The sequence below is a fragment of the Qipengyuania sp. genome, assembly GCF_042095715.1.
Taxonomy (GTDB): domain Bacteria; phylum Pseudomonadota; class Alphaproteobacteria; order Sphingomonadales; family Sphingomonadaceae; genus Qipengyuania.
On sequence record NZ_JBELMO010000004.1, the window covers coordinates 1 to 56,881 of the forward strand.

Sequence of the window (56,881 nt, forward strand, 5' to 3'; positions counted from 1 at the left end):
TCTGGACCATCGGCGCGGTGGCGCAATTGCCCATGCATTCGACCTCGGTCAGCGTCCACAACCCGTCATCGGAGACATGGCCCTTGCTCATGCCGCGCTTCTTGCAAGTCTCGAACAAGGCGTCCGAGCCGCGCAGCATGCAAGGCGTCGTGCCGCAGACCTGCACGTGATATTTCCCGACAGGCACGAGGTTGTACATCATGTAGAACGTCGCGACCTCGAGCACGCGGATCACCGGCATGTCGAGATAATGGGCGACGTATTCGATCACCGGCAGCGGCAACCATCCCTGCGTATTCGTTTCTTCACCGACCTGCCGCTGAGCAAGGTCGAGCAGCGGCATGACCGCCGAACGCTGCCGCCCGGGAGGGTATTTAGCGATGTGCCAGTCCGCCTTTTCACGAATGGCGTCGGAGAATTCGAACCCGCCCCAGCGCTCGCGCAGCTCGGGTGTGTCGGGTGCGGGATGACGGTCGGCCATTAGCGGTCGCACTCCCCGAACACGACATCGATTGCGCCGAGGATCGCAGTGGCATCCGGCAACATGTGACCTTTCGACATGAAATCCATGGACTGCAAATGGCTGAACGCGGTCGGGCGGATCTTGCAGCGGTAGGGCTTGTTCGACCCGTCACTGACCAGATAAACCCCGAATTCGCCCTTGGGGCTTTCCGTCGCGACGTAAACTTCGCCCGCGGGCACATGGAAGCCTTCGGTGTAGAGCTTGAAGTGGTGGATGAGTGCTTCCATCGATTGCTTCATCTCGCCGCGCTTGGGCGGTGCGACCTTGCGGTCGTCCGAGGCGATGGGGCCATTGGGCATTTCCGCCAGACACTGCTTGATGATCCTGGCGCTCTCGTAAACTTCCTTCACGCGCACCATGAAGCGGTCGTAGCAGTCCGAATTGGTACCGACGGGAATGTCGAACTCCATACTGTCGTAGACGTCGTAGGGCTGCGACTTGCGCAAGTCCCACGGCAGGCCGGCGGCGCGGATCATCGGGCCGGAGAAACCCCAGGCAATTGCATCGTCCTTGGAAACGACCGCGATATCGACGTTGCGCTGCTTGAAGATGCGGTTGTCGAGCACCAGGCTCATCGCGTCGCCGAACAGCTCGGGCAAACGCGTATCGCACCAGTCGCCGATGTCGGTGAGGAGCTTGAGCGGCACGTCCTGATGCACGCCGCCGGGGCGGAACCACGCGCTGTGCATGCGCGCACCGCTCGCCCGTTCGAAGAAGTTGAGGCAATCCTCGCGCAGCTCGAAGACCCACAGGTTCGGGGTCATTGCGCCGACGTCCATCACATGCGCGCCGATGTTGAGCATGTGATTGCAGATGCGCGTCAGCTCGGCGAACAGCACGCGCAGATACTGCGCGCGGATCGGCACTTCGACATTCAGCAGCTTCTCGATCGCCAGCACATAGCTGTGCTCCATGCACAGCGGGCTACAGTAATCGAGCCGGTCGAAATAGGGCAGCGCCTGCAAATAAGTCTTGTGCTCGATCAGCTTTTCGGTGCCGCGGTGAAGCAGGCCGACGTGCGGATCGATCCGCTCGATGATCTCGCCGTCCAGCTCCATCACCATCCGCAGCACTCCGTGCGCCGCCGGATGCTGGGGACCGAAGTTGATCGTGTAATTGGTAATGACCTCATCACCCGTGGTGGGCGAATTTTCGAGGTGCAGCGCGTTGCTCATCAGCAGTTCCAGTCACCCACCATGGTCTTGGTTTCACCGTTGCGATCGGTCACAGTCAATTGCGCCTGACCAGGTCCGGTCGGTTGTACGCCCACCGTAATGCCCTCGCCTTTGAAGACCGTGCCTTCGCGGACCGCAGCGAAACCGCCGGGGCCGCCATCGAGCCGATAAAGCGTCCCCCCGATCCGCACCACAGCCTTGCCGCCCATCGTACGTTCGGCAGGGCCGGTAGCCATCAATTTGTCCATACCATCGACCCGGAAAGCACAGGTCCCGGCGCGTTGGCCGAGATCGACTCCGGCGATGTATCCGACCTCATCGAGAATTTTCACATCGGCATTTGCCGGCGGGCCGCCCTGCGCAGCTTCGGTTGCGATAGCCTGGCCCGGCGCCGGAGACTGCGCGGCGCCCACGCGGGCGGCGAAGTCGGCGGCCTCGTCGACGGCGGGGCCCTCTTCCGTCTGGCCGCAGGCAGACAGACTAAGCACACAGCTTGCCATCATAACAAAATTGGCACGCATCACTCTTCACCCTTGGGCTTGGGGGTGCGCTTGCGCGGCGCCGCAGATTTCTCCGCCTTGGGCTCGGTCGCCTTCTTCGTATCGGTGGTTTTGCCTTCGCGGGCCGCGCGCTTCGGCCGGTCCTGCGTCGGCTTGGGGGCTGGGGCATCCTGCCCGCCCTCTTCCTCGGCCGGTGCGGCTTCGGAAATCTTTTCTGCAGCTTCCTCGTCCGTCTTCGCGCCCGCCCCGGTATCGCTCGGCTTTTCGGTAGTCTTGGGCTCGGAAACCGGCGGGGCAGCCGGATGTTCGGCAACTTTCTCGTCACCCGGAAGCACGTAATCCGCACCTTCCCACGGGCTCATGAAGTCGAACTGGCGCAGTTCCTGTGCGAGCTCGACGGGCTCGTAGACGACGCGGCGCTGCTCTTCGGAGTAGCGCAGTTCCTGATACCCGGTGAGCGGGAAGTCCTTACGGAAAGGATGGCCTTCGAATCCGTAGTCGGTAAGAATGCGGCGCAAGTCGGTATTTCCATCGAACACCACGCCATACATGTCGAAAACCTCACGCTCGAGCCAACCGGCGTTGGGCCAAAGCGTGGTCACCGTCGGAACCGGCTGATCCTCGGCAGCGGTTACCTTCACCATGATGCGATGATTTATGGTGAGCGACAGCAGCATGTAGACCACTTCGAATCGCTCGACCCGGTCGGGGTAATCGACCCCCGCAATCTCCATCAGTTGCTGGTAGTCATGCTCGTCGCGAAGCATCCGCAGCGCGTCTTCCAGCCCATCCCTTTCGACGTGGAAGAGAATTTCCCCATGCTCTTCACGCGATGTGACAAGCAGGCTGCCGAGCGCATTGCCCAGACCTTCGCGGACGCCCTCGTTGGTGGAAATCTTCGGTGCGGAATGAAGGACGGCAGCCATGTCAGCGCTCCACCGTCCCGACGCGGCGTATCTTTCGCTGCAATTGCATCACACCGTAAAGCAGCGCTTCGGCCGTGGGCGGGCATCCGGGCACGTAAATGTCCACGGGCACGATACGGTCACAGCCGCGCACTACGGAATAGCTGTAGTGGTAATAGCCGCCGCCGTTGGCGCAGGAACCCATGCTGATGACGTATTTGGGATCCGACATCTGGTCGTAGACCTTGCGCAAGGCGGGCGCCATCTTGTTGCAAAGGGTGCCGGCGACGATCATCACGTCCGACTGGCGCGGGCTTGCGCGGGGAGCCACGCCAAACCGCTCCATGTCGTAACGCGGCATGTTGACGTGAATCATCTCCACCGCACAGCAAGCGAGTCCGAAGGTCATCCACCACAACGAGCCCGTGCGGGCCCATTGGAACAGTTCCTCGGTACTGGTGACGAGGAAGCCCTTGTCGCCCACCTCGGTCGAAAGCGAATTGAAGAAGTCCCGATCGGGCGCCGTGGTGGTGGCGCCTGGATTGGCGAGGACGTGATCGAGTGCCGGCTGGTTCATATCATTCCCACTCCAGCGCGCCGATTTTCCAGGCATAGGCGTAGCCGACGATCAGTTCGAACAGGAAAACCATCATGGTGATCCAGCCCGGCCATCCGGTCAGGTCCAGGCTAACTGCCCAGGGGAAAAGGAACGCGGCCTCAAGGTCGAAGACGATGAAGAGGATGGCGATCAGGTAGAATCGGACATCGAAGGGCTCGCGCGGGTCTTCGAAAGCGGGGAAGCCGCATTCATACTCGCTCAGCTTGGACGCGTCGGGATTGTGCGCCCCGGTCAGCCGCGCCACTCCCATGGGGAGAAACACGAACAGCGCCGACAGCCCTGCGGCGATAAACAGAAAGATGAGGATCGGCAGGTACTGCGCGAGATCGACCACGATTGATTCCCAGCTAGATGCGCGGATTTGCGCCAGCCTCTAGATGCCCCTCACTCGCGGTGCAAGGGCGGCGGGCTTGCAATTCCCGCCCGCCCCCGTTGCAAGCTACTTCATCATCGACTTTGCAGCCTTCATCGTAGCATCGCCATAAGGCGGTTTCAGCCCCCCGAGCTTGGCGATGTCGATCCTGGACTGCGAATATACGCTGCGTGCATGGCTGAACTCGCGAAAACCCTCGACCCCATGGTAGCTGCCCATGCCGCTGGGCCCAGTGCCACCGAACGGCAAATCCTCCATGGAGACATGGAAAATCACGTCGTTCACCGTCACGCCGCCGCTGATCGTTTTCGTCAGCACCTTTTCGCGCTCCCGATCGTCTTCGCCGAAGTAATAGAGGCCGAGCGGGCGATCGTGGCCATTCACATAGCCGATGGCTTCGTCGATCCCCATATATGTCTTGATCGGCAGCACGGGGCCGAAAATTTCTTCCTGCATGACCGTCATCTCATCGGTGACGTTTTTCAATATGGTGAGCGGCATCTTGCGGGCGTTGGTGCTCGAAAAGTCTTCATTCCCCGGATTGACTTCGATGACCTCGGCACCCTTATCCCGCGCGTCTTCGACAAGGCCTTTCAGGCGATCGAAGTGATGGTCGGAAACAATGCTCGCGTAATCTTCGTTTTTCAGCAGGGTAGGATACATGTTCGCGGTCGCCTGCCACACGCCGTGCACCGCTTCGTCGGCCTTGTCTTCCGGCACGTAGAGATAGTCGGGCGCGAGGCATATCTGCCCGGCATTCAGCATCTTGCCCAGGGCCACGCGTTCGCCGGCCTTCGCGAAGTCGGCGCTGCGCCCCATGAAGACCGGGCTCTTTCCGCCCAGTTCCAGTGTAACCGGCACCAAGTTTTCCGCCGCCGCCTGCATGACCTTGCGCCCCGTCGCGGTGGAGCCGGTGAAAACGAGATGGTCGAAAGGCAGTGAACTGAAGGCCTGCGCGACTTCGGGGCTTCCCGTGAAAACGGCGCATTCGTCCTCGTCGAATGCCTCCGACACCATGCGCGCCATCGCCTCGCTGGTGCGTTGGGTTAACTCGCTGGGCTTGATCATCGCGCGGTTACCGGCAGCGAAGATCTGCATGAGCGGCCCGAAGGTCAGATTGACCGGGAAATTCCATGGGCTGAGGATACCGACCACGCCTTTCGGCTCGTAGCGCACCTCCGCCTTGGCGCCGAGCAGACCGAGTGGAAACTGGACATGGCGTTTGTCCGCCTTGGCCCATTTGTCCATGTGCTTGAGGCAATAGCGGCCAAATCCGACCGTGCCGGCGATATCCGTCATCATGGACTGCGCCGGACTGCGGTTGCCGAAATCGGCAGCCATGGCGCGGTTCAATTCGGGGGCATTGTTCTTGAGAAGATTGATCGCGCGCCGAATCCGGTCCTTGCGCAATTCCATGGGCTCGGGCCGCGCTGCGATGTGCGACTGGCGCTGTTTTTCAAGCACCCGCTCCATTTCGGTTTTGCGATCCTGCGCCATTGGTTCTCTCCGTTTGCAACTCTGTCGATCGGGCATTACCTGCACTGGCAATCGCTATTTCATTTCCGCAAGCCGAGGACAAGTAACACCATGGCCCAGTTCAGTGCCGCCGATCCGGTCGTCATCCTTTCTTACGCCCGTACCCCGATGGGGGGCATGCAGGGGGCACTTTCTGATGTCTCCGCAACCGATCTCGGCGCCACCGCCGTCAAGGCGGCCGTGGAACGGTCCGGAGTCGCGCCCGACCGCTTCGATCGCACTTACATGGGTTGCGTCCTTCCCGCTGGGCTTGGCCAGGCACCCGCGCGGCAGGCATCGATAAAGGCCGGACTGCCAAAATCCGTGCAGGCCACCACCGTGAACAAGGTTTGCGGCAGCGGGATGCAGACGGTGATCATGGGCGCGGAAGCGCTGGCAAGTGGATCGATCGACTATGTCGTGGCAGGAGGCATGGAGAGCATGACCAACGCCCCGTACCTGCTGAAAAAGCACCGCTCCGGTGCGCGGCTGGGGCACGACACGGCCTATGATCATATGTTCCTCGACGGGCTGGAAGACGCCTACGAGGAAGGGCGCGCCATGGGCACTTTTGCACAGGAAACCGCCAACGAATATCAGATGACGCGCGAGGAGATGGACAATTATTCCATCGAGAGCCTGCGTCGTGCGAATGCCGCCATCAAAAGCGGTGCCTTCGATGGCGAGGTGGTGCCGGTCACGTTCAGCACACGCGCCGGGGAACAGACCGTGGATCATGACGAGCAGCCGGGTCGCGGCAAGCCGGACAAGATCCCCACCCTTCGGCCTGCCTTCGCCAAGGATGGCACGATTACTGCCGCGACTTCCAGTTCGATCTCGGACGGAGCCGCCGCCCTGGTGCTGAGCCGTGAAAGCGTTGCCAGCGAATATGGGCAACAGCCCGTGGCGAAGATCGTGGCCATGGCTGCCCACGCGCAGGAACCCGCCCAGTTCACCGTTGCCCCGATCGGTGCGATTACGAAGGTGCTCGAAAAGGCCGGCTGGAGCGCGGACGATGTCGATCTGTGGGAAGTGAACGAAGCCTTCGCTTGCGTTGCCATGTTCGCCATGCGCGACATCGGCATCCCTCACGAAAAGATCAACGTAAACGGCGGCGGCACCGCGCTGGGTCACCCCATCGGCGCGAGCGGTGCGCGGATCATCGTGACATTGCTCAATGCGCTCAAGACGCAGGGGAAAACGCGAGGCGTCGCAAGCCTGTGTATCGGCGGCGGCGAAGCGACGGCGATCGCGGTGGAACTGGTCTGATCGATAGCTGCGGCGGCTCGAGCAATCGGGCCGTCGCCCGCCCCCGCACGATAACGCTTCTGTTAGACGGGCAGGCTTTGCCCGTTTTGCAGGTCAGGGCTCCTCGGATCCCCACAGGCGCGCGCGCGGGACCCAGCCATGGCGCTTGGCGACCGAAAATTCGCACCACGCGCCCATGCAATCACCCAGCCCCCCCACGACGCCGGCTTCGACGAACCATTTCAGGGTAGAGCCGTCGGAGGGACCGTCACGCATCGGCACAGGACGCCCGGTGGTCACGATAGCGCCCCGTTCGGGACTGAGGAGCCGGGACGCGACCCAGCCTTGCGTTCCGGAGGGATCGCGCACGAGCCGCCAGCTTTCGTGGACGCGAACGACCTTCATCGGCAGACCGGGCCGCTGATAGATCCAGGAAATCGGGAAGTTCACGCTCGGTCCGGCACGCATGTGCAGCTTGGTCGCGCTCGGCCTGATGGTGGCCCAGTAGGGAACCTCGCGTTCCTGCGCGTGCGCCGGCTGAGCGCAGCAGAAAAGCAGGATGAGGCTGGCAAGCGCGCGACGCATATCTGCGCGTTCGACTATGGCAGGTCGCGTAAATTGGCAAGTTGGTAAAGGCAGTTCCGCAAGGACCGAAGAACCGTTCTTGACCATTCGCCCAGCCACGCTTTAGCGCGCCATTCATGCCCCGACTGCGACAGCCCCTCGACCGCCAGCCTCGTGTCATCGTGACCCGGCGCCTCATGCCGGAAGTCGAGGCGCGCCTCGTCGAATTGTTCGATGCCAGGGTGAATACCACGGACCGACAGTTCGACCGGGAAGAACTGGTCGCGGCCATGCAGGATTGCGATGTCCTGGTCCCCACCGTCACCGACCGCATCGATCGCGATATGATTGGAAAGGCCGGACCCGATCTGCGCATGATCGCCAGTTTCGGGGCGGGCACGGATCATATCGATCTGGCGGCCGCCGCGGCCAGTGACATCATCGTAACCAACACGCCGGGAGTCTTTACCGACGACACCGCCGACATCGCGATGGAAATGATCATCGGGATCCCGCGCAGGGTTCGCGAAGGCGTATCCTTGATCAGGCGCGGCGAATGGGGGGGCTGGACGCCGACCTCTCTGCTCGGCGTGAAGCTTTCCGGCAAGGTGCTCGGGATCGTGGGCATGGGCCGTATCGGCCAGGCCGTGGCCCATCGCGCGAAGGCGTTCGGGCTGCGCATCGCCTATCATAATCGGCGGCAACTGCCCGGCGCGATCGAACAGATGCTGGGCGCGCGCTATGTCGAGACGCTGGACGAGCTCGTCGAGCAGGCCGACATCCTGAGCCTGCACTGTCCGGCAAACAAGGACAGCCATCACATGATGGATGCGCGCCGCATCGCGATGATGAAAGCCGGGGCTTGCCTGATCAACACGGCACGCGGCGATCTGGTGGATCAGGAAGCGCTGATCGAGGCGCTGGAAAGCGGGCACCTCGCGGGAGCCGGGCTGGATGTCTACCCAGACGAGCCCAATGTCGACCCGCGCCTTCTTAAGATCCCTAACGCCATGACGCTCCCCCACATCGGCAGCGCGACACGCGAAGGGAGGGAAGAATCGGGGATGAAGGTGGTCGCCAACATCCGCATGTGGGCCGACGGACACCGGCCGCCCGATCAGGTTCTGACGGGCCTAAACTGATGGACGAGTTCGCATCGAAGATAGAGGCGCTGGAGCATCGCTGGATGCGGTCGTGGATGCAGCGCGACCGCAACCAGTTGAAGGCGATGACGGCGAGGGATTTTATCTTCCTTCTCGGCGGCGAGCAGGCCGCGATCCTCGATCGAGCCAGCTGGCTGGAAGCGGCAACCACCCGCTTTTCATGCGAATCCTACCGGTTCGACCAGGTTTACGTGCATCGCCATGGCAGCATCGCCGTTTTCGCCACTCAGATGCACATCGAAGCCCGGCTCGGTGGCAGCGAACTCAAAGGGCCGGTCTGGATCTTCGACCTGTGGAAGAAAGCATTCGCGCGCGGAAAGTGGCGGTTGGCGGAACGGTCCCTCTCCCGGCCCGACAAGGACGGCCAACTGGTAGACGCGGTCCGCAGCATGCAGCTGTGGCGGTGACCGCGCCCGTCAGTCCCCGGTAAGGATGCGATCCACCAATTCCTTCACGGTCGGCGTGAAATTGTTCGAATAGAACGGGTCCGACTTGAACCGATAGGCCGCATGTCCGGCAAACATCAGATTGTCTTCGACCGGGCCACCGTGCGCAATGTCCTGCAAGGTTTTCTGAATACAGAAGCTGCGCGGATCCGCGAGCCGCCCCGTGGTGTAATCGCCGTGATCCTTCCAGCTCGAAAACTGGCAATGGCTGAGGCAGCCCATGCAATCCTTCTGATCCTTGCGGATTTCGTCACGCTTGGGCGGGGTGACATACACGATGGTGTCGTCCGGTGTCTTGAGCGGTTCGGTGTGCCCGGCGTCGTACCAGCTCTTCGCCCGCTCGTAATCGCGGGGGGCAACCCAGAAATTCTTGCCGCGAACCCCGACGTCCAACTGACGCGTGTGTTCGCCCGCTTCCACGCGGCTATAAGGTATCTGGCGTTCCGATCGATGGATCAGGTCCCACAGGAAGTCGTTCTTGACCGCCGAGGAATAGAAACCGGTCGGGCTGAACTTGTGGAGCAGGACATCGCCTTCATCCAGAGTCCGTAGGCGCTCCTTCCACTCCTCCGGAATGGGGCTTTCCGCGGTCAGCAGTGGACGGGTGCCGAATTGGAACACAATCTTGCCCAGCTCCGGGTTGTCGATCCAGTCGTTCCATTCGCGCAGATACCAGACCCCGCCAGCCATCACGATCGCGGTATCTTCGGATACGCCTTCCGCGCGCATCGTTTCGCGCAGGGCTTTGACGCGGGGGTACGGATCCTGGGGGCTCAACGGGTCTTCGGCGTTGGAAAGGCCGTTGTGTCCGCCCGCCAGCCAAGGGTCTTCATAGACCACCGCGGCCATCAGTTCGGAGACCTTGTGATAGCTGCGCTTCCAGAGCGCCCGAAAGGCGCGTGCCGAACTGACGATAGGCAGGTAATGCACGTCGAAACGCGCCGCGATCTCGGCCAGCTTGTAGGGCATACCCGCACCGCAGGTGACGCCAGTCACCAGCCCGCGCGTACGCTCGAGAACGCCTTCGAGCACTTCCTGCGCACCGCCCATTTCCCACAGGACATTAATGTTGATCGCACCCTTGCCGCTCGCGATATCGTAAGCGCGCTTCACCTGCTCGACTGCGCCGTCGATGGCATAGCGGATCAGCTGCTGGTGCCGCTCTGTCCGGGTCAGCTGATCGTAGACTTGGGGAATGATCTTCCCCTCGGCATCGTAACTGTCGGCGTTCACCGCACTGACGGTGCCGATTCCGCCCGCCGCCGCCCAGGCGCCGCTGCTGGCATGGTTGGTCGCCGATACACCCTTTCCGCCTTCGATCAGCGGCCAGACCTCGCGACCCCCGTATTGGATCGGTTCAAGCCCCTTGAAAGAGCCGGTGTTCGCCATGGTGGCCATAATTTATTCCTGTCTGCCGCGGAGGGCTCAGTTCGCCGCTGCCCCGGGCTGGGGCACGTCGCCCTTGCACGGTCTGATCTGATCCGGTGCCGGTCTTTTAGCTGCACGTTCGAATTGTGCATAGTAGCCAGCGAGTTCGGGTGCGTCCTTGAACGCGACGAGGCGATAGCCGACGGATTCGAATTCGCAGCTGAGAAGCAAGGGCGGGATGCCGTGCTCGTCCGTGGGTCGATCCACATCGACCAGGACGATCTGCCCCTTGTCCTTCAGCGCGGGCCACAGATGCCAGAGGAAGGCGTAAGGTTCGCCGATTTCGTGATACATGTGGACCATGAAGACGCGGTCGAAGCTGTCTTGCGGCAAGAGCGGGTCGCTGGGTTCGCCCTTCTTGATAGAGACGTTGTCCAGCCGTTCGCGTACGACCCTTTCTCCCAGGCGGTTCAGCGCGTCCCGATCGATGTCCTGCGCCAGCACGCGGCCGGTTTTGCCGACCTTTTCCGCCAGACGGACCGTATAATATCCTTCGCCCGCGCCGATGTCAGCCACCGCCATGCCGGGTTCGATCTCGGCAAGGCGCATGACGCTTTCCGCCTCGCCCCGGCTGTCACGCTGGTCCTCGGTGGAGAAGGAATTGGCACCCAGATCCGAGACCGGCCGGTCGGGCGCAGGAAACCGATGCTCTTCGTCTCCTGCGGCAGGAGTACCGGCATCGCAGCCGGCAAGCAGAGCCAGTGCCGCCAAGCCAAGCATCGCCTTCATTCGACGTCCTCCACATCGACGCTCTCGCCCGTCACCCGTTGCGCAAGGGCGGCGGAGATGAAGGGGTCGAGCGCGCCGTCCAGCACGTCGTCAGGCGTGGGGCTTGTCACCCCGGTGCGCAGGTCCTTCACCATCTGATAGGGCTGCAACACATAGCTTCTGATCTGGTGCCCCCAGCCGATGTCGCTTTTCGCGCTGTGTTCGGCACTGGCGGCTTCCTCACGCTTGCGCATTTCCTCTTCGTAAAGGCGCGCCTTCAGCATGTTCATCGCGATGTCGCGGTTCTTGTGCTGGCTGCGGTCGACCTGGCTGGCGACGACTATGCCCGACGGCTGGTGCGTTATACGCACGGCGGAATCGGTCGTGTTGACGTGCTGGCCGCCCGCGCCGCTGGCGCGGTAGGTGTCGATCTTCAGATCGGCCGGGTTGATATCGATCTCGAAACTGTCGTCGATCACCGGGTAGACCCAGACCGAGCTGAAGCTGGTGTGGCGCCGCGCCGAACTGTCATAGGGGCTGATGCGGACAAGCCGGTGTACGCCGCTTTCCGTCTTGGCATAACCATAGGCATTTTCGCCCTTCAGCAGCAGTGTCGCCGACTTGATGCCAGCCGCTTCGCCCGACTGATACTCCACCGTCTCCACCTTGAAGCCCTTACGCTCGGCCCAGCGGGCATACATCCGCAGCAGCATCTCGGCCCAGTCCTGGCTCTCGGTGCCTCCCGCCCCGGCGTGGATTTCGAGATAGGTGTCCATGCCGTCGGCCTCGCCCGAAAGCAGCGCCTGGACCTTGTCCGCATCGGCGCGCTCCGCCAGCCGGGCCAAAGTCTGGAGCCCCTCGGTCTCAACCTCCTCGTCGCCCTCGGCCTCGCCCATCTCGACGAATTCGACGGCGTCCTTCATCTCGGAAGAGATTTCGCGCACCGTGCCGATTGCCGCTTCCAGCTTCCGACGCTCGCGCATGACGGCTTCGGCTTCCTTGGGATCGTCCCACAGCGTCGGATCCTCCACCCGCGCGTTGAGCTCGTCGAGACGGCGCAGCGCTCGGTCCCAGTCCAGGGACTGGCGAACCAACGCCAAGGCGGCTTCGATACGGTCGATATGGGCCTGCCCTTCGGCACGCATGCTGAAAACACTCCGATAATAATCAATACGCCAGCGCGCCTAGCGCAGCGCGGCGATTAGGGAAAGCAGCGGCTTTTACGCTATCTGGCGGCGAGCTTGCGCACCACTTCAAGGCTGCGGCTGATGTGCCCCTTCGGTGCCATGTCGGAAAATGCGTCCACAATGCGGCCATCCCGCCCGATCACATAGGTCGTTCGCGACGTGTAACCCGGCTTGTTGGCGAGGCTTACGTCATAGGCTTTGATCACGCCTGGCGATGCGGCAGCGACAGTGAACTGCCCGGCGCATTCCTTGGCGGAAAATTCCTTCAATTGGTCGGTGTTGCCCGCCGTCATGCCGATGACGGTAGCCCCCGCCTTGCGATAGGCACCGATGTTCTGCGCGAAGGCGTTCGCTTCGATATTGCAGCCCGCGGTGAAGGCGGCGGGGAAAAAGTAGAGGACGACCGGTCCCTTCTTGAGAGCGCCGGCAAGATCGACGCTGACCGTTTTCCCGGCACGCGCGCCCTGCGCCTTGAAAGCGGGCGCCTTCGCCCCGGCAGGGAGTTCGGCAGTGGCCGGGGCGGACAGGGCGATCGCAGCAACGGCCGCGACGAGCGAAAGGGTTTTGCTGCGTTTTGTCATGCGCCGAACATGGACCTTCCCACGCGCAAGGCCAAGCAAATTAGTAGATGCCGCCCTGCTCTTCCACGAAATCGGCGGGTGCCTCCTGCCGCTGCGGGCCCCGATTGGGTTGCGCTGCGATGCGGGCCTGACGGATCAGTTCCAGAATCTCGTTACGGCGCGCCGCGATCTGATCATTTCGGGTAGAGCGCGGAGGTTCGGTATCGGGTTTGAACGCTTCCCATATGACAGCAGCAAGCGGCTCGCTGGATGGAGTGGCGTCGAAGACCCGCTTTCCGGACCGGCGATCGACTTTCACCATCAGCACGCCCGGCGGGGCTACGAACTCGTCGTCGCCCCAACGGTCTCGTGTCGCTTCCACGAATTCCTTCATGATCGGGGCCGCAGTATTGCCGCCCTGTACCCAGCCGCCGAGATCGCGGGGCTGGTCGTAACCGACATACATCCCCGCGACGATATTGGGCGATCCGCCCACGAACCAGGCATTGGTCGGTCCGGACGTCGTCCCGGTCTTGCCGAACAGCGGTAGCCCCAGACTACGCAGGCGCACCGCCGTGCCACGCTGCACCACGCCCTGCAGCATGTGGACGACCTGGAACGCGGTGCGTGGGTCCATTACCTGCTGCCCCGAAATGCCCAGTCGCGGCATCGGTTTGCCATCCCACTCGGCCATATTGCAGCCGGCGCAGTCGCGCTTGTCCGCGCGCCAGATGACCTTCCCGCGCCGGTCCTGCACATAATCGATCACGGTGCCTTCACCGTGCATGCGGCCCCAGTTTGCCAGTGCGGTATAGGCCGACACCATCCGCGCGACCGTGGTATCGCCCGCACCCAGCGCGAAGGAGAGGTAGTTGTCGTAATCGCCGATGCCCACCCGCTTGAAGGTGTTGGTGACCGCTTCCATCCCCGCATCCGCGGCGATATGAACGGTCATCAGATTGCGGCTCTGTTCCAAGCCCCAGCGCATGGTATGCGTGCCGCCCCCGCCGCCACCGAAATTGCGGAAGCATTTCTCGCCCAGCGCCGCACCCTGATAGACGCAATAAGCCTGGTCGGGGACCTGGGTGGCCGGCGTCATCCCGGCATCGAGCCCCGTCGCATAGACGAAGGGCTTGATGGTAGATCCGGGCTGGCGAAGCGCCTGAGTAGCGCGGTTGAAGCTGCCGAGGCGGCTGTCGAACCCGCCCTGCATGGCCATGATCCGACCCGTCTTCGGATCTTCGGCCAGGAAAGCGCCCGAAACCTCGGGCACCGTGCGGGTGACATAGCCGCTACCGCTGGGCGCCGCGGCGGTGACATCGCCGACCTTGATGGCGGAAGGCACGTTCGAAAGCGGGTGCGTGGTTCCGTCTGAGAAGCCGATCGTGGCAGAATCGCCGTTCTTCTCAACGATCACGCCCATCCGCCAGTCCTTGTAACGGATGCCGATGTTGGAAGAAGCTAGTTGCGCCGTCAGGTCGCCCTTGGTCGGATCGAGTGTTGCAACCGGCACCCGCCAGGCCTTCCCTGCGGCGTAGCGCAACAGGCCAACGCGCAAAGCGTCACGGGCCGCATCCTGCATTTCGGTGTCCAGCGACGTGCGAACCCACAGCCCCCCGGCATAGACGCTGTTGGGACCGGTTTCGGCCGTTTCGCCATAGCGTTCCAGAAGCTGGCGACGCACTTCCTCCAGGAAATAGCCCGCATCGACATAACGTTCGGCGCGCTCCGTCTTCAGGCCGAGCGGCTGGGAGTTGGCAGCGGCGGCCTCGCTCGCGGTGATGAAGCCGTTGCGCTGCATTTGCTCCAGCACGAAATTGCGCCTGTCGATCGCCGCCTGCTGGTTGCGCTCGCGACCATACCGTTCGGGCGCCTTCGGCAGAATAGCAAGGAACGCCGCCTCGGACAGCGTCAGATCGCCGACATCCTTGTCGAAATAGGCGCGCGATGCCGCCTGCACGCCGAAACTGCGCCGGCCGAGCGGGATTTCGTTGAGATAGAGGGTCAGGATTTCCTGTTTGGAAAGCACGCCCTCGATCCTGCGGGCAAGGATCATTTCCTTGAGCTTGCGCGTCACGGAGTATTCGTCACTCAGCAGGACGTTCTTGGCCACCTGCTGCGTGATCGTGGACCCGCCAACCGCGCGCCTTGTTCGCGCTGGATTGAGATAGTCGATCACGGCGTTGGCAGTCCCGAACAGGTCGACGCCACCGTGCGAGAAGAACGTTCGATCCTCTGCAGAGAGAAACGCCTCGATCAGCTGGGGCGGAAAATCGGTGTATTGCAGCTGGATGCGGCGCTCTCGCGCATAGGAATGAACGATCTCGCCATCGGCGCCGCGAACCATCGTTGGAAGGGGGGTCTCGTATTCAAGCAGCGATTCGGCATCGGGAAGGTCGCGAGACAGCAGGAACCAGCCGATCAGGGCCGCCAGCAGGCCAAGAACCAGCAGAATGTTGCCCCAGCGGAACCAGCGCCTCTCGCGCCAGTTGCGCGCGTACCAGTTCCCCACCGCCGCGCCGGTGGCAGCAATGCGCCCACGCGCACTCCCAAGGATCGAGCTTTCAGCCATGCGTCGGGGATTAGGGCGCGACCGCCCCGCTGGCAATGGGCGAAGGACTGGCCTGGCCCTGTCGTTCGCTTGCGAAATAGAGCCTGATTGCACGCGCCATAACCGTTGCGAAGGCGCGCTTGCCTTCGACGGAAGAGAGACGCTGCGCCTCCTGCGGATTGGTGATGTACCCGCTCTCGAAGAGGACCGAAGGAACGTCGGGCGCGCGCAAGACCTCCAGAACGGCGGTACGCAGCGGCCGTTTGTGGAAGCGCAGGATACCCTGCCCTTCGCTTTCGATCAGCGACGCGAGTTTGGCCGATTGCTCCATCGTGCGGCGTTGGGACAGGTCGACCAGAATAGACGCGACGACATCGCTTTGTCCTTCCATATCCTGCCCGTTGACCTGTGCGGCGGAATTTTCCCGGCTGGCGAAACGGCGGGCGGCGGCGCTCGACGCTTTATCCGAGAGCGTGTAGATGCTGGCCCCGGTCACCGCCTCGGCCGTATCACCGCTGGCGCCCGCGCTGTCCGCATGGATAGATATGAACAGGTCGGCCCCCATCCGACGCGCGATGCGAAAACGCTCGGTCAGCGATACGAAGCTGTCGTCGTCGCGGGTCATCGCCACGCGATAGCGACCATCGGAAACCAGGCGGTCGCGCAGCGCCTGTGCAAGGCCGAGGGCAATCGTCTTTTCGTCGAACCCTTCGGCACGCGCGCCATAGTCGAAGCCGCCATGGCCTGCATCGATCACCACGAGGGGAGCGGAATCATCTCCGCTTCCCACCAACCCCGGCCCTTCGTACGGCCGCGCTTCGGGCAGAGTCACTCGCGCGATCGAACTTTCGCCAAACGGAGCGAGACCGGGCGCGACACTCAGAGCGAGCGCGAAAAGCGCCAAGACGAGCACGGCCAGCGCGGCAAGGAGGGGAACAAGGCGGCGTATGGCCATGACATGCGGTTACGGCGATCGGGCAGTCCCGCGCAATATGGTTGCGGCATAAATGCCATGCTGCTAGCCCGGTCTAATCGGCCTTCGATCGCGCGATGCGCATCGCAGGCCCCCCGTTATCGGCTCGGCATTCCTGCCGGCCCTACGAAGACAGGTTGATGCAGGTTTCGAACCGTCCTTCCCGCCACACAGCTTTGCAGTCGATCGACCGCAACGCCATGCCGGCGGTTCGGAGAGTGCCCATGAAGCACCGGTTCGCGCATGCAGACACGAACTACCGCGCTCTCGCAGTCTTGCGACAGCCGCGGTCACGACACCCCGCCGCCCGTTATGAAGGTGGCGGATTTCCATACATTTTGCGCGTGACTGCCGCTGGATCCGATCCGGCCGCCCGCGCATGGAGAATATACGATGACAACGCGCATGCTAATCGATGCGCGCCACCAGGAAGAAACCCGGGTGGCGGTACTCAAGGGCAACCGGATTGAGGAATTCGATTTCGAGTCTGCCGATAAGAAGCAGATAAAGGGCAACATCTATCTCGCCAAAGTCACCCGCGTAGAGCCCAGCCTTCAGGCGGCCTTCGTAGACTTCGGCGGTAATCGCCACGGCTTCCTGGCCTTCAGCGAAATCCATCCCGATTATTACCAGATCCCGCGCGAGGACCGTGAGGCGTTGCTGGCCGCAGAGGCCGAGGCGGCCGAGGAAGAGGCCCGGCTCCGCGACGAGGAGGAAGAGCGCGGGGAGATGCCCGGCGACGAATACGACGCCGAGGATGAGAGCAGCGAAGCTCTGGCCGAGGATCTGGCCGAAGACGGGCTTGAAGAGGTCGATACCTCCGACAAGGATCACGTTTCCACCATCGAGGAAGGCCATTCCGACTCCGACGACGAGGACGATGCCTCGGACGAAGAGGGCGACGACCGGTCTTCCCGCCAGCGTCGCGGTCGCGGGCGGCGTCAGGGCCGCGGCGGTGGCCGTGCCCGCGCCAAGGAAGTGGACGAAGCCCGCGCCAAGCGCATGGCGCTGCGCCGCCGTTACAAGATCCAGGACGTCATCCAGCGCCGTCAGGTTCTGCTGGTGCAAGTCGTCAAGGAAGAGCGCGGCAACAAGGGTGCCGCCCTTACCACGTATCTCAGCCTTGCCGGGCGCTATACCGTGCTCATGCCGAATTCCAGCCACGGCGGGGGCATCAGCCGCAAGATCAGTTCGGCAAGCGACCGCAAGCGCCTGAAGGCCGTCGTCGACGATCTGACCCTGCCCAAGTCGATGGGACTGATCGTGCGCACCGCCGGGCTTCAGCGCACCAAGACCGAGATCAAGCGCGATTTCGACTATCTCGCCCGCCTGTGGGACGAAATTCGGGAAAAGACGCTGGGTTCGAGCGCGCCCAATCTGATCCATTCGGACAGCGACCTGATCAAGCGCGCGATTCGCGACATCTACAATCGCGACATTGAAGAGATCGTGGTGGAAGGTGAGGAAGGCTACAAGTCGGCCCGCGCCTTCATGAAGATGCTGATGCCCAGCCACGCGCGCCGGGTGAAGCCCTATTCCGATCCCGTGCCGCTGTTCCAGCGATACGGTGCGGAAGATCAGCTCCGCGCGATGTACGATCCCGTCGTGCAGCTCAAGAGCGGCGGCTATCTGGTGATCAACCCGACCGAAGCTCTGGTATCGATCGACATCAACTCGGGCCGTTCCACCAAGGAGCACGGCATCGAGCAGACCGCGCTCGCCACAAATCTGGAAGCCGCCAAGGAAATCGCGCGCCAGCTGCGCCTGCGGGACATGGCCGGGCTGGTGGTGATCGACTTCATCGACATGGAGCACCACTCCAATACCCGCAAGGTGGAGCGCGCCATGAAGGATGCGCTCAAGAACGACCGTGCGCGCATCCAGGTCGGCCGCATCTCCAGCTTCGGGCTGATGGAAATGAGCCGGCAGCGCCTGCGCACCGGCGTGCTTGAGGCAACCACGCGCGAATGCCCGCATTGCGATGGCACCGGCCTCGTCCGCACCGCATCCAGCGCCGGCCTCTCCGCGCTTCGGCTGATCGAAGAGGAAGCAGCCAAGGGCAAGGGCACGATCATCACCCTGTCGGCCAGCACGGAGGCCGCGGTCTATCTGCTCAACGCGAAGCGCGCGGAGCTGATGGAGATCGAGCAGCGCTATGGCGTCAACGTGGAAGTGGTGCCCGAAGGGGAAGAGGAAGGCGCCAAGATGGACGTCGGCAGTTCCGGCCCGCGTCCTGCCGCCGCCCCCAGGTTCGAGCCGATCGTCGATGACGAGGAGCCCGAAGAGGACTACGACAACGACGATTACGATGACGATGATGCAGACGATCAGTCCGACGACGATCGCGGTGACAATTCCGAAAACGGTCGGGGCGATGGGTCGGACCGCAAGAAGCGCCGCAGGCGTCGTGGTGGCCGAGGTCGCCGCAAGGAACGCGCCGACGAAGGTGGCGAGCATTCCGATTCGGAATCCGAAGACGATCAGCAGCAGGACTCCCCCGCTGCCGATAGCGACGAGGAGGACGGTCAGCCGCGCAAGAAGCGCCGCCGTCGGGGTGGACGCGGTCGCCGCGGGGGCCGCGATCGGAACGAGAACGGCGGTTCGGACACCCCGTCCGAGAAGGACGCCGAGGCGCTCGAACCGGTGGCCAAGCAGGTACAGGACGACATGGCGGTCGTAGCCGGGCCGGACGACTCCCCGCAAACCGCAGAGGCAGCCGCCGAAGAAGCGCCCAAGCCCAAGCGGACGCGCCGCAAGAAGGCGGACGCGGCCAAGGATGCGGAAAGCGAGGGCGCGAAGGCCGACACCGAAGCGGCACCGGCGGAAGAACCTGCCAAGCCGAAGCGGACCCGGCGCAAGAAGGCCGATGTGGAGACTGCCGAGCAGCCCGCCGAAGCGGAGGCGGAGGCCGAACCCAAGCCCAAGGCACGACGCAGCCGCAAGAAGGCCGAGCCGGCAGCCGATAAGGCGGGAGACGCCGCTGTCGAAGCGACACCTCCTGCTCCCGACGCAGAGCCTGCCACGACGAAGCCGCGCAGGACCAGGGCCGCAAAGGCCAGTGCGGAGGCGCCCAGCCCTGCACCATCCGAACCGGCCGCGACCGAAACCCCCGCGGAAGAGGCCAAGCCCCGCCGGGGATGGTGGCAACGCACCTTCGGCGAATAAACCGCCTCGGAAGTGACTGAGAAGACGCCCGTCCGCCCGGCCCATCACCGAGCAGGCGGGCGTTTTCGCAATCCCCCTGGCAGTCCGCGATCTACGGCGGGTCTACGCGAATTCCTGCGATTTCTGTTCGTGGACATGCGCGGCGCAAGCCCGCCTCCCATCCCCGAAGGCCATGTCGCTCCAACGCCGCCCGATCTTGCGGGCTTCGCTGAAAACGAACTCGCGTGGCTCGGCCACGCCTGTTTTGCAGTGAGGATGGGCGGCAAGCTGATCCTGACCGATCCCTATCTCACCAGGACGGCAGGGCCATTAGGACTCGGCCCCAAACGTTTCGTCCCCTCGCCCATAGCAGCGCAGGATCTCCCGCGGCTCGACCTCATCGTTATCAGCCACAACCATTACGACCACATCGATGCCAGGGCGTTGAAAGCCTATCGGTGGCGGGGTGAAACCCTGGTGGTCTGTCCGCTCGGTACCGGCAAGCTCCTGCGACGGATCGGGTTCGACACCGTCGTCGAGATGGATTGGTGGCAACGCCAGGACTTTGGCGACCTTGCCATCACTTTCCTGCCTGCGGTGCATTTCTCCGGACGCGGTCCGTTCGACCGCAACCGGTCGCTATGGGGCAGTTTCGCCTTCGCCTCTTCGACCAGAAAGCTGTGGTTCGGCGGCGATACCGCGGCCGGAGAGATCTTTCGCGAGATCGGATCGCGCGAGGGCCCGTTCGATGTCGCTCTGGGGGGAATAGGCGCCTACGAACCGCGCAGCATCATGCAGGCGAGCCACGCCAGCCCGGAAGAAGGCATCTCCATCGCCCGCGACCTGGGGGCGAGCAAGGCGGTGGGGATGCACTGGGGCACCGTGATGCTGACCCCGGAAGACCCCTTCGAAGCGCCGGTCCGGTTTCGGCGCGCTGCACTTGAGCAGCAGTTCGGCGAAAGCAATGCGGTGACCCTGCCAATCGGCGGCACTATGCGCTTCTGACGCCGCGCTACCTAGGCGCCGCGTTTTCTGGCGATGCCCCATTCCATCCAGCCCAGAGGGCGCGGTGTCTGCGTGAGATACATCTGGCCGAGCGGTTCCACTTCCAGCCCGGCGGCGCGAAGACTGCCTCCTACGGGCCGGGTGAGGTGGCACCCACCGGCCATGGGCTTCCAGATCGGTTCGATTCGCTTCTGCCATTTGTACACCGCGGGATCGGGCGCACGCCCATGCTCCAGAAACAGCAAACGCCCGCCGGGCTTCAAAATGCGGCTCAGTTCCGAGATCACGCGCGACGGATTATCGACCGAGCACAAGGTGTAGGTGCAAACCACCGTGTCGAAGGAACCATCAGCGAAAGGAATGTCCTCTCCGCTGGCTTGCCGCAGGTCATGCTCCCACCCGATTTCGGCAGCGCGTTTCCGAGCCGCGCGCAGCAGACCTTCATGCGGGTCGATCCCGGCAAACAGGGTCACCGCTTCGCGGTCGTAGAGTGGCTGGTTCAGACCGCCTCCGCAGCCCAATTCGAACACGCGCCCGGAAGCCAGGGGGACGATCTCTGCACGGCGATCGGCAATGGCGTCCTGGGAACAGGCGCAGGTGACGAGCCGGGGCATGACATGCCTGTCGTACCATCCCTTGATCATCGCGCCCGCCCCCTCTGATTCGCGAGGCTATCCGGCGCGCACGCGAAGGCAATCGAAATGTGCGTCAGGGGGGCACGATATCCCCCTTCCAGTCGAGCACGGCACCGCTCTTTTCAGGCTTTGCGCCGGCGATCACGCGCAGCAGGTGTTCGGCCGCCACGCGCGGTCCGGTCAATTGGCCATCGGGAAGATTACGCTGGAAGGGTTCGCTGAGCGGCGTGTCTACGGTGCCGGGATGCAGGCCGATCACCACGAGGCCGGGGTGCGTGCGCCGGGTCTCGATGGCGAAGTTGCGGATCAGCATGGCAAGCGCGGCCTTGCTGGCACGATAGCTGTGCCAGCCTCCCAGCCTATTGTCGCCGATGGAGCCGACGCGCGCTCCCAGAGCCGCGAATACGCCTTCGCCCTCGCGTGCGAACAGCGGGAGCATGTGCTTGGCGATCAGCGCCGGGCCGATGGTGTTAACGCGGAACGCCTCCGCCATCGCTTCGCCGTCGATGTGGCGAAGGCTGCGCTCCGGCCCGGTGCCGTCGGAAAGGGTCAGGACCCCTGTCGCCACGACGACCAGCGACGGAGGTTCGTCGCGAAGCCGATCGGCCACCGCTGCGATGCTGGTTTCGTCCGCCATGTCGCAGGTAAAGGAAAGATCGGCACACGCCAGTTCGGCGCCCCGTCGTGATACTGCGGCAACGCGCCAGCCTTCGCCAGACAGCGCTTCGCACAGCGCGTGCCCGATCCCGCCGGTGGCGCCGAACACCACCGCGCGCCGCCCCGATTGCCTATTTTCGTTCGCGTCCTGCAACTTTTGCGCTCCCCAGCCCACTTGCCCTCAACGCACGGGCCGTTAGATAGGCCTCAGATCAAGCGGATTGCGAGCGACCATGGCCACATTCACCCTCCCCAAGAACTCGAAGATCACCGGCAAGGGCACCACCTATCGTGCCGAGGGCGCGGGCCGCGTCAAGAGCTTCAAGATCTATCGCTACGATCCCGACAATGGGGAGAACCCGCGCTACGACACGTTCGAGATCGATCTCGACCAGTGTGGACCAATGGTTCTGGATGCGCTGTTCAAGATCAAGAACGAGGTGGATCCCACGCTGACGTTCCGCCGGTCCTGCCGCGAGGGGATTTGCGGATCGTGCTCGATGAACATGAATGGCAAGAACGGCCTCGCCTGCACCACCGCGATCGAGGATCTGCCGGGCGAAATCCGCATCACCCCGCTGCCGCATATGGATGTGATCAAGGATCTGGTCCCCGATTTCACCCATTTCTACGCGCAATATGCCAGCATCCGCCCCTGGCTTCAGACGGTGTCCACCACGCCCAGCGGCAAGGAACGCCTCCAGTCGCCCGAACAGCGCGAGAAGCTTGACGGGCTGTATGAGTGCATCCTGTGCGCGTGCTGCTCCACCGCCTGCCCCAGCTATTGGTGGAACAGCGACAAGTTCCTCGGCCCCGCCATCCTGCTTCAGGCTTATCGCTGGCTTGCCGACAGCCGCGACGAGATGACCGGCGAGCGGCTGGACCAGCTGGAGGATCCCTTCCGCCTCTATCGCTGCCACACCATCATGAACTGCGCCAACGTGTGCCCCAAGGGGCTCAATCCGGCGAAGGCAATCGCCGAAACCAAGAAGATGATGGCCGAACGCGCGATCTGACCCTTGGCGTTTCTGGACGAGATATTCGAACACGGTCCCGATCCGGAAAACCCCGGCTGGCGGCACTGGAACCTCAGGGATGACACGCTCTTCAACGGCGCTGTCATGGGCCGCATGATCACGCGCGTGGACGATGACGGGCGGGCACGGCTGCGCATGTTCCCCGAACGCTGCCACATGAACCTGCAAAGGATCATCCACGGTGCGGTGACGCTATCGCTGATCGACATCAGCCTGTTCACCACCATGCATACCACCGGCAGAGGTCATGCCGGCCCCGCGGTCACGCTGGAACTGTCCACGCAATTCGTCGGCAGCGGTCAGCTTGATCGCCCGCTCGACGCGGTGGGCGAGATCGTGCGCGAAACCGGAAGCATGGTGTTCGTGCGCGGAACGGTGGAACAGGACACGGGCATCGTGGCGAGCTTTTCCGGGATCATGAAGAAGATACGGACACCTTCCGCGGGATGACGGGCATGCTGGCCCGCTATGAGCGGCTGGTGGCGGCCGGCGAACTGCGCGCCGACCCGGACCAGCGCGCCGCGGCGCAGCGGCTCGACCGCTTGCAGAAGGAGCTTGAGGCCGAAAAGCCGGGCGGGCTGCTCTCGCAATTGTTCGCACGCAAGCATCGCCCGCGCGGACTTTACATGTGGGGCGGCGTGGGGCGCGGCAAGTCCATGCTGATGGACCTCTTCGTCCAGACGCTGGGGATCGCGGAAAAGCGGCGCACTCATTTCCATGAGTTCATGCTCGAAGTCGATCGGCTGATCCGTGCCGAGCGGGCCAAGGAAAGCGGCGATCCGATCGCCCCGGTCGCGGCCGCCATCGCCGATGATGTGCGCTGCCTCGCCTTCGACGAGATGGTCGTCAACAACACCGCCGATGCCGCGATCATGAGCCGACTGTTCACAGCGCTGATCCGCGACGAGGGGGTGACGGTGGTTACCACCAGCAATCGCCCTCCCCGCGATCTCTACAAGGACGGGCTCAACCGTTCGTTGTTTCTGCCGTTCATCGATCTGGTGGAGGCGGAACTGGACGTGCTCTCGCTCAACGGCCCCACCGATTACCGGCTGGATAGGCTGGGCGATCTCGACAGCTGGCACGTGCCGCTGGGCGATGCGGCGACGGAGCAGGTCCGCGAGGCGTTCTTCCGCCTCACCGATTACAAACCGGAGGACGCCGCCAATGTGCCTAGCGGTCAGCTCGATCTGGGCGGTGGGCGAGAGCTGCACGTTCCCAAGAGCCTGAAAGGGGTAGGCGTTTTCAGCTTCAAGCGGTTGTGCGGGGAAAATCGCGGTTCGGCGGATTACCTCGCCATCGCGCACGCCTTCCACACCGTGATTGTGGTCGGCATTCCGCGCATGGGGCCTGACAATCGCAACGAGGCGATCCGCTTCACCAAGCTGATCGACGCGCTTTACGAGAACAGCGTGAAACTGTTCGCCACCGCCGCCGCCGAGCCGGAAGAGCTTTATACCAAGGGCGATGGCGCCTTCGAGTTCGAACGTACCGCCAGCCGCCTACGCGAAATGCAAAGCGCCGACTACATGGCGCGGGGGCACGGGGTCACCTAGGCCAGCAGATCCTCGACGAAGAGGGAGACCAGCATCGGCTGGCTCGGTTGACAGACGCGCGCCCGACCCCAACTAGAGCGAATACCGGCGGCAACACCCCGCCGAGGCGAGACCATTCATGATCGATATCCGACCTTTTGCGAGCCTTGGGCACGCGGATCACGGCTGGCTCGACGCCCGCCACCACTTCAGCTTTTCCAGCTATCACGATCCCGACCGGATGGGCTGGGGCAACATCCGCGTCTGGAACGACGATACCATCGCGGCGCAGAGCGGCTTTCCCCCCCACCCCCACCGCGACATGGAGATCGTCACCTTCGTACGCACCGGGGCCATCACCCACCAGGATTCCCTCGGCAACAAGGGCCGCACCGCCGCGGGCGATGTCCAGGTGATGAGCGCGGGCACCGGGATCACGCATGCGGAATATAATGTGGAAGACGAGGCGACCACGCTGTTCCAGATCTGGATCCTGCCCGATCGCGGCGGCGAAGCGCCCGGCTGGGGTCAGCGCGAATTCCCGAAGGGCAGCCGCGAGGGCGGTTTCGAAGTGCTTGCGAGCGGCGATCCCGAAGGCGACGATGCCCTGCCGATCCGCACCGACGCCAAGGTCGCGGCCGCTACCCTGACCAAAGGGCAGAAGGCAGTCTGGACCACGGGCGAATCGCGCCACCAGTATCTGGTCGCGCCCACGGGCCGCATCACGGTCAACGGCGTGGAGGCGCAGCCTCGCGATGGCGTGGCCGTGACGGGCGAGACGGAGATCGTGGTCGAAGCGCTGGAGGACGCCGAGATCGTGTTGGTGGACGCGCGCTAGCTCTCGCTCTCTACGCCCTTCCCTCCCCTGCTTTCGAAGAAGCCGATCAGCTTGCCCAGCATGTGCCTGAGCGCCTTTTCCTGCTGATCGAGCCGCTGCTCGAGGGCCGCGACGCGGCGCTCGAGCGCGGCATTGCCCTGGGCAGCTCCGGGTTCGTCCCGTAGCGCGGCCATATCGCGCTGGAGCCCGGCGATGCTGCTGGCCTGTTCGGCAAAGGCGCTTTCGATCGCGGCGAAGTCAACCTCGGGCACCGCGCCATCCAGCGGCTGCGGGCGCACGCTGCGTTCGGCGGCGAGCGGGGGGACCGGCGGGGGCCCCGGAGTGCGCGCTGCCGGCGGCGGCATTCGCACCGGCTCCAAAGCTGTGTCGCCCATGGTTTCGGACTCGGCGAGCCGGTCTTCCGGCACGTCCACGATTCCGGCCAGCGAATCGCCGGTAAGATGCTCGCGACCCGCTTCGGCCGCCTCGTCCAGCAGCTTGGTCATCACCGCATTGATCGCCAGCGGCAACCCGCCGGTCGCTTGATGAACCAGCGCAGCCAGCCCCGTATCGATCTTGGGACTGGCGCTTCGCCCGGCGACGGTCAGCCGGTGGTATATGTACGGATCGACTTCCTCGGCCAGCAGGTTTTCCAGCCGCTGCTCGGCCACCACGCGCCCGCGCACGCCTTTCCATGCGCCGCCGCTGTCGAACTGCCCCGCCAGCGACGGTTCGCCAACCACCATGATCTGTAGCAGTCCGCGCTGGCCCCGCGTCAGCCCGGCAAGGAAGGCGAGATCGCCCGCCCCTTCCCCATCCAGATGATGCGCATCGTCGATCAGCAGCAGAGCTGCGCGCCCTTCGTCGCGTTCGCCGGTCAGGAAGGCGGGCAGCGCCTCGCGCGCGGCGGGAACGCTGCCGGGGTCTGGCAGGCCGAAAGCGAGCGCCACCTGTTCGATCAGCGAGCGATCCTCACCACCCGTCAGGGTCAGCATGGCGATGATCGCCTCGTCCCGCTCCACCTGGGCGAGCACATGCATAACAAGCTGGGTCTTCCCCACCCCGCGCCCCCCGGTGATGGCGATGATGCCGGCACCGCGATTGAGCCCGAAACCGATCGCGCTCATCGCCCGCCGGTGCGTCAGCGAGGAGAAATGGAACCGCGCATCGGGTTCGGGCTCGAACGCCCGCTCATCCAGCCCGAATGCCTCCTGATACATCGCCACGACCCTGTTCGCTCCCCGTTCGCCCGCTGATAAGCACTTCGACGCCGGATTAGACAAGCATTTCCGCCGCCGGCCCATGGCCCAGGAAGTTGCTGGGGCTGGCGCTGGCGCCATAGGCCCCGGCGCAGAAAACCGCCACTAGATCGCCCACATCGGCGCGCGGCAGCGCAGCGCGGTCCGCCAGCCGGTCGAGCGGAGTGCACAGGCACCCCACCACATTGGCGATTTGCGCGGGCGCCGCGCCAAATTGACTGGCGATGGCGAGCGGATAGTTCCGCCGCACCACGGTGCCAAAATTGCCGGAAGCGGCCAGCTGATGGTGCAGGCCGCCGTCGGTAATCAGGAACGTTTCCCCCCGGCTTTCCTTCCGATCGACGATACGCGTCAAATAGACGCCCGCCTCGCCCACCAGATAGCGGCCAAGCTCCACCGCCAACTCTGCCTCGGCGAGCATTTCGGGAAGCGCGGCGAAGCGATCGGCCAGCGCGGCGCCCACCGCGCCCACGTCCAGCGGCGTGTCGCCCGCGAAATAGGGGATGCCGAAGCCGCCGCCCAGGTTCAACGCAGGCAGGGCCACGCCGATCTCGCGCGCGATTGCATCGGCAAGGTCCAGCGTCGCGCCCTGGGCGGCGATCACCGCTTCGGCGTCCAGCGCCTGGCTGCCGGCAAAGATATGCAGTCCGCGCCATTCGCAGCCTGCCTGGATGATCCGCATGGCAAGAGGAGCGACACGGTCCGCGTCCACCCCGAATTGGCGAGCGCCGCCTCCCATCTTCATGCCCGACCCGCGCAGGTCGAAATCGGGATTGACTCGGATGGCGAGGCGCGGGGTCATGCCGATCCGCTCGGCGATGGCAAGCGCCCGCTCCGCCTCTCCCTCGCTCTCGAGGTTCAACGTCACACCTGCGCCAATGGCGGCTTCCAGCTCCTCGTCGCGCTTGCCCGGCCCGGCGAAGCTGACCTTCGCCGGGTCGCACCCGGCGGACAGCACCAGCGCCAGCTCTCCGGCAGAGGCGATGTCGAGACCGTCCGCCAGGCTCGCCATGGTCTCAAGAACCGGGCGGAAGCTATTGGCCTTGATGGCGTAATGCACCCTGATCCGATCCGGCAGTGCGGCGCGCAGATGCGCCATGCGGGCAGCGATCATCTCTCGGGAATAGACGAAAAGGGGGGTCTCGCCCGCCTCTGCGATCAGCGCGCTCACCGGCCGGCCGCCTATCGCCAGTTCCCCGTCGATAGCGTGATAGCCCGCGGGGATCGGGCCGAGAGGCTTCGGTTTGTCGCTCACGCTCCCAGCTCCCTTGCCAGTGCGGTGCGGTCGATCTTGCCGTTGGGATTGGTCGGCAGGCTCTCGAGCCAGTGGATCGTGCGCGGCTGCATGAAATTGGGGAGCGCCGCCGCCAGGGCCTTCTTCAACGCCGTATCATTTGCGCTATTGCCGCGCACCACCAGTTCCACCGCTTGGCCCAGCTTCTCGTCGCGCACGCCCAGCGCCACGGCCTCGACGGCTAGCCCGGTGGCGAGTGCGGCGTCTTCCACCTCCTGCGGACTGATGCGGTTGCCCGCACTCTTGATCATGGCGTCACGCCGCCCGACGAAGTGGAGCAACCCCTCTTCGTCGCGCACCACCCGGTCCCCCGACCATACCGCCGTGCCCCCGTAAATACTGGAGGTCGGCGCGGGGCGGAAACGCTCTGCGGTGCGCGCAGCGTCCTGCCAGTAACCCTGCGCCACCAGCGGCCCGGCATGGACCAGCTCGCCCTCCTCCCCCGGCGCGCATTCGCTGCCATCCTCGTGCACCACCATGATCTCGGCGAAGGCAATCGCCCTGCCCATCGAGGTGGGATGGCTTCCCACCAGTTCGGGATCGAGGAAGGTGGAACGGAACGCTTCGGTCAGGCCATACATCGGGAACAGTTTCGCATCCGGGAAGCAGGCCCGCAAGCGGTCCACCAGCCCTACCGTCAATGCGCCGCCACTGTTGGTTAGGCGCCGCATCGCGCGCGTGGCGTCAGCGGGCCATTCGGCCTCGACCAGCTGCCACCACAGCGGCGGCACGCCCGCCAGCGTGGTGACGCCGTGGCGTGCGCAAGCCTTGGTGACGTCACGCGCAAAGAGGTAATCGAGCGGCACCACGCAGCCCCCCCCATACCAGGTCGAAAACAGCTGGTTCTGACCGTAATCGAAGGCCAGCGGGAGCACGCCCAGCGTCACATCGTCCGCCGCCATGCCGAGGTAATGCGCCACGCTCGCCGCGCCGAGCGCCATGTTGGCATGGCTCAGCATCACCCCCTTGGGGCGACCGGTCGAGCCCGAGGTATAGAGGATAGCCGCCAGCGCATCGGGATCGCCACGAGACGGACCCAGTGGATCGTGCGCTCCCCAATCGCCGCCTTCCTCCAGAATTACGCAGCCCGCCGGGACATCGCCCGTCTCCAGCGTCTTGAGCCGGGACGCCGTACCCACCAGCAGGCTCGCCCCGCTATCGGCCAGGATATGCGCCACCTGGGCGCGTTTCAGCAGAGGGTTGATGGGGACATGGACGAGCCCGGCACGCGGCGCGGCGAGCGGTAGCAGGCAGGTGAGCCAGCCCTTGGCGGCCCAGCTCGCCACCCGTGCGCCGGGCTCGGGCACGGCGGCCTTCAACGCTCCCGCCAGCGCCGCGATCTCTCGCTCGAGGTCGGCAAAGGTCAGGGTGCGGTCCTTGAGAACCAGAGCGGGCGTATCGGGCGCACCACGCCCGGCCAAATGATCGATGGGAAACGGAGTGGGATCGGGGCCTTGCACGCGGCGCGCTATCACGCCGGTGCGGCCAAAGCGCAAGTCCGCCCACGGCTTGCACCCGTTTTGAAGCGCGGCTAAGCCCCGCTGCCTTCAGCATCAATCCGGATCGACACCCGCATGACGCCGCATAGCGCCACGACAACAGATGCCACCGGCCCCTCGCGTGCCGAAATCGACAGCACCCTGCGCGCGGTGCTGGTCGACGTTTTAGGGCTCGAAGAAAGCGAAGTGGCCGAATTTGATGCAGACACCGGCCTGTTCGGCCATCTCCCCGAACTCGACAGCATGGCTGTGGCGACGCTGCTCACCGAGATCGAGGACCAGCTCGACATCACTATCGAGGACGACGAGGTGGAGGGCGAGATGATGGAAAGCTACGGCGCGCTTCTCGCTTTCGTGGAAGCCAAGACGGTCGAGGCTTAAGGCCCCTACCGGCCTCAGGAAGGCTTAGCGCACGAACAGGCTGGTCAATTCCACATGGGTCGACCAGCGGAACTGACCTACGGGACGCAGTTTTTCGAGCCGGAAGCCCGCTTGCGTCAGCATCTTCGCGTCGCGCGCCCAGCTGGATGGGTTGCAGCTGACATAGGCCACGCGCGCCAGATCGCTGTTCGCGATGGCCTGCACCTGCTCACGGGCCCCGGCGCGCGGCGGGTCCAGCAACACCGCGCCGAAGCGGTTTAACTCCTCGGGTTGCAGGGGATTACGAAATAGATCGCGGTGAAGCGCGTGGACCTCTCGTCGATGCGAAGCGGCAGCTGCCTTGCATGCCAGATACGCATCGCGCGCAGCCTCTACTGCCAGCACCTTGCCCCCGAGCGCAAAGGCGAACGTGCCCAGGCCTGAGAAAAGATCGGCTACGATTCCATGCCCTTGGAGGAAGGACTTCGCATCCTGTGTCAGAGCCGCTTCGCCATCGGGGGTGGGTTGCAGGAACGCGCCCGCCGGAAAGCCAACCGGCACGCCGCCCAATGTCACGGTCACGCCCTCGGGCTCCCACACCGTCTGCCCGCCATAGCCATCGTCGATCGAAAGCCGCGACAAGGCATTGTCCTTGGCGAAGTCCAGCAGCGCCTCGGTGGGCCCGAGTCCGTCCATTTCCAAACCCTTGATGGCACAATCGACCCCGCCGTCGGTCAGGGTCAGCGCGACGTCGACCGGTGCCTTGCCGGCCCAGTCCGCGATCAGCGCGCGCAGCGGCGCCACCAGCGCGAACAGCGCCGGCTCCAGGATATGGCATTCGCGCATGTCCACGATCCGGTGTGATCCGCCCTCGCGGAAGCCCAGAACGGCCGATTTGCCCGCCTTCAACCCGTGCAGAGTGGCGCGGCGGCGGGTGCGTGGCGGGGAGAGATGTGTCGGCAGCAGCTCCCCCACAGTCACCCCCTGCCCCTCGGCGGCATGCGCCACGCGATCGGTGACGAAGCGCCGCAGGGCCGCCTCGTCCGCATGCTGAAGCTGGCACCCGCCGCATTGCGGGAAATGGCGGCACGGCGGATCGACATGATGCGGGCCGTTGGTCAGCGTGCCGTCCGACGCCATGACGTCACCCGGCACCGCGAAGGGGATGTGCTGCCCGTCCGCCGTGACACCATCGCCCTTCGCGGCGATGCGGACGATTTCGCTGCTCAAAGGAAGTGCGCGAGCGCGGGCTTTACCGCATGGGCCAATTCGCCCGCGGTAAAGGCGGCGCCGGCGATCCTCGCCGCTTCGCCATGCAGCCACACCGCTTCCTCGGCGGCGCGCGCCGGATCCCCGTGATACGCAAGCCTGCCACCGGCTATCCCGGCCAGAACGTCGCCCGTACCCGCAACCGAGAGCCAGCTCGATGCGGGGGGAAAGAACACGATCCCCCCACCGGCAGGCGCGAGCAGCGTGTCGGGACCCTTGGCCAGAATGCTGGCCCCGATGGCATCGCGCAGGCCGGTGGCGCGCTCAAGCTTGCTGTCCGCAGAAACATCGAAGGCTTCGCACAGCGCCGCCAGTTCCCCCTCGTGCGGGGTCAGCAGCAGGCGCGAGGCATCGACGCCCTCCAGCGCATCCCAGTCCAGCAGATGCAGTGCGTCGGCATCCAGCACGGCAGGGGCGCCCGCATCGAGCACGGCCGCCAGGCGCGTGCGCGCCTTCGCATCGCGCCCCAGGCCCGGCCCCATCAGCAGCGCGCCGATACGATCGTCGTCGAGCGCGTCGCCCAGCGGCCCGTCGTCGATCACCAGATCGGCGGGCGCATCGGGGTGCGAGTGCTTGCTCAGCAGCCTTACATAGCCCGCGCCGCTGCGCATCGCGGCTTCGGATGCAAGGATCGGCGCGCCGGGCATGTCTCCGGCCACCACCGCCAGCAGACCGCGCCGGTACTTATGGCTGTCGGCGGCGGGGGTGGAAAAACCGGGCCGCGCAGAGAGCCGCTCGTTGTCGGGAAGGCCGGAAAGACCGATATCGACCAGCCTCTTTTCGCCCATGGCCGCGCCGGCCGGCATCAGCCAATGCGCGCGCTTCCAGGCGCCAAGGGCCAGCGTGAGATCGGCCTGGCGGCTATCCCCCAGCCAGTGACCGGTGTCGCTTTCGACGCCGCTTGGCACATCGATTGCGATGCAATATTCGTGACTTGCGCCTGCTTGTTCGAGCAGATTCGCGAACTCGCCCTCGACCGCGCGCGACAGGCCGTATCCGAACAGGGCGTCCACCAGGATCGGAGCATGCCGCCCCTCCAGACCGGTGCGCACCTGGCCCGAAAACCCGTCTCGCGCCTGCTTCGCCACATTGGTGGCGGGTGGTTTGGGAGCGACCACGACCACGTCGAGCCCGCGGGCCCGCAGCCATTCAGCGATCACATAGCCGTCGCCGCCGTTGTTGCCCGGGCCGCACAGCACGGTGACCGGGCGGCCGGCCGCCACGCGCCAGATCCATTGCGCCGCACCCTCTCCGGCGCGGCGCATCAGGTCCCACTCCCCGACATCCGCCGCCGCCTCTGCCGCGCGCATGGCGTCGACCGAGAGGACCGGGTCAGATATCGGCGAAGACGTGGGTTTCGCGTGCGGCGCCGGGATGGGTGACGGCGCCTGCCGCCGCCGGTCCAACGTTTTGGGCGTATCGCCAGAGAGCTCCGGACTGGTAGTCATGCTCGCGCGGCTGCCACTTCAGGCGGCGTTCGTCCAGTGTGGCGGCATCGACATTGAGATCGATGGTGCCCTTCTCCGCATCGATCGCGATCTCGTCGCCGTCCTCGATCAGGGCGATCGGGCCGCCTTCGGCCGCTTCCGGCCCGACATGGCCGATGCAGAAACCGCGCGTCGCGCCGCTGAAGCGCCCGTCGGTTATCAGCGCCACCTTCTCGCCCATGCCCTGGCCATAGAGCGCGGCGGTGGTGGCCAGCATTTCGCGCATGCCGGGGCCGCCCCTTGGCCCTTCGTATCGGATCACGATCACGCTGCCCTCGGCGATGTCTCGGTCTTCCACCGCGCGGAAGGCATCCTCCTCGCATTCGAACACGCGCGCCGGGCCGGTGAACTTGAGCCGCTCCATCCCCGCGACCTTCACGATGGCCCCTTCCGGCGCGAGACTGCCCCGCAGACCGACGACGCCGCCAGTGTTGGTGATGGGGCTCGACACCTCGTAGAACACCTTTTGGTCGGGGTTCCAGGTCACCTCTTCGATATTCTCGCCCAGCGTCTTACCGGTGACGGTCATCGGGCTGGGATCGAGGAAGCCACCATCCAACAGCGTCTTCATGCCCATGTAGACTCCGCCCGCCTCATGCATGTCCTTGGCGACATATTTGCCGCCGGGCTTGAGGTCCGCGATATAAGGCGTTGATTTGAATATTTCGGCGACGTCATGAAGATCGAATGCGATCCCCGCCTCATGCGCCATGGCGGGCAGGTGAAGCGCGGCGTTGGTCGAACCGCCGGTTGCCGCGACCACACGCGCGGCATTTTCGAACGCAGCGCGGGTGCAGATGTCGCGCGGGCGCAGGTTCTTTTCGATCAAAGTCATCACCTGTCGGCCGGCGGCGACCGCGATTTCCTCACGCGATTTGTAAGGAGCAGGCGTCATGTTGCTGTTTGGCAATGACAGTCCAATCGCCTCGCCCACGCAGGCCATGGTATTGGCGGTGAACTGCCCCCCGCAGGCCCCATGGCCGGGACAGGCGACCTTTTCGAGCGCGGTCAGATCCTTCAGCGGACAATTGCCCGCCGCATGCTGGCCCACCGCTTCGAACACGTCGACCACGGTCACGTCCCGATCATGGTACCGGCCCGGCAGGATCGACCCGCCGTAGACGAAGATGCTGGGCACGTTGAGCCGCAGCATCGCCATCATCATGCCTGGAAGCGACTTGTCGCAACCCGCGAAGCCCATCAGCGCATCGTAGCAATGGCCACGCACGGACAGCTCGACCGAATCGGCGATCACCTCGCGGCTGACGAGCGAGCTCTTCATACCCTGGTGGCCCATGGCGATGCCGTCTGTCACCGTGATGGTGTTGAAACGGCGCGGCATCCCGCCGCCTTCTTCCACTCCGCGGCGGCAGACGTCCGCCTGCGCGTCCAGCGTGGTGTTGCAGGGCGCCGAATCATTGCCGGCGCTGACCACGCCGACGAACGGCCGCGCGATCTCTTCCTCGGTCAGGCCCATGGCATAGTAATAGGACCGGTGCGGCGCGCGTTCGGGGCCGACCGACACATGGCGGGATGGCAGTTTGCTCTTGTCGAAAGTCATGGCCCCCCATTGCGGGGAAGTCCGATTAGTTCAAGGCTGAACCTGGCGGCGCAAGCTTATTGCCCGTCTAGCGCCAGCAATACGCGCCCGGCGACGTCCGCGATCAGCGCCGCCCAGCGTGCCTGGCCGGCCTCGTTGGCGATCTGGTCCTGCCGAACCTCGATGGTGAGATAGGGAATGCCCGCCGCTTCGGCATGGCGGTCCATGGTGGCGTTCAGATCCTTGCCCGAATAGGGTTCGTTGTCCCCCACGCTCAGATGCTGTTCGCGGAACATCCGGATCGCATGCATCGCGGCGCTATCGTCCCGATTGTAGAGCAGGCCCACTTCCCAGGGGCGCAGCTCTCCTTCGGTGGCAAGCGCGGGGGTGAAGCTGTGCAGTGCCAGAATCAGGCGCGGCTGATGCCGGTCGATGAAATCGGCTAAGGCCGCGTGATAGGGGCGATGGAACTTCGCCAGCCGCCCTTCGATATCCGCGCCGATATTGCCGGGGATCAGTTGCCCGTCGCTTTCGCTGGGCACGACCGAGGGATCGTCCTCGTTACGATGCAGGTCCACGACCAGCCGGCTGACGGTGGCGATATGCGCGGGGAAACCGTGACGCCGCGCAATCCGGTCCGCCAGCCCGTCCACCCCGATGTCGAGCGCGATGTGGTCGTCCAGCAGCTTGCGATCGATACCCAGATCGATCCCGGCGGGGACGTGATTGCTGGCATGATCGGCGACGCAGATAATTCCGCTTCCCTTGCCACGACCGGCCGGCACATCGCCCACCTGGCGGTATGGTCTGCCGTTGATCATCGCAGCTTGCCCTCCATCTGCCACCAGCCCGGCTGGCGCGTGGCGACCTGTTGCGCTGCCGCCCGGCGGGCCTGTTCGGTTTCGTAGAGCGCGAAGCAGGTCGCGCCCGATCCACTCATACGTGCGAGAAACGCATCGGTTTCCTTTAACGCAACCAGCACATCGGCGATTTTCGGGCATAGCGCGATGGCGGGCGCCTCCAGATCGTTGCGCCCTTTCAGCGCGGTGGCGCGCGCATCGCCCGTCGGCAAAGGCCCGCGATCTTTACCATCCCATCCCCTGAACACCGGCCCGGTGGACAGCGGCACGCGCGGATTGACCAGCAGCACGGGCGTTCCCGCCAGGCTCTGATCGGCGGGCTCCAGCTCGGTCCCGGTGCCGCGCCCGGTGCAGGTCACGCTCTCGACGCAGGCAGGGACATCCGCGCCCAGCTTCGCGGCGCGATTCTGCCAGTCCTCGGGCAGGCCATAGCGTTCGCGGATAAGGCGAAACACCGCCCCCGCATCCGCCGATCCGCCCCCAAGCCCCGCCGCGACGGGGAGGTTCTTTTCGAGCGCAATCGCAAGCCCTTCGGCGCGCGGGAGCGTATTCAGCGCCCTGGCGACGAGATTGTCGAACGGATCGTCCAGCCCGCCCGCGAACTCACCCAGCGTGGTGAGCGAGTCCCGCTCCGCCACCCGCACGGTGAGGGTGTCGCCCGCGTCGACAAAAGCGAACAGCGTCTCAAGCTCGTGATAGCCATCGTCCCGCCGGGCGCGGACATGCAACGCGAGGTTGATTTTGGCGAAGGCGGTTTCGCGCATCACATAGCTTTCGTGAATTGAAGGCTATTGGGCTAATCATCAATTGTGATACCGGGGAAAGCCTCTTTCAATCCATCCAATTTAGAAGGCGATAGCACCCATCCTTGCAGTTTATTATTCCAACTACAGCCAACTTCTTTCAGCCTTTCCCGATGGTCCTTGGTATTCCCCGTAACTAAATAACTGTTTTTATAAGTCGCTGCCGACAGGTCTTCTCCAAACCGGCTTTTTGAGGTCTTCGGCTTTGGTTTTGTGGAGCGACGGGTCGCCGGGGATTTAGATGGTGTTCGTAAATTTGCGCCGTTGCTCTGAGTCCCGACTTCGTCGGCGTCCTGAAAGCTTTTTAGGCGAGAAATCTGGCCCTTAATTTGCATACAGGCTGGATTGACCGCAGCCGTCCAATTCTCGTCAGAACGCCCACTTTCAAACACCCCCGGAGTAATCCCGGCTAGATCGCTCGGAAGGCGCAAATCGGGAGCATCGTCTGGAACGAGAAAAAAGCATCGTTCTGCACCGAGCCGTCCGACGAATAGACCCAATTCGAATAATACATTATCACGAACGACGCTGACGGTCTGGCCTCTCATTAGCGAAATGTCGTCGGGTGAGAAAATGAAAACCCCAAAGTCTGAGTCACGCAAGGCTTTGATTAGGCTTGCAAGCGTGTTTTCCGATAATTGGAAAACACCATTTTTCCAAACCGTACATTCAGCCTCATAAGTCATGTTAGCGTGAATGGCGTCAGCAATCTTCACGCCCTCACGCGAGGACCCTATAAAAACTTTTGGCTTCATTCCCATATACTTACCCCTTTTAAAAACTCAGCATCGATAAAGAGCGCCCTACGGGTCGCTGCCCCACTCACATATTCGGATAGTTCGGCCCGCCACCGCCCTCCGGCGTGGTCCATTCGATGTTCTGGTTGGGGTCCTTGATGTCGCAGGTCTTGCAGTGGACGCAGTTCTGGCTGTTGATCTGGAACTTCATCTTGCCCGTGTCCTCGTCCTTCAGCCATTCGTAGACGCCCGCGGGGCAGTATCGCTGCGAGGGGCCGGCGTAGGTCAGGTACTCGCTCTCGTATTGCAGCTCCGGATCTTCCACCTTGAGGTGGTTGGGCTGATCCTCCGCGTGGTTGGTGAAGGAGAAGGCCACATTGGTCAGGCGGTCGAAGCTCAAGGTGCCATCGGGCTTGGGATAGTCGATAGGGGTGTAGAGATCCGCGCGCTGTAGCGCCTCGTAATCGCGGTGGTGCTTCATGCTGATCGGCAGGCCGATCTTGAGCGTGCGCATCCACATGTCGATCCCGGCGATGATGGTGCCGAAATCCTCGCCGAACTTGGCGACGGCGGGCTCGGCGTTCTGCACCAGCTTCAGCTCGTCGGCGATCCAGCTGGACCGCACGGCGGCGTCATAGTCCATGAGCTCTGCCCCCCCGCGCCCGTCGGCCAGCGCGGCGGCCACCGCTTCCGCGGCCAGCATCCCGCTCTTCATCGCGGTGTGGCTGCCCTTGATGCGCGGCACGTTGACGAAGCCCGCGGCGCAGCCGATCAGCGCGCCGCCGGGGAAGGCGAGCCTGGGCACGGATTGCCAGCCGCCTTCGTTGATGGCGCGCGCGCCATAGGCCACGCGCTTGCCGCCTTCCAGGATCGCGGCCATTTCGGGATGGTGCTTCCAGCGCTGGAATTCCATATAGGGGCGCACATAGGGGTTCTTGTAATCGAGCGCGGTCACGAATCCCAAAGCGACCTGGTTGTTCGCCTGGTGGTAGAGGAAGCCCCCGCCCCAGCTTCCGCTTTCGCTCAGCGGCCAGCCCTGCGTGTGGATCACCCGGCCGGGCACGTGCTTCGCCGGGTCGATATCCCACAGCTCCTTGATGCCGAGGCCATAGACCTGCGGCTCGCAATCGGCCTCCAGATCGAAGCGCGCCTTCATCTGCTTGGTCAGATTGCCGCGCGCGCCCTCCGCGAAGAGGGTGTATTTCGCCTGGATTTCCATGCCGGGCTGGTAATCGGGCTTGTGGCTGCCATCGGCGGCAACGCCCATGTCCTGCGTGGCTACGCCCGCGACCGCGCCGTTATCGTCGAACAGCACTTCGGCGGCGGGGAAGCCGGGAAACACCATCACGCCCAGCCCTTCGGCCTGTTCGGCCAGCCAGCGGCACAGATTGCCCAGCGATCCGGTGTAACAGCCCTTGTTGCTCATCAGCGGCGGCATGAAGGCATGCGGCATGTCGTGCTTCTTGCCCTTGGACAGCGCCCAGTGCCAGTTGTCGGTCACCGGGGTCTGCGCCATCGGGCAATCCTGATCCCGCCATTCGGGCAGCAGTTCGTCCAGCGCCTTGGGATCGACCACCGCGCCCGAGAGGATATGCGCCCCGATCTCGCTGCCTTTTTCCAGCAGCACGACCTCCAGTTCGGCATTCTGCTGTTTCAACCGGATCGCCGCCGCGAGGCCTGCAACCCCGCCTCCGACGATGACAACATCGCAAGGCATCGATTCGCGTTCGCTCATTTCCGTCTCTTTTCGTCGTACTGCGTGTAGGTTGAGCCTTGATTGGCGCAGCGCCCGAGGTCAAGACTGCGCGCGGGATCGAATGACCGCCAGACCATGACAGACACCGCCTCTTCCCTCGCCGCAGACTATGCCGCCGCGCTCGACTGGTGGCGCGACGCGGGCGTCGATTGCGACTATGTGGACGAGCCGACCGCGTGGCTGGCCGAGCCCGAGGTGGAGGAGGCACCCGCCGCCCCGCCCCCGCGCACCGTGGCGCGCAAGCCCGCCTCCCCGGCGCTGGAACGCGCACTGGCGGACAAGTCCGGCGCGCCCATCGGCGGGGACAAGGCCCACTGGCCGCAGACGCTGGAGGCTTTCCGCGAATACTGGCTTTCAGAACCCAGCCTCGACGACGGGGCACTGCGCGACCGGGTCCTGCCCTCGGGACCCGCGGGCGCGCCGCTGATGGTCCTGGTGGGCCAGCCCGAGGAAGGCGATGCCGAAGCGCTGCTGAGCGGGCCGGAAGGCGGGATGCTGGGCAAGATCATGCGGGCGATCGGGCTGGGGATGGACGAGATCTATCTCGCCAGCTGCCTGCCGCGCGTGATGCCGCTGCCCGACTGGGAAGATCTGGCGGCGCGCGGTCTGGGCGAAGTGACCCGCCATCATATCGCGCTCGCCGCGCCCAAACGCCTGATCGCATTCGGCAAGGGCGCGGCGCTGCTCAGCGAAGGCGCCGATAGTCCCGTCCTGCGCACCTCGCAGATTGAAACACTGATCCGCTCGGGCGAGCGGAAGAAAAGGTTCTGGAACGCATGGCTCGAATTTTCGGCATGAGCCGCCTTCCCATGGCGGCTGGTATCGTGGGGGCCCTTACCCTCACCCTGCCCTGCGCACCCGCGCTCGCGAATGCGGCCAGTGTCGCCTATTTCACCCAGCAGAAGGCAGCTGCCGTCCCCACCCTGCTCTCGCAGGACGATCGCAACTGGTACGGACAGCTGTTCGCCTCCATCGATGCCAAGGCGTGGGACCAGGTGGAAGCGATGCTGCTGGAGCGTGCCGACGGGCCGCTCCACGGCGTGGCGCGCGCGGAATATTATCTCGATCCCGCCAGCCCGCGCATCGACATCGTCCGGCTGACCGACTGGCTGAACCGCTACCCCGAGCTGCCGCAGGCCGCCGCCATCGCGCGCGTCGCCTCCACCCGCGGGTTGACGGAAGCACCGCGCCTGCCCGTGCCGCAGGAATTGCGCGGCCAGCGCGGCCTCACCCGCCGCACCCTGCCGCGCTCCGTCACCGACGGCACCATGCCCGCCGACATGGCGAGCGCCATCACCCAGCGCATCGTGGGCGACGATCCCGATGGCGCGCGGCTGCTGCTGGACGGCATCGACGCTTCCCTCAGCCGCGAGGCGCGGGCCGAATGGCGCCAGAAGGTCGCGTGGAGCTATTATATCGAGAACCAGGACGCCAACGCCTATCGCATGGCGGCGACGGTGCAGGACGGCGCGGGGCCATGGGTGCAGGAGGGCGCCTGGGTCGCGGGGCTTTCGGCATGGCGGCTGGGCGATTGCCAGGATGCGGCCATCGGCTTCGCGCAGGCGTCCAAGTCCGCCGACCCCGAGCTGGCTGCCGCCGCCAATTACTGGCTCAGCCGCGCCTTCGTGCGCTGCCGCCAGCCGGGCGAGGCCGCCGCCGCGCTGCGCAAGGCCGCGCGCAGCGACGAGACGCTCTATGGCATGCTGGCGCTGGAGCAGCTGGGGCAGGAGCTGCCCGACGATCACACCCGCCCCGATCTCACGCGCGAGGACTGGCAGCGGCTCGAGCGCGTGGAGAATGCCCGCCGCGCGGTGATGCTGGCTCAGCTCGGCCGCCGTTCCGAAGCGGACGAGCTGCTGCGCTGGCAGGCGCAGACCGGTTCCGCCTCCGATTACCGCGTGCTCACCCGCCTTGCCCGCGCGCTCGGTCTCACCACCGCGCAGCGCACCATGGCGTACAACGCGCCGCGCGGGGCGGAAGTGGAGCTGGCCGCGCGCTGGCCGATCACCAATCGCGAGCCGCGCGGCGGCTGGAAGGTCGACCCCGCGCTCGCCTTCGCGCACGCGCTTCAGGAATCCAGCTTCCGCGAGGAGGTGGTCAGCCCCGCCAATGCCATCGGGCTGATGCAGGTCCGCCCCATCGCCGCGCGGCAGCACGCGGGGCAGATCGGCCTTGATGCCCGCTATGTCGATCTGAAGGACCCAGCGCAGAACCTGGCACTGGGTCAGCAGGCGCTCGCCAGCCTGGCCGAAGCATCCGCCACCCGCGGCGCACTGCCCAAGGTGATGGCCGCGTACAACGCCGGGCTGACGCCGGTCACCCGCTGGAACACCGAAGTGCGCGACCAGGGCGATCCGCTGACCTGGATGGAATCGATCCCTTATTGGGAAACGCGCGGCTATGTGAACATCGTGATGCGCAATTATTGGATGTATCTGCGCCAGGCCGATGCCCCGGCGGACAGCCGGGTGCAGCTGGCGCAGAACCAGTGGCCCACTTTTCCCAGGGAGCGCTAGATGCCTATCGACACCGACCGCCGTTTCCGCGCCATCCGCATCGCGCTGCTGACGGTATCCGACACCCGCACGCGCGAGGATGATACCTCGGGCGATATCCTCGCCCAGCGCATCGTCGATGCCGGGCACGAACTGGTCGCGCGCGAAATCAGCAAGGACAGCGTCGAACAGATCGCCGCCCACCTCCACCGCTGGATCGACGACGAGGAGATTGACGCCATCGTCACCACCGGCGGCACCGGCCTCACCGGCCGCGACGTCACGCCCGAGGCGCTGGACCGCGTGAAGAGCAAGGACATCCCCGGTTTCGGGGAGCTGTTCCGCATGCTCAGCTACAAGACCATCGGCACCAGCACGATCCAGAGCCGCGCCTGCGCGGTGCTGGCACGCGGGACCTACATTTTCGCACTACCCGGATCGAACGGCGCGGTGAAGGACGGCTGGGACATGATCCTGTCCGAACAGCTCGACAGCCGCAACCGCCCCTGCAACTTCGTGGAACTGATGCCGAGACTGCGGGAGCGGTAAAGGCACAGCCCCACCCCCGACCCCTCCCGCAAGCGGGAGGGGCGTTTCGGCCGCGCCATCCCTCGCGTCACGATGGCGGACGACCGAAAATCCTATTTGCTGTCCTACACGGCTTCTCGTGCGTAATAGGCCTGATTCGCTTTTTGTTCTCATCAAGGAGACGCGAGTCATGACCGGTACTGTTTCCGCTTCCCAAACCATCGCCCTACCCCCCGCACGCGGCTGGACGGCCGAGGCGAAGGTGCAATTCCTCGATCGTCTGGCCACCCACGGCAATGCACGCGCCGCGTGCCGCGCGGTGGGACTTTCGGCCGAAAGCGCCTATCGCCTGCGCCGCCGCGATGCGCAGTTTGCCCGCGCCTGGAACGCCGCCGTATTGCTGGGACGCGACAACAGCGTGGAGTTGCTGTCCGAACGCGCGATCGAGGGTGTGGAGGAGGACATCTATTTTCGCGGCGAACTGGTGGGCACGCGCCGCCGCTATGACAGCCGGCTGCTGCTGGCCCACCTCGCTCGGCTCGACAAGCTGGCCGACGATACCGATGCGTCGGTGCGGGAATGGGCAGGCCATTTCGACGCCGTGCTGGCGGCCATCGCCAGCGGCGAGAGCGACATCGATGCCGTCGACCGCGAAGGTTATGCCGAGGAAATGGCGCGCGACGCGGTGGAGGTGATGACCAGAGTGCAAACCGACGCCTTCTATGCGGGGAGGCGAGAAAACGAGGACGAGGACGAGGACGAGGAGACCGGCGCCTATACCGCCACCGAGCGGGACGAGGCCCTGAGCGCCTTCCATGAAGACCTGGACGCAGATTGCGCGGTGATGGACAGCGAGGTCAGGAAGATCGCGGCCAGCCGCTGGGATGCCAATCTCGCCAAAGTGGAGGCGCTTATCGACGGGTTCGACCGAAGCCCCGCGCGTAATCGCCCCGCCCCCGAAAAGAACGCGCCGCCCGCGCCTTCGTTTCCGCATGTATCGTCGGCCCGATCCGGCGGTAATCCCGCCACTCCGCCCGCCCCCGCCACCGGTGCCAAGTCTTTCCCCTGCACTGCGTCAACGGCGTCAACCATGGCGCTGGCTCTGGGGCTTGCTGGCGGCGTGAGACCGGAAATCAGGACGCGGAAATCTCCGTTTGGCGAAAGAAATGTCCGGGGCCGCAGATGAACTGCGTCCCATTATGAGACTAGAGATATGAGCAAAATATTCCATATCCGGTTGCCAATGGTAAATATTTGGTTAAATGGGGACCCGGCGTCAGGCAGGGGGTCTGCGCATTCCAATAGGGCCAAATACCAGTATGAAGAAAACCGTTTTCGCGGGCCTTTTGGCCGCGACCGCTTTCGTGTCACCTGCGAGCGCCGCCACCATCGTCAATCCGATCCACATGTGGACCTTCAACGATGGGACGGCGAAGGATTCCGTCGGCAATCTCGACGGCACGCTTCACGGCAACGCCAAGATCGAGAATGGCAAGCTCGTCCTCGATGGCGACAAGGGCCGTGGTGGCACCTTCATGTCCACCGGTGAAATGGGCGGCACGTTCACCGCGCATACTCTGGTTGCCTGGGTTTCGCTCGACACCTTGTCCCAGGGCGGCGGTGCCGCACTTTCCGTGGTCGACAATCCGGGTCAGGGCAGCACAAACGAGAAGTTCAATGCGATCGTTTATGGCGAACGCACCCCGAACCAGTGGATGGCTGGTTCCGACTTTTTCCGTCGTACGCCCGTCAACAATGGCGGAGCGCGGGAGACCAGCCTCGACGAGCACATGATTGCCGTCACCTACGCCGCCAACGGCGCGATCACGATCTATCGTGATGGTCAGTTCTATGCTTCCGGTGGAACCTACTCTGCGCTGACTTTCGCCAACCCGATCGTCCTGCTTGGCCTGCGCCATCCTTCGGTTGCCGGTACGAACGGCTTGCTCAAGGGCAGCATCAATCAGGCCGCGATCTACGATACATCCTTCACCGCCGATGAGATCGGTAGCCTTTATGCACAGGGCGCGGTCGTGGGCGGTGCGGGCGCAGTTCCCGAACCGGCGACCTGGGCGTTGTTCATCCTAGGCTTCGGCGCCGTTGGTGGCGCATTGCGCAGCCGCAGGCGGATGAGCGTAAGCTACAGCTGAATACGGTAGATCCTGCCCGTAACGAGGAGGAGACATCTGACGCTCAGGCATCGGAAAACGGAGGGGCAAGGCCCGCCCTGCCCCTCCACCCTGCCGCACCCAACTTAGGGTAGGATAAAAGTAGCGCGATCTTGGCGTTCTCGCTATGTTCCACGGCATAGAACGTCGATTCGCCCCTCCCGTCTCCGGTCGCGGTGCGCAGGGATCGCTGGTGCCGCAGCGTTTCGGCTTGGCCGCGCGCGAGGAGGACGGCGACTGGCGCGATCATATGGAGGCGCTCGCCCGCAGCGAAGGCGGCCCGCCGGTCAAGCTGCGCACCACGGTGACGGAGGAACGGCCCAAGACCATCCTCACCTTCAACACCTCGCCCGACATCGGCTTCGACCGGTCGGTCAACGCCTATCGCGGGTGCGAGCATGGCTGCATCTATTGCTTCGCGCGGCCCACCCATGCCTATCACGACCTGTCGCCCGGCCTCGATTTCGAAACCCGCCTGTTCGCCAAGCCCAACGCCGCCGCGCTGCTGCGCGAGACGCTGGCCAAGCCGCGCTACACGCCGCGCCCCATCGCCATGGGGACCAACACCGATCCCTATCAGCCGATAGAGCGCCGTTACCGCATCACCCGCCAGGTGCTGGAGCTGTGCATGGAAACGCGCCATCCGGTCACCATCACCACCAAGTCCGACCGGGTGCTGGACGATATCGACCTGCTGGCCGAAATGGCGGAGCAGCGACTGGTGGCGGTGGCGATCTCGGTCACCACGCTCGATCCGAAACTGTCGAGCAAGCTGGAGCCGCGTGCCGCCGCCCCGGCAAAGCGGCTGGCGGCGCTGGGGCGGCTGGTGGAGGCAGGCGTGCCCACCCATTGTTCGATCGCCCCGGTCATACCCGCCATCACCGACGAATATATGGAGGATATCGTGGTGCGGGCGGCGGCGCTGGGCGTGGACAGCATCGGCTGGATACCGCTGCGCCTGCCGCACGAGGTGGCGCCGCTGTTTCGCGAATGGCTGTCAGTGCATTTCCCCGAACGCGGCGACAAGGTGATGCACATCGTCCAGTCGATCCGGGGGGGAAAGGACAACGATCCCGATTTCTTCACCCGGCTCAAGCCCACCGGCGTGTGGGCCGATCTTTTCCGCTCCCGCTTCCGCCTGGCGTGCAAACGCGCCGGAATCGGCAAGTTCATGTTTGAATTGGATTGTAAACGATTTCAGCCACCCTTGAGGGGTGGCCAGTTAAGACTTTTTTGAGCATCCGTCTTCTTAATCTGGATCAATATCTTCATCCGACGCTTGGACCCTGCTGAAAAAATCGTTTCATTTGGGAGGTTTACGGGATGCCATGGTTAAGATCGCGTAAAATATAGGTGTTTTACCGGGGCCGACCAACACGGATCAGTTATTGCTCCACTGTTAGGGATCTTCCGCAACCAAGGCATTATTTCGCGCTGGAGATTGAAAATGTGGTTCGTCAAGGATGCCCCGATACGGCAGAAGATGCTTATCGTCGCTCTAACCTCTGTCGTGACGGGGGTCGCGCAGGTGGTGTGGCTTTCCAATGTGCTTCATTCGGGCCTTCTAGGAGAAGCGACGCTTGCCGTGGCGATCCCGGCAGCGATCATGACCGGGCTGCTGTTCCTGGCGCGCGAAGCCGTCTGCGGTCCCTATGTCACCACGGTGGTGCGCATGGAGGGGCTGGCCGCCGGTGACACCGATTCCGAAATCCAGTTCACCGATTACAAGGACTGCGTCGGCCGCATGACCAAGGCGATGCAGACCTTCCGCGACAACGCCAATGCCATCCGGGAGAAATCGGAAGCGCAGGCGCTGATCGTCGCCGAATTCAACAAGGCGCTGTCCGCCTTGGCGGACAACGATCTGTCCTATCGCATCGCGTCCGATTTCCCGGGCGAATACGAACAGCTGAAATCCGCCTTCAACAGCGCGATTGTCAATCTGGAGGAGGCGATCGCCGGCGTGAACGAATCCGCCAACGCGGTATCCACCGGGGCAACCGAGATCCGTGCCGCTTCCGACGATCTGGCCAACCGAAACGAGCGCCAGGCCGCCACCATCGAGGAAACCGCCGCCGCGACCCGTCAGATCAGCGACATGGTCAAGGAAACCGCCGAGAACGTGACCACCATCCAGGGCAAGGTCGCCACCGCGGACAAGCTGATCCTTCAGGGCAGCGATGTGGTTCAGCGCGCCACAGTTGCCATGGAGGCGATCACCAAGTCCTCCGCCGAGATCGGTCAAATCACCGACCTCATCGACGGTATCGCTTTCCAGACCAACCTTCTGGCGCTCAACGCCGGCGTCGAGGCAGCACGCGCCGGCGAAAGCGGCAAGGGCTTCGCCGTGGTCGCCAACGAAGTGCGTGCGCTCGCCCAACGGTCGGCGGAAGCGGCCAGCAACATCAAGTCCCTCATCGCATCAAGCGCGGAAAACGTCAGTTCGGGCGCCTCGCTGGTCGAGGAAACCGGGCAGATCCTCAGCGAGGTCGTGGTCAGCGTCTCGGAAATCAACTCTACGATGGGCGTAATTGCCGGCTCCGCCAACGATCAGGCCCGCTCGGCCGAACAGGTCAACGGATCGATGAGCGATCTGGACCGCACGACCCAGCAGAACGCCGCCATGGTGGAAGAAAGTGCCGCCGCAGCGCGCAGCCTGGCCGACGAAGCCAACGCGCTGCGCACCACGGTCTCCTCCTTCCGGCTGTCGGGCAGCGGATCGTCCGTACGATCCATGCAGCCGGCGATGGTAGCGAGCGCAAATTCGGGCAGGTCGACGGGCGGTGCCACCGGCGCCACTTGGGGCAATCTGGCCCTTGCCGAGCCTTCCGACGAATGGAGCGAATTTTAGGGGGGCTACCCTCCAACCCGATCGGTACCCCCCTGGCGGGACCCCGGCGAACACCGCCTGGGTCCCGCCACCCTTTTCGGCCCTGTGAGGGACCCGGGGCGAACACCGCTTGGGTCCCGCGTTCCGTTGGAGCGCTTGCACGGGACCCTAGGAAAGATGCCTAATATCACGTCACCAAATTTCTGACGCACTATCAACTATGAAGGAGGGGCAACAGGAGACCCTCTCGATGATCAATTGGTTTGTGGCGCACGCCCCGATCCGCCAGAAGTTTCTGGTAATAACGGGCGTAATGGTGGTGTTTCTTCTCGCCGAGATCGGAAGCCAGTATTACCACTTTCGCGCCGGTTCGGAGACCATGGGGATCGCGGTCAGCGCGTTTCTGCTGCTCGCCGCACTTTCATTCTTTATCTACGTCCGCGAAGCCGTGACCCGGCCTTACGTAACCACCGTCATGCGGATGGAGGCACTGGCTGAGGGGGATGTCGATTCCCCCATGCCCTACACCGACTACACCGACTGCGTCGGTCGCATGACCCAGGCGATGAAGGTTTTTGCCGGCAACATGAAAGCGCTTGATGAAAGCGCGGCACGCGATGTGATCATGGCCGAATTCGGATCGGCCCTAAGGGCACTGGCGGAAAACGACCTGACCTACCGGATCGAACGCACCTTCCCGGGCGAATACGAGGAGCTTCGTCAGGCTTTCAACGCAGCGATTTCCAACCTCGATTCAGTCCTCGGCGGGGTCGACAATTCCGCCGGCGGCGTTTCGGTCTCCTCGGCTGAGATCCGCTCCGCGGCAGACGATCTGGCCCTGCGCAACGAACGCCAGGCCGCCACCATCGAAGAGACTGCGGCATCGCTGCGCCAGGTCAGCTCCATGGTCACCGATACCGCCGGCAATGTCGTGACCGTCCAGGCTCAGGTTTCCAAGGCAAGCGCCACCATGCGAGAAGGCAACGAGGTGGTTGCCCGGGCCACAGAGGCCATGAACGCCATCACGCAGTCTTCCAACGAGATCGAACAGATCACGGACATGATCGACGGGATCGCGTTCCAGACCAATCTGCTGGCGCTCAACGCCGGCGTGGAAGCCGCCCGCGCGGGTGAGAGCGGCAAGGGCTTCGCCGTCGTCGCCAACGAAGTGCGGGCGCTGGCCCAGCGGGCCGCCGACGCCGCCAGCCAGATCAAGTCGCTGATCGCCACCAGTTCGGAAAGCGTGGCACGCGGCGGACAGCTGGTGGGTCAGACCGGCGTGCTGCTCGGGGATGCCGCGAGCAATGTCGCAGCGATCGACACGATGATGGGCACCATCGCCGGATCGTCGACCGAACAGGCGCGCCATGTCGAACAGGTCAACGCCGCGATGCACGATCTCGACAAGGCCACCCAGCAGAACGCGGCAATGGTCGAACAGAGCGCGGCAGCCAGTCGCAATCTGGCCGGCGAAGCAGACGACCTCAAGAACAGCGTGGCCCGGTTCCGTATCTCCACGCGGCAGACCGATGCCCGCGACGGGGGAGCGCCTATTCCCCTCCGCGCTGCGCCCGCAGTGCCGCAGGTGGCAGGCAATCTGGCACTGGCGGTGAAGCCTGACGACGAATGGGGCGAGTTCTAAAGCGCGTCCTCGCCCGGGCTGGCATCAGGCATCCTCGCCCGGCGTAACTCTGGCGATGACGTGGCGGACGGTGCGATAGACCAAGGCCACCGTCGCCGCCAGCAGTGCCACGACGAGGATCGTGCCTCCGAAGAGGACCTGATACAGGGTGGGATACCAGGGCGCGGGGATACCGTCGAACTCGCTCACCGGGAACACCAAGACCAGCAGGAGTAACAGGCTGGCGACCAGAGAGGCGGTGGAAAGCGTCGCGATCCGCTGGATGCCGCGATATATCTCGGCGTTGAAGTCCTCGTCGGAGCGGCGGACCATGCCGACCAGGGTCAGCATCAGCGCCAGAGTGGTTGCGGACGCAGTGGCGGTGGCAGAACCTAGGTAAAGGCCCGATTGGGACAGGGATTGCAGCAGATCGACGGCCTGCCCCGACGAATAGACGTGCCCTATCGCCTGCCTTGCGCCGAGGCCGACCAGACCCACGAGCGCGAACACGCAGATGGGCCATTTCCAGTCAAGCATGGATCGTCCTCCTGCCGACCGAACCCGGCGGTCCGGGTAAAGTTGCGGGCCTCGTACATTTATTGCACGGTTTATCCGAAACCGTCGCTATCCCCACCCGGAGCGAAACGTACCAGGCGGCTATCCGCCAGCGCGGCAGTCCGGTTGACGACCGCTTTCTGATAATCCGGATCCTTGATCATTTCGAAGAAGGCGCTGCTGTCGGGATAAGCGGCCACGAAGCCATCGTGCCATTGCATGGCCTCCGGCCCCGTCACCACCGTCTCATAGGCGCCGCGCCACACGATGCGCCCGCCCACCCGGCGGAAGATCGGTCCGCTGGTCTTCCCGTATTCCTCGTAAGCGCGGCGTCCCGTCCAGCCCTTGCCGGCATGCTCGTGGCCCTCGGGATAGTCCGCAAGGTCCCGATACTGCAGCAGGTTCAGCATGTGGATCGGCTTGTCGCGGGGCAGCGCCTTGAACGCCTCGAAGTTTGCGCTGCTGGGGTCGATGTAGGTATCGGTCATGGGTTAAACCTCCAAGGTATAGTCGGCGAACCGCTCGCGCAGATCCTTCTTGCTGATCTTGCCGGTGGCGGTGTGGGGAATATCGTCGACGAATTCCACCGCATCGGGCAGCCACCATTTCGCGACCTGGTGCTTGAGGTGCTCGATGATTTCGCCCCCCGTCACCTCGGCCCCCGCTTTCTTTACCACGAAGAGCACCGGGCGCTCGTCCCACTTGGGATGCGGCATACCCACCGCCGCCGCTTCGGCCACCGCCGGATGGCCTACGGCGGCATTCTCGAGCTCGACCGAGCTGATCCACTCGCCGCCGGACTTGATGACGTCCTTCGTCCGATCCGTAAGCTGTAGAGTCCCGTCGGGGTGAAGGATGCCGACATCGCCGGTGTCGAACCAGCCTTCGGCATCGACCGCGTCCTGATCCGCCTTGAAGTACCGCTTGACCACCCAGGGTCCGCGGATTTGCAGGGCACCCGCTGTCTCTCCATCGCGGGGGAGCGGCGTGCTCATATCGTCCAGGCTCACGGTGCGCAGTTCGACCCCGAAGATCGAGCGGCCCTGCATCTGAACCACGCCGACCTTTTCATCGAAGTTCTTGTCCGCCCAATCGAAGGTAGGCGCACCGACGGTGCCGATGGGGCTGGTTTCGGTCATGCCCCACGCATGGGCGACACGTATCCCGTGCTTCATCAGGCGTTCGATCATAAAGCGGGGCGCAGCCGAACCGCCGATCACCGCCTGCTTCAGATTGGGCAAATCCCGGCCGGTCTCGTCCGCATGCTGGAACATCGCCAGCCAGACGGTGGGGACGCCGGCAGAATGGGTGACCCCTTCCCGATCCATCAGATCGCACAGCACCTCGGGATCGTTGACCGCCGAATAGACGAACTTGACGCCCGTGATTGCGCCGGCCCAGGGCAGCCCCCAGCTTGCCGCATGGAACATCGGCACCACCGGCAGCATCACCGTCGTCGCATCGAAATCGAAGGCCATCGGCTGGATCCCGGCCCAGGCATGCAGCATGGTGGATCGGTGTTCGTAAAGCACGCCCTTGGGATTGCCGGTGGTGCCGCTGGTATAGCAGAGCATGCAGGGATCGCGCTCGTCCACCGGGGCCCACTCGGTATCGCCGTCCTCCGCGCCGATCCAGTCTTCGAAGGCGATGGCGTCGGAACCGGGCGGGGGATCGAAACAGATATAGTGCTCCACCGAGGCCCAGCGGCTGCGCATCATGTCGACGATCGGCTGGAATGCCGCGTCATAAAGCAACACGCGGTCCTCGGCGTGATTGACGATGTAGTCCAGTTGATCCTCGAACAGCCGCGGGTTGATCGTGTGGAGGATGCCGCCGACCCCGGTGGCGCCGTACCACGTGACCAGATGCCGCGAATGGTTCATCGCCAGCGTCGCGATCCGATCGCCCTTGCCCACACCCAGCCTTCGCAGCGCCTGGGTCATCTTCAAGGCATCGCGGCGGATGCCAGCCCAGTCGGTGCGCGTTTCTGTGCCGTCGGCCCAGTGCGTCACGTGCTCGCGCGAGCCATGTTCCCGCGCGGCGTGGTCGATCAGGTGGTGAACGACCAGGTCCCAGTCCTGCATGGCTTCGAGCAAATCCGTCTCTCCTTCTCCCGCTCGAACGGCGGGTAGTTTAGGCGACGAGTTTGAGGTGAGCCCCGCCTCGCCGCGTTGTAAGCTGCACCTTGGCAAGACCGGGCACGCTTGCCAAGCGTTCGGCGGTTTCCCCGTCGATCCGGAAATCGCGGCCGAGCCGAACCGCTGGATCGCTGCCAAGCCCCGTGCGCAATGTCGCGATCACCTCGCCCGTGCCGCCACCTTCGCTCAGTTCCTGCTTCAGCGCTTCGAGGCCGGCTTCTTCGAGCACATCCAGCGTCAGCAACATGCGCGCCTGGCTGCTGACCTGCGCAAGCGGCGTGCCCCCGCGCACGGTGATCCTGGGGGGCTCGTCCGGGCTTGGGCTGTCGAGTTCGACCTGGAGAAGCACGCAGGTGCCTTCGTCTGCCCACGTCTGAAAGCGCTCCACCATGCTTTCTTCGAAACACGCGGCGCTGAATTGCCCACTGCTGTCAGAGAAATCGGCGCGGACAAAAGGCTTGCCCTTGCGCGTCGTCCCCTTGTTCACCTTTTCCACCATAGCCGCCATGACCGCGCCGGCGCGCCCGCCGCTGGGTGCCCCGCCGGTGATGAGAGAGACATAGCTGCGCGCGCCATTGGCGGATGCGACTTGGCGATAGGCCTCGACCGGATGGGCGGAGAAGAAGAAGCCGAAGTTCTCGCGCTCCCGGTTCATCCGCTCGGCGCGTGACCACGGCTCCACGTCTTTCAGGCGGAGCGTATCCTCGCTCTGCTGCTCTTCCCCGCCGAACAGGCCGTGCTGCCCGCTGCTGCGCTCGCGCTCGGCGGCGTCGGCCACCGCCAGCAGCAGATCGGCATTGGCATGGACCTTGGCGCGGCACGGCTCGAATTCGTCAAGCGCGCCTGCGGCGGCGAGCGCTTCCAACCCACGCGAATTGAGCGCGCCTCTCGGCATCCGCTCGAAAAGATCCTTCAGGCCGGCGAACGGCCCGCGCGCCTCGCGGTCGGCAACGATGCCCTCCATCGCCTTCTCGCCGACATTCCGGATCCCCGCCAGGGCGTAGCGGACCGCATAGCCATCTTCGGTCTGTTCGACGGTGAACTCAGCTTCAGAATGGTTCATGCTGGGGGGCAGCAGCGCCACTCCACCCCGCCGCGCATCGTCTACGAAGATCGCCAGCTTTTCCGACTGGTGCATGTCGTAACACATGGAGGCAGCGAAGAACTCTTCGGGATAATGCGCCTTGAGCCACCCAGTCTGATAAGCCAGCAGAGCATAAGCGGCGGCGTGCGACTTGTTGAAGCCATAGCCGGCGAACTTGTCGATCAAGTCGAACAGCTCGTTGGCCTGTTTGGGCTCGATCCCGCTCACCGCCTTGCAGCCTTCCACGAACCGCTCGCGCTGTGCATCCATTTCGGCCTGGACCTTCTTGCCCATCGCGCGGCGCAGCAGATCGGCGTCGCCGAGCGAATAGCCGGCCAGGATCTGCGCGGCCTGCATGACCTGTTCCTGATAGACGAAGATGCCGTATGTCTCGGCGAGGATGCCTTCCAGCTTGGGATGCGGATATTCGATCGGCACCTCCCCCGCCTTGCGCTTTCCGAACAGCGGAATGTTGTCCATCGGACCGGGACGATACAGACTGACGAGCGCGATGATGTCACCGAAATTGGTCGGCTTCACTGCCGTCAGCGTGCGGCGCATGCCTTCCGATTCTAGCTGGAACACCCCGACCGTATTGCCCGCCTTCATCAGATCGTAGACCTGCGGATCGTCGAGCGGCAGCGCGCTGAGATCGATGGAAACGCCCCGCTTTTCGAGCAGTTCGACGGCCTTCTGAAGGACCGAAAGCGTCTTGAGGCCAAGGAAGTCGAACTTGACCAGGCCGGAGCTTTCGACATGCTTCATGTCGAATTGCGTCACCGGCATGTCCGAACGGGGATCGCGATAAAGCGGCACCAGCTTGGCGAGCGGCCGATCCCCGATCACCACGCCGGCTGCGTGCGTGGAGGAGTTGCGGGGGAAGCCTTCGAGCTGCATCGCCAGATCGACTAGGCGCTTCACCTCGTTATCGTTGTCGTATTCGCGCTTGAAATCGGCCGCGCCATTCAATGCGCGCTTCAGCGTCCAAGGATCGGTCGGGTGATTGGGCACCATCTTGCAAAGCCGGTCCACATGACCGTAGCTCATCTGCATGATGCGACCGCAATCGCGCAGCACGGCGCGGGCCTTGAGCTTACCAAAGGTAATGATTTGCGCGACGTGATCATGGCCGTATTTCGCCTGAACGTATCGGATCACCTCGCCGCGGCGGGTTTCGCAGAAATCGATATCGAAGTCCGGCATCGAAACGCGCTCCGGGTTGAGAAAGCGTTCGAACAGCAAGCCCAGCTTGATCGGATCGAGATCGGTGATGGTGAGCGCCCAAGCCACCAGGCTGCCCGCCCCCGAACCGCGCCCCGGACCCACGGGGATGTTGTGATCCTTTGCCCATTTGATGAAATCGGCAACGATCAGGAAGTAGCCGGGAAAGCCCATCTGATTGATGATCCCGACTTCGAAATCCAGACGCTCGAAGTAAGGGGTGCGTTCTTCCTGAGTCATCCCCTCGTAGCGGGCGAGCCGGGCTTCGAGCCCGCGCCGCGCGTCCTCCGCCAGCGCTCTCGCCTCACCTTCCAGATCGCCCGCGAGACTGGGCAGGATCGGCTTGCGATAAGGCGGTGCGAAAGCGCAGCGCTGCGCAATCACCAGCGTGTTGCGCGTCGCCTCGGGCAGATCGGCGAAGATGTCTTCCATCAGGCTGGCACTCTTGACCCAACTTTCCGGATTGGAGCGCGCCCGTTCCTCTGCGTCGATATGTGTGCTGCCCGCAATGCAGAGCATGGCGTCATGCGCCTTGTGCTGGTGCGGTTCGCCGAACTGCGCGGGATTGGTCGCAACCAGCGGAATTTCCCGAGAATAGGCAAGGTCGATCAGCCCTTCCTCGGCCGCCGCTTCCACCGGATCGCCCCGCCGCGCCAGCTCGATGTAGAGCCGTTCGGGAAACAGCGTCTCGAGCCGGGTCATCAGCACTTCGGCATGGGAACGCTGCCCCTCGGCCAGCAGCCGCGCCACTCCACCCTCGCCCGCTCCGGTAAAGGCGATCAGTCCATCCGTCCGCCCCTCCAGATCTGAAAGCGCGATATGCGGCTCCAGGGCCAAGGGACGATCAAGGTGCGCCCGGCTGACGAGGTGGCAGAGATTGTCGTATCCCGCCTCGTCCTGCGCGAACAGGGGAAGATAATCGACCTGTTTGCCATCGCTATCGCGCGCGACGCCGAGGAGCGTACCGACGATTGGCTGAACGCCCGCCTCCATGCACGCCTTGGCAAACATCACCGCGCCATAAAGGCCATTGCGGTCGCAGATCGCGATGGCGGGAAATCCCCGCTCTTTCGCCAGGGAAGCCATGGTCTTGGGTTCGATCGCGCCTTCCAGCATGGAATAGGCGCTCATCACGCGCAAGGGCACGAAAGGGGAAAAAGTCATGCGGCCTACATTAGGATCAGCGCGAGAAATCTCCAGTTCGCCCAGCGCTCACCTGTGGGAAAACCCGCCCCGGTTCAGAGCAGCTTCTCGATGTCCTTCGCCAGTCTTTCCGGAGCGTCGTTGGGCGCATACCGCCTCACGACATTGCCGTCCCGATCGATCAGGAATTTGGTGAAGTTCCACTTGATCGATTTGGAGCCAAGTACGCCGGGCGCCTCCGCCTTCAGCCAGTCGAACAACGGGCTGGCATCATCGCCGTTGACATCGATCTTCTGCATTAGGGGGAAGGTCACGCCGAAATTCACCTTGCAGAATTCGGCGATCTCCTCCGCGCTGCCAGGCTCCTGCGCCCCGAACTGATTGCAGGGAAATCCGAGCACCTCGAAACCGCGATCCTTGTAGGTTTCATGGAGCTTTTCGAGCCCCTCGTACTGAGGCGTGAACCCGCATTTGCTTGCGGTGTTCACCACCAACAGCACTTGCCCGAGCTTGTCGGACAGATCGAGCTCGTTGCCCCGGTTGGTGGTGACCGTGAAATCGGCAATCGTGGTCATGATCGAATGGTCCTGAGCCGCAGATCGGTCAGCGGGGAAAATCCTCGCGGGCCGCCAGCGCCTCGATCTCACCCCTGGTCAGCCTATGGTCGCCGGCCTTCTCGATCACATATTTGCTACGCTCGTCCTCGGGGTAGGCCATCACCTGGGCGATCATATCGGCAAGCGTGCCGCTGCGAAGGCCCTTGGCGCCATCGAGCAGACCCTCACCATCATCGGCAAGGTGGATCGATGCGCGGTCGTCCCACTGCACGCCCTCACGGAAGGTGTCGGTCGCGTTGTAGGTGCTGGGATGGTCGGTCATGCAAATCTCCTTTGAGCCATCAACGTGCCAGTGCTTCGCGCGTTTCCACCGCTTCGAGTTTGCCTTCGTGAAGCCGCACCACCCGATCCATCCGCGCCGCGAGCCGCTCGTTGTGCGTCGCGATCAGCGCCGCGCTGCCTTGGCCGCGAACCAGCTCAAGGAATTGCGCCAGCACCTTGTCGCTGGTCGCCTCGTCGAGATTGCCGGTAGGCTCGTCCGCCAGCACCAGAGCAGGCCGATTGGCCAGCGCGCGCGCCACCGCCACGCGCTGCTGCTCGCCGCCCGAAAGCTGGCTTGGCCGGTGATCCATGCGGGCCCCCAGCCCCAGGGCAGTCAGCAGTTCTTCCGCGCGGATTATTGCCTCGTCTCGCGTGTGTCCGGCCACGAGTTGCGGGAGGATCACGTTCTCCCGCGCATCGAAGTCGGGCAGCAGATGATGGAACTGATAGACGAAGCCCAGGTGATCCCGCCGCAGTTCCGTGCGGGCGCGGCTGTCGGATTGTTCCGCGCGCTTCCCCGCGAGGGCGATTGTACCGCCGAAGCCGCCTTCAAGCAGACCAACGGCCTGAAGCATGGTCGACTTGCCCGATCCCGAGGGACCCAGCAGTGCCACGATTTCTCCGGGCATGACATCAAGATCGACACCGCGCAACACGTCGATACGCGTGCCGCCCTGCACGAAGCTCCGCGTAACTCCCTTCAGCGAGACCACAGGCTGCATCCGGTCACTCATAGCGCAGCACCTCTACGGGATCGGTACTCGCCGCTTTCCATGCGGGATACAGGGTGGCGAGAAAGCTCATCACGAGAGCGAGCGCGATGATCATGGCGATCTCCACCGGATCGGCGCGCGCGGGAACGGCGGAGAGGAAACGCACTTGCGGGTCCCAAAGGTCCTGTCCGGTAATCGCCCCGATCCCTTTCACGATCCCTTCGCGGAAGAACAGCACTATGGAGCCCAGGATCAAGCCGGCCAACGTCCCGATAAGACCCACGGTGAATCCCGTGGTCACGAAAATCTTAATCAGGCTCTGCCTTGTCGCGCCCATGGTGCGCATGATGGCGATATCTCGGGTCTTCGCTCGCACCAGCATGACGAGACTGGACAGGATATTGAATGCAGCCACCAGAACCATGAAGCTGAGCGCAAATGCCATCGCCACCCGCTCCACCTGAAGCGCTTCGAAAAGGGATGCGTTGATGGTTTTCCAATCACTGATCACCGCGCGCCCTGCCAGTGCCCGCTGGACCGGATCCAGTATGGCCCCGACGCGGTCGGGATCGGTCACTTTCACCTCGATCATACCGATCGAATCGCCCATCAGCAGAAGGGTCTGCGCATCCTGCATCGGCATGACGACGAATTTCTCGTCATAATCGTAAATCCCGACCTCGAAGATCGCGGCTACTTCATAGCCCACCTGTCGCGGTACGGTCCCAAAGGGAGTGGAACGCCCCTGGGGATTGATGACCGTGATGACATCGCCAACCCGCACACCCAGATTCTGCGCCAGCCTGATGCCGATCGCTACCTTGGTGGCCCCGTCCCGCAGTTCGGAAAGATTTCCCGCCACCAACTTGTCGGACAGCTCGCGGATATCGGCCGCCGTGTTGCCGCGCACCAGCACGCCTTCCACACGGCCGTTATGCGTCACCAGCAGGGGTTGTTCGATCAGCGGGCTGGCCTCCACCACCTCGGGCGTGGCGCGAACTTCGGCCAGAACATTTTCCCAATCGTCGAGCCGCCCGCCATAGGCCTGAACGATCGCATGGCCGTTCAGCCCCACGATCTTGTCGAGCAGCTCGGCACGAAATCCGTTCATCACGCTCATGACGATGACGAGCATCGCCACCGACAGCATCACCACGGTGATCGAGATGCCCGCGACCAGCGCGATGAAGGCTTCGCTCCTGCCCGGCAGCAGGTAGCGTTTGGCAATGGTCCATTCGAATGGGGAGAGCAGCAAGGAAAGCCCTGTCAAGTTAGCGTGGGGGCGCTTTAGGCAGCAGGTCATGAACGCGCAATGGCCGGGATTTAAGCCCTCGCCCTGCCGCACGACCCTTGTAATCATCCCGCAACATCGCCA

52 protein-coding genes are annotated in these 56,881 nt (G+C 64.1%); 18 read left to right on the plus strand and 34 right to left on the minus strand.

All coding sequences use genetic code 11. The features are described from left to right. The 7 genes from ACFDTG_RS02125 to ACFDTG_RS02155 all read right to left on the minus strand — a co-directional run. A partial coding sequence (locus ACFDTG_RS02125) for a complex I 24 kDa subunit family protein (protein ID WP_375289434.1) occupies positions 1-481 on the minus strand: 481 nt, incomplete at its 3' end. Beyond that, positions 481-1,698, minus strand: coding sequence for an NADH-quinone oxidoreductase subunit D (locus ACFDTG_RS02130; RefSeq protein WP_375289435.1), 1,218 nt, complete (start codon positions 1,696-1,698; stop codon positions 481-483). The genes ACFDTG_RS02125 and ACFDTG_RS02130, both read right to left, overlap by 1 nt. After that, complete coding sequence (locus tag ACFDTG_RS02135) at positions 1,698-2,219, minus strand: hypothetical protein (RefSeq protein WP_375289436.1); 522 nt, start codon at positions 2,217-2,219, stop codon at positions 1,698-1,700. Before ACFDTG_RS02135 ends, ACFDTG_RS02130 begins: the two co-directional genes overlap by 1 nt. After that, positions 2,219-3,124, minus strand: coding sequence for an NADH-quinone oxidoreductase subunit C (locus tag ACFDTG_RS02140; RefSeq protein WP_375289437.1), 906 nt, complete (start codon positions 3,122-3,124; stop codon positions 2,219-2,221). The genes ACFDTG_RS02135 and ACFDTG_RS02140 overlap by 1 nt, the downstream gene beginning before the upstream one ends. 1 nt (position 3,125) lies before the next feature. Then, a complete protein-coding gene (locus ACFDTG_RS02145) occupies positions 3,126-3,680 on the minus strand; it encodes a NuoB/complex I 20 kDa subunit family protein (RefSeq protein WP_375289438.1) in 555 nt (184 codons plus the stop codon). Between the two features lies 1 nt (position 3,681). Continuing rightward, positions 3,682-4,056, minus strand: a complete 375-nt coding sequence (gene ndhC, locus ACFDTG_RS02150) for an NADH-quinone oxidoreductase subunit A (protein WP_375289439.1) — start codon at positions 4,054-4,056, stop codon at positions 3,682-3,684. A gap of 105 nt (positions 4,057-4,161) precedes the next feature. Beyond that, positions 4,162-5,592: a coniferyl aldehyde dehydrogenase gene (locus tag ACFDTG_RS02155; RefSeq protein WP_375289440.1), complete on the minus strand. Its 1,431-nt coding sequence runs from the start codon at positions 5,590-5,592 to the stop codon at positions 4,162-4,164. 90 nt (positions 5,593-5,682) lie between these two features. Here ACFDTG_RS02155 and ACFDTG_RS02160 point away from each other — a divergent pair, with 90 nt between their 5' ends. Beyond that, a complete protein-coding gene (locus ACFDTG_RS02160; RefSeq protein ID WP_375289441.1) occupies positions 5,683-6,879 on the plus strand; it encodes a thiolase family protein in 1,197 nt (398 codons plus the stop codon). Between the two features lie 93 nt (positions 6,880-6,972). Here the strand turns inward: ACFDTG_RS02160 and ACFDTG_RS02165 are convergent, their stop codons facing one another. Further along, a complete protein-coding gene (locus ACFDTG_RS02165; RefSeq protein WP_375289442.1) occupies positions 6,973-7,443 on the minus strand; it encodes an SH3 domain-containing protein in 471 nt (156 codons plus the stop codon). A gap of 116 nt (positions 7,444-7,559) precedes the next feature. Here ACFDTG_RS02165 and ACFDTG_RS02170 point away from each other — a divergent pair, with 116 nt between their 5' ends. Then, positions 7,560-8,564 (plus strand): 2-hydroxyacid dehydrogenase, encoded by a 1,005-nt coding sequence (locus ACFDTG_RS02170; RefSeq protein WP_375289443.1) that lies wholly within the window; start codon positions 7,560-7,562, stop codon positions 8,562-8,564. Next, positions 8,564-8,992, plus strand: a complete 429-nt coding sequence (locus ACFDTG_RS02175) for a nuclear transport factor 2 family protein (protein WP_375289444.1) — start codon at positions 8,564-8,566, stop codon at positions 8,990-8,992. Before ACFDTG_RS02170 ends, ACFDTG_RS02175 begins: the two co-directional genes overlap by 1 nt. A 9-nt stretch (positions 8,993-9,001) precedes the next feature. Here ACFDTG_RS02175 and ACFDTG_RS02180 read toward each other — a convergent pair whose 3' ends face one another. From ACFDTG_RS02180 to ACFDTG_RS02205, 6 genes are all read right to left on the minus strand, one after another. Continuing rightward, positions 9,002-10,420 (minus strand): NAD(P)H-dependent flavin oxidoreductase, encoded by a 1,419-nt coding sequence (locus ACFDTG_RS02180; RefSeq protein WP_375289520.1) that lies wholly within the window; start codon positions 10,418-10,420, stop codon positions 9,002-9,004. 36 nt (positions 10,421-10,456) lie between these two features. After that, the gene (locus tag ACFDTG_RS02185; RefSeq protein WP_375289445.1) at positions 10,457-11,188 is read right to left on the minus strand and encodes a class I SAM-dependent methyltransferase; all 732 of its coding nucleotides are present in this window, start codon (positions 11,186-11,188) and stop codon (positions 10,457-10,459) included. Beyond that, positions 11,185-12,312 carry a peptide chain release factor 2 gene (gene prfB / locus ACFDTG_RS02190; RefSeq protein ID WP_375289446.1) on the minus strand — a complete coding sequence of 376 codons (1,128 nt, stop codon included), beginning with the start codon at positions 12,310-12,312 and terminating at the stop codon, positions 11,185-11,187. Before prfB ends, ACFDTG_RS02185 begins: the two co-directional genes overlap by 4 nt. 80 nt (positions 12,313-12,392) lie before the next feature. Then, positions 12,393-12,935 carry a peroxiredoxin gene (locus ACFDTG_RS02195; protein WP_375289447.1) on the minus strand — a complete coding sequence of 181 codons (543 nt, stop codon included), beginning with the start codon at positions 12,933-12,935 and terminating at the stop codon, positions 12,393-12,395. A 40-nt stretch (positions 12,936-12,975) separates the two neighbouring features. Then, positions 12,976-15,486 (minus strand): penicillin-binding protein 1A, encoded by a 2,511-nt coding sequence (locus tag ACFDTG_RS02200; protein WP_375289448.1) that lies wholly within the window; start codon positions 15,484-15,486, stop codon positions 12,976-12,978. A gap of 10 nt (positions 15,487-15,496) precedes the next feature. Then, complete coding sequence (locus ACFDTG_RS02205) at positions 15,497-16,420, minus strand: N-acetylmuramoyl-L-alanine amidase (RefSeq protein WP_375289449.1); 924 nt, start codon at positions 16,418-16,420, stop codon at positions 15,497-15,499. Between the two features lie 411 nt (positions 16,421-16,831). On the opposite strand from ACFDTG_RS02205, the gene ACFDTG_RS02210 reads away from it, so the two are divergent. After that, the gene (locus ACFDTG_RS02210) at positions 16,832-19,603 is read left to right on the plus strand and encodes an Rne/Rng family ribonuclease (RefSeq protein ID WP_375289450.1); all 2,772 of its coding nucleotides are present in this window, start codon (positions 16,832-16,834) and stop codon (positions 19,601-19,603) included. A gap of 12 nt (positions 19,604-19,615) precedes the next feature. Then, positions 19,616-20,587, plus strand: a complete 972-nt coding sequence (locus tag ACFDTG_RS02215; protein WP_375289451.1) for an MBL fold metallo-hydrolase — start codon at positions 19,616-19,618, stop codon at positions 20,585-20,587. Positions 20,588-20,598: 11 nt separating this feature from the next. Here the strand turns inward: ACFDTG_RS02215 and ACFDTG_RS02220 are convergent, their stop codons facing one another. Next, entirely contained in the window at positions 20,599-21,231 is a 633-nt protein-coding gene (locus ACFDTG_RS02220; RefSeq protein WP_375289452.1) for a class I SAM-dependent methyltransferase, read from the minus strand. 64 nt (positions 21,232-21,295) lie between these two features. Next, positions 21,296-22,033: an SDR family NAD(P)-dependent oxidoreductase gene (locus ACFDTG_RS02225; RefSeq protein WP_375289453.1), complete on the minus strand. Its 738-nt coding sequence runs from the start codon at positions 22,031-22,033 to the stop codon at positions 21,296-21,298. A 79-nt stretch (positions 22,034-22,112) separates the two neighbouring features. Here ACFDTG_RS02225 and ACFDTG_RS02230 point away from each other — a divergent pair, with 79 nt between their 5' ends. The 4 genes from ACFDTG_RS02230 to ACFDTG_RS02245 all read left to right on the plus strand — a co-directional run bounded on the left by ACFDTG_RS02230 (position 22,113) and on the right by ACFDTG_RS02245 (position 25,289). After that, positions 22,113-22,895 carry a succinate dehydrogenase iron-sulfur subunit gene (locus tag ACFDTG_RS02230; protein ID WP_375289454.1) on the plus strand — a complete coding sequence of 261 codons (783 nt, stop codon included), beginning with the start codon at positions 22,113-22,115 and terminating at the stop codon, positions 22,893-22,895. Between the two features lie 3 nt (positions 22,896-22,898). Further along, positions 22,899-23,366 carry a PaaI family thioesterase gene (locus tag ACFDTG_RS02235; protein ID WP_375289455.1) on the plus strand — a complete coding sequence of 156 codons (468 nt, stop codon included), beginning with the start codon at positions 22,899-22,901 and terminating at the stop codon, positions 23,364-23,366. Then, the gene (gene zapE / locus ACFDTG_RS02240; protein WP_375289456.1) at positions 23,363-24,472 is read left to right on the plus strand and encodes a cell division protein ZapE; all 1,110 of its coding nucleotides are present in this window, start codon (positions 23,363-23,365) and stop codon (positions 24,470-24,472) included. The genes ACFDTG_RS02235 and zapE overlap by 4 nt, the downstream gene beginning before the upstream one ends. A 118-nt stretch (positions 24,473-24,590) precedes the next feature. Further along, a complete protein-coding gene (locus ACFDTG_RS02245; protein ID WP_375289457.1) occupies positions 24,591-25,289 on the plus strand; it encodes a pirin family protein in 699 nt (232 codons plus the stop codon). On the opposite strand, the gene ACFDTG_RS02250 is transcribed toward ACFDTG_RS02245, so the two are convergent. Genes ACFDTG_RS02250 through ACFDTG_RS02260 form a run of 3 tightly spaced genes read right to left on the minus strand, consistent with a single transcriptional unit; the run spans position 25,286 to position 29,281 of the window. Continuing rightward, positions 25,286-26,488 carry an AAA family ATPase gene (locus ACFDTG_RS02250; protein WP_375289521.1) on the minus strand — a complete coding sequence of 401 codons (1,203 nt, stop codon included), beginning with the start codon at positions 26,486-26,488 and terminating at the stop codon, positions 25,286-25,288. The genes ACFDTG_RS02245 and ACFDTG_RS02250 overlap by 4 nt on opposite strands. 55 nt (positions 26,489-26,543) lie before the next feature. After that, entirely contained in the window at positions 26,544-27,782 is a 1,239-nt protein-coding gene (locus ACFDTG_RS02255) for a pyridoxal-dependent decarboxylase, exosortase A system-associated (protein ID WP_375289458.1), read from the minus strand. Continuing rightward, positions 27,779-29,281, minus strand: a complete 1,503-nt coding sequence (locus ACFDTG_RS02260; RefSeq protein WP_375289459.1) for an AMP-binding protein — start codon at positions 29,279-29,281, stop codon at positions 27,779-27,781. The genes ACFDTG_RS02255 and ACFDTG_RS02260 overlap by 4 nt, the downstream gene beginning before the upstream one ends. Before the next feature lie 114 nt (positions 29,282-29,395). Between ACFDTG_RS02260 and ACFDTG_RS02265 the strand changes: the two genes are divergently transcribed. Beyond that, on the plus strand, positions 29,396-29,701 hold the full coding sequence (locus ACFDTG_RS02265) for an acyl carrier protein (protein ID WP_375289460.1): 306 nt from the start codon (positions 29,396-29,398) through the stop codon (positions 29,699-29,701). Between the two features lie 24 nt (positions 29,702-29,725). On the opposite strand, the gene ACFDTG_RS02270 is transcribed toward ACFDTG_RS02265, so the two are convergent. From ACFDTG_RS02270 to ACFDTG_RS02300, 7 genes are all read right to left on the minus strand, one after another. Further along, positions 29,726-30,910 carry a class I SAM-dependent RNA methyltransferase gene (locus ACFDTG_RS02270; RefSeq protein WP_375289461.1) on the minus strand — a complete coding sequence of 395 codons (1,185 nt, stop codon included), beginning with the start codon at positions 30,908-30,910 and terminating at the stop codon, positions 29,726-29,728. Beyond that, positions 30,907-32,259: an NAD(P)H-hydrate dehydratase gene (locus ACFDTG_RS02275; protein WP_375289462.1), complete on the minus strand. Its 1,353-nt coding sequence runs from the start codon at positions 32,257-32,259 to the stop codon at positions 30,907-30,909. Before ACFDTG_RS02275 ends, ACFDTG_RS02270 begins: the two co-directional genes overlap by 4 nt. A 22-nt stretch (positions 32,260-32,281) precedes the next feature. Then, the gene (gene ilvD, locus ACFDTG_RS02280; RefSeq protein ID WP_375289463.1) at positions 32,282-33,997 is read right to left on the minus strand and encodes a dihydroxy-acid dehydratase; all 1,716 of its coding nucleotides are present in this window, start codon (positions 33,995-33,997) and stop codon (positions 32,282-32,284) included. A 56-nt stretch (positions 33,998-34,053) separates the two neighbouring features. Further along, entirely contained in the window at positions 34,054-34,797 is a 744-nt protein-coding gene (locus ACFDTG_RS02285; protein WP_375289464.1) for an N-formylglutamate amidohydrolase, read from the minus strand. After that, positions 34,794-35,600, minus strand: a complete 807-nt coding sequence (locus tag ACFDTG_RS02290) for a 4-(cytidine 5'-diphospho)-2-C-methyl-D-erythritol kinase (protein ID WP_375289465.1) — start codon at positions 35,598-35,600, stop codon at positions 34,794-34,796. Before ACFDTG_RS02290 ends, ACFDTG_RS02285 begins: the two co-directional genes overlap by 4 nt. A gap of 32 nt (positions 35,601-35,632) precedes the next feature. Beyond that, positions 35,633-36,400: a TIR domain-containing protein gene (locus ACFDTG_RS02295; protein ID WP_375289466.1), complete on the minus strand. Its 768-nt coding sequence runs from the start codon at positions 36,398-36,400 to the stop codon at positions 35,633-35,635. Positions 36,401-36,461: 61 nt separating this feature from the next. After that, positions 36,462-38,111 carry an electron transfer flavoprotein-ubiquinone oxidoreductase gene (locus ACFDTG_RS02300; RefSeq protein ID WP_375289467.1) on the minus strand — a complete coding sequence of 550 codons (1,650 nt, stop codon included), beginning with the start codon at positions 38,109-38,111 and terminating at the stop codon, positions 36,462-36,464. 96 nt (positions 38,112-38,207) lie between these two features. Here ACFDTG_RS02300 and ACFDTG_RS02305 point away from each other — a divergent pair, with 96 nt between their 5' ends. The 8 genes from ACFDTG_RS02305 to ACFDTG_RS02340 all read left to right on the plus strand — a co-directional run bounded on the left by ACFDTG_RS02305 (position 38,208) and on the right by ACFDTG_RS02340 (position 47,795). Beyond that, positions 38,208-38,930: a hypothetical protein gene (locus tag ACFDTG_RS02305; protein ID WP_375289468.1), complete on the plus strand. Its 723-nt coding sequence runs from the start codon at positions 38,208-38,210 to the stop codon at positions 38,928-38,930. Beyond that, a complete protein-coding gene (locus ACFDTG_RS02310; RefSeq protein ID WP_375289469.1) occupies positions 38,909-40,648 on the plus strand; it encodes a transglycosylase SLT domain-containing protein in 1,740 nt (579 codons plus the stop codon). The genes ACFDTG_RS02305 and ACFDTG_RS02310 overlap by 22 nt, the downstream gene beginning before the upstream one ends. After that, entirely contained in the window at positions 40,649-41,176 is a 528-nt protein-coding gene (moaB, locus tag ACFDTG_RS02315) for a molybdenum cofactor biosynthesis protein B (RefSeq protein WP_375289470.1), read from the plus strand. A gap of 169 nt (positions 41,177-41,345) precedes the next feature. After that, positions 41,346-42,341 carry a hypothetical protein gene (locus ACFDTG_RS02320; protein ID WP_375289471.1) on the plus strand — a complete coding sequence of 332 codons (996 nt, stop codon included), beginning with the start codon at positions 41,346-41,348 and terminating at the stop codon, positions 42,339-42,341. 133 nt (positions 42,342-42,474) lie between these two features. Beyond that, the gene (locus ACFDTG_RS02325; protein ID WP_375289472.1) at positions 42,475-43,305 is read left to right on the plus strand and encodes a PEPxxWA-CTERM sorting domain-containing protein; all 831 of its coding nucleotides are present in this window, start codon (positions 42,475-42,477) and stop codon (positions 43,303-43,305) included. Between the two features lie 145 nt (positions 43,306-43,450). Next, complete coding sequence (locus ACFDTG_RS02330) at positions 43,451-44,560, plus strand: PA0069 family radical SAM protein (RefSeq protein ID WP_375289473.1); 1,110 nt, start codon at positions 43,451-43,453, stop codon at positions 44,558-44,560. A gap of 210 nt (positions 44,561-44,770) precedes the next feature. Then, positions 44,771-46,174, plus strand: a complete 1,404-nt coding sequence (locus ACFDTG_RS02335; RefSeq protein WP_375289474.1) for a methyl-accepting chemotaxis protein — start codon at positions 44,771-44,773, stop codon at positions 46,172-46,174. A 229-nt stretch (positions 46,175-46,403) separates the two neighbouring features. Then, positions 46,404-47,795, plus strand: a complete 1,392-nt coding sequence (locus ACFDTG_RS02340; protein ID WP_375289475.1) for a methyl-accepting chemotaxis protein — start codon at positions 46,404-46,406, stop codon at positions 47,793-47,795. A gap of 24 nt (positions 47,796-47,819) precedes the next feature. Here the strand turns inward: ACFDTG_RS02340 and ACFDTG_RS02345 are convergent, their stop codons facing one another. The 8 genes from ACFDTG_RS02345 to ACFDTG_RS02380 all read right to left on the minus strand — a co-directional run bounded on the left by ACFDTG_RS02345 (position 47,820) and on the right by ACFDTG_RS02380 (position 56,761). Beyond that, positions 47,820-48,311, minus strand: a complete 492-nt coding sequence (locus ACFDTG_RS02345) for a hypothetical protein (protein ID WP_375289476.1) — start codon at positions 48,309-48,311, stop codon at positions 47,820-47,822. 71 nt (positions 48,312-48,382) lie between these two features. After that, complete coding sequence (locus tag ACFDTG_RS02350) at positions 48,383-48,817, minus strand: DUF1330 domain-containing protein (RefSeq protein ID WP_375289477.1); 435 nt, start codon at positions 48,815-48,817, stop codon at positions 48,383-48,385. 3 nt (positions 48,818-48,820) lie between these two features. Then, positions 48,821-50,425: a long-chain fatty acid--CoA ligase gene (locus ACFDTG_RS02355; protein WP_375289478.1), complete on the minus strand. Its 1,605-nt coding sequence runs from the start codon at positions 50,423-50,425 to the stop codon at positions 48,821-48,823. Positions 50,426-50,462: 37 nt separating this feature from the next. Next, positions 50,463-53,936 carry a DNA polymerase III subunit alpha gene (gene dnaE / locus ACFDTG_RS02360; RefSeq protein WP_375289479.1) on the minus strand — a complete coding sequence of 1,158 codons (3,474 nt, stop codon included), beginning with the start codon at positions 53,934-53,936 and terminating at the stop codon, positions 50,463-50,465. Positions 53,937-54,010: 74 nt separating this feature from the next. After that, positions 54,011-54,490, minus strand: a complete 480-nt coding sequence (locus tag ACFDTG_RS02365) for a glutathione peroxidase (RefSeq protein WP_375289480.1) — start codon at positions 54,488-54,490, stop codon at positions 54,011-54,013. Positions 54,491-54,518: 28 nt separating this feature from the next. Continuing rightward, complete coding sequence (locus ACFDTG_RS02370) at positions 54,519-54,794, minus strand: hypothetical protein (protein ID WP_375289481.1); 276 nt, start codon at positions 54,792-54,794, stop codon at positions 54,519-54,521. 19 nt (positions 54,795-54,813) lie between these two features. Next, positions 54,814-55,527, minus strand: coding sequence for an ABC transporter ATP-binding protein (locus ACFDTG_RS02375; protein ID WP_375289482.1), 714 nt, complete (start codon positions 55,525-55,527; stop codon positions 54,814-54,816). After that, positions 55,520-56,761 (minus strand): lipoprotein-releasing ABC transporter permease subunit, encoded by a 1,242-nt coding sequence (locus tag ACFDTG_RS02380; protein ID WP_375289522.1) that lies wholly within the window; start codon positions 56,759-56,761, stop codon positions 55,520-55,522. Before ACFDTG_RS02380 ends, ACFDTG_RS02375 begins: the two co-directional genes overlap by 8 nt. Positions 56,762-56,881: the final 120 nt, after the last annotated feature.

Excerpts from the sequence above, each read along its gene's own strand:
- ACFDTG_RS02205 (WP_375289449.1), bottom strand. The coding sequence starts at position 16,420 with ATGGCCATACGCCGCCTTGTTCCCCTCCTTGCCGCGCTGGCCGTGCTC.
- ACFDTG_RS02200 (WP_375289448.1), bottom strand. The coding sequence starts at position 15,486 with ATGGCTGAAAGCTCGATCCTTGGGAGTGCGCGTGGGCGCATTGCTGCC.
- ACFDTG_RS02180 (WP_375289520.1), bottom strand. The coding sequence starts at position 10,420 with ATGGCGAACACCGGCTCTTTCAAGGGGCTTGAACCGATCCAATACGGG.
- ACFDTG_RS02290 (WP_375289465.1), bottom strand. The coding sequence starts at position 35,600 with ATGCGCGAAACCGCCTTCGCCAAAATCAACCTCGCGTTGCATGTCCGC.
- ACFDTG_RS02345 (WP_375289476.1), bottom strand. The coding sequence starts at position 48,311 with ATGCTTGACTGGAAATGGCCCATCTGCGTGTTCGCGCTCGTGGGTCTG.
- moaB (WP_375289470.1), top strand. The coding sequence starts at position 40,649 with ATGCCTATCGACACCGACCGCCGTTTCCGCGCCATCCGCATCGCGCTG.
- ACFDTG_RS02135 (WP_375289436.1), bottom strand. The coding sequence starts at position 2,219 with ATGCGTGCCAATTTTGTTATGATGGCAAGCTGTGTGCTTAGTCTGTCT.
- ACFDTG_RS02310 (WP_375289469.1), top strand. The coding sequence starts at position 38,909 with ATGGCTCGAATTTTCGGCATGAGCCGCCTTCCCATGGCGGCTGGTATC.
- ACFDTG_RS02155 (WP_375289440.1), bottom strand. The coding sequence starts at position 5,592 with ATGGCGCAGGATCGCAAAACCGAAATGGAGCGGGTGCTTGAAAAACAG.
- ACFDTG_RS02375 (WP_375289482.1), bottom strand. The coding sequence starts at position 55,527 with ATGAGTGACCGGATGCAGCCTGTGGTCTCGCTGAAGGGAGTTACGCGG.
- ACFDTG_RS02175 (WP_375289444.1), top strand. The coding sequence starts at position 8,564 with ATGGACGAGTTCGCATCGAAGATAGAGGCGCTGGAGCATCGCTGGATG.
- ACFDTG_RS02220 (WP_375289452.1), bottom strand. The coding sequence starts at position 21,231 with ATGATCAAGGGATGGTACGACAGGCATGTCATGCCCCGGCTCGTCACC.
- ACFDTG_RS02325 (WP_375289472.1), top strand. The coding sequence starts at position 42,475 with ATGAAGAAAACCGTTTTCGCGGGCCTTTTGGCCGCGACCGCTTTCGTG.
- ACFDTG_RS02160 (WP_375289441.1), top strand. The coding sequence starts at position 5,683 with ATGGCCCAGTTCAGTGCCGCCGATCCGGTCGTCATCCTTTCTTACGCC.
- ACFDTG_RS02230 (WP_375289454.1), top strand. The coding sequence starts at position 22,113 with ATGGCCACATTCACCCTCCCCAAGAACTCGAAGATCACCGGCAAGGGC.
- ACFDTG_RS02330 (WP_375289473.1), top strand. The coding sequence starts at position 43,451 with ATGTTCCACGGCATAGAACGTCGATTCGCCCCTCCCGTCTCCGGTCGC.
- ACFDTG_RS02140 (WP_375289437.1), bottom strand. The coding sequence starts at position 3,124 with ATGGCTGCCGTCCTTCATTCCGCACCGAAGATTTCCACCAACGAGGGC.
- ACFDTG_RS02300 (WP_375289467.1), bottom strand. The coding sequence starts at position 38,111 with ATGAGCGAACGCGAATCGATGCCTTGCGATGTTGTCATCGTCGGAGGC.
- ACFDTG_RS02250 (WP_375289521.1), bottom strand. The coding sequence starts at position 26,488 with ATGTATCAGGAGGCATTCGGGCTGGATGAGCGGGCGTTCGAGCCCGAA.
- ilvD (WP_375289463.1), bottom strand. The coding sequence starts at position 33,997 with ATGACTTTCGACAAGAGCAAACTGCCATCCCGCCATGTGTCGGTCGGC.
- prfB (WP_375289446.1), bottom strand. The coding sequence starts at position 12,312 with ATGCGTGCCGAAGGGCAGGCCCATATCGACCGTATCGAAGCCGCCTTG.
- ACFDTG_RS02185 (WP_375289445.1), bottom strand. The coding sequence starts at position 11,188 with ATGAAGGCGATGCTTGGCTTGGCGGCACTGGCTCTGCTTGCCGGCTGC.
- ACFDTG_RS02145 (WP_375289438.1), bottom strand. The coding sequence starts at position 3,680 with ATGAACCAGCCGGCACTCGATCACGTCCTCGCCAATCCAGGCGCCACC.
- ACFDTG_RS02165 (WP_375289442.1), bottom strand. The coding sequence starts at position 7,443 with ATGCGTCGCGCGCTTGCCAGCCTCATCCTGCTTTTCTGCTGCGCTCAG.
- ACFDTG_RS02365 (WP_375289480.1), bottom strand. The coding sequence starts at position 54,490 with ATGACCACGATTGCCGATTTCACGGTCACCACCAACCGGGGCAACGAG.
- ACFDTG_RS02285 (WP_375289464.1), bottom strand. The coding sequence starts at position 34,797 with ATGATCAACGGCAGACCATACCGCCAGGTGGGCGATGTGCCGGCCGGT.
- ACFDTG_RS02195 (WP_375289447.1), bottom strand. The coding sequence starts at position 12,935 with ATGACAAAACGCAGCAAAACCCTTTCGCTCGTCGCGGCCGTTGCTGCG.
- ACFDTG_RS02130 (WP_375289435.1), bottom strand. The coding sequence starts at position 1,698 with ATGAGCAACGCGCTGCACCTCGAAAATTCGCCCACCACGGGTGATGAG.
- dnaE (WP_375289479.1), bottom strand. The coding sequence starts at position 53,936 with ATGACTTTTTCCCCTTTCGTGCCCTTGCGCGTGATGAGCGCCTATTCC.
- ACFDTG_RS02275 (WP_375289462.1), bottom strand. The coding sequence starts at position 32,259 with ATGCGCGCGGCAGAGGCGGCGGCGGATGTCGGGGAGTGGGACCTGATG.
- ACFDTG_RS02295 (WP_375289466.1), bottom strand. The coding sequence starts at position 36,400 with ATGGGAATGAAGCCAAAAGTTTTTATAGGGTCCTCGCGTGAGGGCGTG.
- ACFDTG_RS02370 (WP_375289481.1), bottom strand. The coding sequence starts at position 54,794 with ATGACCGACCATCCCAGCACCTACAACGCGACCGACACCTTCCGTGAG.
- ACFDTG_RS02350 (WP_375289477.1), bottom strand. The coding sequence starts at position 48,817 with ATGACCGATACCTACATCGACCCCAGCAGCGCAAACTTCGAGGCGTTC.
- zapE (WP_375289456.1), top strand. The coding sequence starts at position 23,363 with ATGACGGGCATGCTGGCCCGCTATGAGCGGCTGGTGGCGGCCGGCGAA.
- ACFDTG_RS02170 (WP_375289443.1), top strand. The coding sequence starts at position 7,560 with ATGCCCCGACTGCGACAGCCCCTCGACCGCCAGCCTCGTGTCATCGTG.
- ACFDTG_RS02210 (WP_375289450.1), top strand. The coding sequence starts at position 16,832 with ATGACAACGCGCATGCTAATCGATGCGCGCCACCAGGAAGAAACCCGG.
- ACFDTG_RS02340 (WP_375289475.1), top strand. The coding sequence starts at position 46,404 with ATGATCAATTGGTTTGTGGCGCACGCCCCGATCCGCCAGAAGTTTCTG.
- ACFDTG_RS02335 (WP_375289474.1), top strand. The coding sequence starts at position 44,771 with ATGTGGTTCGTCAAGGATGCCCCGATACGGCAGAAGATGCTTATCGTC.
- ACFDTG_RS02320 (WP_375289471.1), top strand. The coding sequence starts at position 41,346 with ATGACCGGTACTGTTTCCGCTTCCCAAACCATCGCCCTACCCCCCGCA.
- ACFDTG_RS02245 (WP_375289457.1), top strand. The coding sequence starts at position 24,591 with ATGATCGATATCCGACCTTTTGCGAGCCTTGGGCACGCGGATCACGGC.
- ACFDTG_RS02265 (WP_375289460.1), top strand. The coding sequence starts at position 29,396 with ATGACGCCGCATAGCGCCACGACAACAGATGCCACCGGCCCCTCGCGT.
- ACFDTG_RS02305 (WP_375289468.1), top strand. The coding sequence starts at position 38,208 with ATGACAGACACCGCCTCTTCCCTCGCCGCAGACTATGCCGCCGCGCTC.